Source organism: Psychrobacter sp. S4(2024) (assembly GCF_036861305.1).
In the GTDB taxonomy this organism is placed as follows: Bacteria; Pseudomonadota; Gammaproteobacteria; order Pseudomonadales; family Moraxellaceae; genus Psychrobacter; species Psychrobacter cryohalolentis.
Genome location: NZ_JAZAQR010000004.1, coordinates 173,014 through 230,684, shown reverse-complemented (window position 1 = coordinate 230,684; position 57,671 = coordinate 173,014). Strand labels below are relative to the sequence as shown.

At 42.2% G+C, this 57,671-nt stretch carries 50 protein-coding genes and 1 tRNA gene (1 of these 51 running past the window's edge); 32 read left to right on the top strand and 19 right to left on the bottom strand.

Translation table 11 applies throughout. The annotated features are described in order from the left end of the window. The first annotated feature begins 178 nt into the window (after positions 1-178). From VLA57_RS11740 to VLA57_RS11730, 3 genes are all read left to right on the top strand, one after another. On the top strand, positions 179-754 hold the full coding sequence (locus VLA57_RS11740; RefSeq protein WP_020443059.1) for a TerD family protein: 576 nt from the start codon (positions 179-181) through the stop codon (positions 752-754). Between the two features lie 225 nt (positions 755-979). Beyond that, positions 980-1,732 (top strand): TIGR00266 family protein, encoded by a 753-nt coding sequence (locus VLA57_RS11735; protein ID WP_133105161.1) that lies wholly within the window; start codon positions 980-982, stop codon positions 1,730-1,732. A gap of 34 nt (positions 1,733-1,766) precedes the next feature. Continuing rightward, positions 1,767-2,375 carry a TerD family protein gene (locus VLA57_RS11730; RefSeq protein ID WP_133105162.1) on the top strand — a complete coding sequence of 203 codons (609 nt, stop codon included), beginning with the start codon at positions 1,767-1,769 and terminating at the stop codon, positions 2,373-2,375. Between the two features lie 128 nt (positions 2,376-2,503). Here the strand turns inward: VLA57_RS11730 and VLA57_RS11725 are convergent, their stop codons facing one another. Continuing rightward, on the bottom strand, positions 2,504-3,787 hold the full coding sequence (locus tag VLA57_RS11725) for a TerD family protein (protein ID WP_133105163.1): 1,284 nt from the start codon (positions 3,785-3,787) through the stop codon (positions 2,504-2,506). Positions 3,788-4,096: 309 nt separating this feature from the next. Here VLA57_RS11725 and VLA57_RS11720 point away from each other — a divergent pair, with 309 nt between their 5' ends. The 10 genes from VLA57_RS11720 (at position 4,097) to VLA57_RS11675 (ending at position 16,742) form a co-directional block, all read left to right on the top strand. After that, positions 4,097-5,260 (top strand): ATP-grasp domain-containing protein, encoded by a 1,164-nt coding sequence (locus VLA57_RS11720; protein WP_133105164.1) that lies wholly within the window; start codon positions 4,097-4,099, stop codon positions 5,258-5,260. 44 nt (positions 5,261-5,304) lie between these two features. Next, positions 5,305-6,582, top strand: a complete 1,278-nt coding sequence (locus VLA57_RS11715) for a phosphoribosyltransferase domain-containing protein (protein ID WP_133105165.1) — start codon at positions 5,305-5,307, stop codon at positions 6,580-6,582. A gap of 476 nt (positions 6,583-7,058) precedes the next feature. Beyond that, positions 7,059-8,702 (top strand): ABC transporter substrate-binding protein, encoded by a 1,644-nt coding sequence (locus VLA57_RS11710; RefSeq protein WP_133105166.1) that lies wholly within the window; start codon positions 7,059-7,061, stop codon positions 8,700-8,702. A 212-nt stretch (positions 8,703-8,914) separates the two neighbouring features. Next, the gene (locus tag VLA57_RS11705) at positions 8,915-9,931 is read left to right on the top strand and encodes an ABC transporter permease (RefSeq protein ID WP_011513106.1); all 1,017 of its coding nucleotides are present in this window, start codon (positions 8,915-8,917) and stop codon (positions 9,929-9,931) included. A 235-nt stretch (positions 9,932-10,166) separates the two neighbouring features. After that, positions 10,167-11,081 (top strand): ABC transporter permease, encoded by a 915-nt coding sequence (locus tag VLA57_RS11700; RefSeq protein ID WP_133105167.1) that lies wholly within the window; start codon positions 10,167-10,169, stop codon positions 11,079-11,081. Continuing rightward, positions 11,081-12,142, top strand: a complete 1,062-nt coding sequence (locus VLA57_RS11695; protein ID WP_133105168.1) for an ABC transporter ATP-binding protein — start codon at positions 11,081-11,083, stop codon at positions 12,140-12,142. Before VLA57_RS11700 ends, VLA57_RS11695 begins: the two co-directional genes overlap by 1 nt. Further along, a complete protein-coding gene (locus VLA57_RS11690; RefSeq protein WP_133105169.1) occupies positions 12,139-13,110 on the top strand; it encodes a peptide ABC transporter ATP-binding protein in 972 nt (323 codons plus the stop codon). Before VLA57_RS11695 ends, VLA57_RS11690 begins: the two co-directional genes overlap by 4 nt. Positions 13,111-13,515: 405 nt before the next feature. Continuing rightward, positions 13,516-14,322, top strand: coding sequence for a hypothetical protein (locus VLA57_RS11685; RefSeq protein ID WP_133105170.1), 807 nt, complete (start codon positions 13,516-13,518; stop codon positions 14,320-14,322). A gap of 81 nt (positions 14,323-14,403) precedes the next feature. Beyond that, positions 14,404-15,585, top strand: coding sequence for a cysteine protease StiP domain-containing protein (locus VLA57_RS11680; RefSeq protein WP_133105171.1), 1,182 nt, complete (start codon positions 14,404-14,406; stop codon positions 15,583-15,585). Positions 15,586-15,662: 77 nt separating this feature from the next. Continuing rightward, a complete protein-coding gene (locus tag VLA57_RS11675; protein ID WP_020443048.1) occupies positions 15,663-16,742 on the top strand; it encodes an HpcH/HpaI aldolase/citrate lyase family protein in 1,080 nt (359 codons plus the stop codon). 123 nt (positions 16,743-16,865) lie between these two features. Here VLA57_RS11675 and VLA57_RS11670 read toward each other — a convergent pair whose 3' ends face one another. Beyond that, on the bottom strand, positions 16,866-17,678 hold the full coding sequence (locus VLA57_RS11670) for an alpha/beta fold hydrolase (RefSeq protein ID WP_133105172.1): 813 nt from the start codon (positions 17,676-17,678) through the stop codon (positions 16,866-16,868). Between the two features lie 440 nt (positions 17,679-18,118). Here VLA57_RS11670 and VLA57_RS11665 point away from each other — a divergent pair, with 440 nt between their 5' ends. Then, positions 18,119-18,916: an enoyl-CoA hydratase/isomerase family protein gene (locus tag VLA57_RS11665; protein WP_133105173.1), complete on the top strand. Its 798-nt coding sequence runs from the start codon at positions 18,119-18,121 to the stop codon at positions 18,914-18,916. 116 nt (positions 18,917-19,032) lie between these two features. On the opposite strand, the gene VLA57_RS11660 is transcribed toward VLA57_RS11665, so the two are convergent. Together VLA57_RS11660 and acnB are read right to left on the bottom strand one after the other, a co-directional pair. After that, positions 19,033-19,476 (bottom strand): PACE efflux transporter, encoded by a 444-nt coding sequence (locus VLA57_RS11660; RefSeq protein WP_333954994.1) that lies wholly within the window; start codon positions 19,474-19,476, stop codon positions 19,033-19,035. A gap of 224 nt (positions 19,477-19,700) precedes the next feature. Further along, complete coding sequence (gene acnB, locus VLA57_RS11655; RefSeq protein ID WP_011513096.1) at positions 19,701-22,304, bottom strand: bifunctional aconitate hydratase 2/2-methylisocitrate dehydratase; 2,604 nt, start codon at positions 22,302-22,304, stop codon at positions 19,701-19,703. A gap of 542 nt (positions 22,305-22,846) precedes the next feature. Here acnB and VLA57_RS11650 point away from each other — a divergent pair. Together VLA57_RS11650 and lipA are read left to right on the top strand one after the other, a co-directional pair. After that, positions 22,847-23,266, top strand: a complete 420-nt coding sequence (locus VLA57_RS11650; RefSeq protein ID WP_049751826.1) for a carboxymuconolactone decarboxylase family protein — start codon at positions 22,847-22,849, stop codon at positions 23,264-23,266. 162 nt (positions 23,267-23,428) lie between these two features. Then, positions 23,429-24,472, top strand: coding sequence for a lipoyl synthase (gene lipA, locus VLA57_RS11645; RefSeq protein WP_011513094.1), 1,044 nt, complete (start codon positions 23,429-23,431; stop codon positions 24,470-24,472). Between the two features lie 134 nt (positions 24,473-24,606). On the opposite strand, the gene VLA57_RS11640 is transcribed toward lipA, so the two are convergent. From VLA57_RS11640 to VLA57_RS11630, 3 genes are read right to left on the bottom strand one after another with little or no spacing between them, the layout of a single operon-like run. Next, positions 24,607-26,685, bottom strand: coding sequence for a TRAP transporter permease (locus VLA57_RS11640; protein ID WP_333954993.1), 2,079 nt, complete (start codon positions 26,683-26,685; stop codon positions 24,607-24,609). Then, entirely contained in the window at positions 26,657-27,211 is a 555-nt protein-coding gene (locus tag VLA57_RS11635) for a DUF1850 domain-containing protein (protein ID WP_333954991.1), read from the bottom strand. Before VLA57_RS11635 ends, VLA57_RS11640 begins: the two co-directional genes overlap by 29 nt. Continuing rightward, positions 27,192-28,223 carry a TAXI family TRAP transporter solute-binding subunit gene (locus VLA57_RS11630; RefSeq protein WP_133105176.1) on the bottom strand — a complete coding sequence of 344 codons (1,032 nt, stop codon included), beginning with the start codon at positions 28,221-28,223 and terminating at the stop codon, positions 27,192-27,194. The genes VLA57_RS11635 and VLA57_RS11630 overlap by 20 nt, the downstream gene beginning before the upstream one ends. Before the next feature lie 638 nt (positions 28,224-28,861). Here VLA57_RS11630 and VLA57_RS11625 point away from each other — a divergent pair. Then, positions 28,862-29,248, top strand: coding sequence for a hypothetical protein (locus tag VLA57_RS11625; protein WP_133105177.1), 387 nt, complete (start codon positions 28,862-28,864; stop codon positions 29,246-29,248). Between the two features lie 457 nt (positions 29,249-29,705). Here the strand turns inward: VLA57_RS11625 and VLA57_RS11620 are convergent, their stop codons facing one another. From VLA57_RS11620 to uvrB, 3 genes are all read right to left on the bottom strand, one after another. After that, complete coding sequence (locus tag VLA57_RS11620; RefSeq protein ID WP_020443040.1) at positions 29,706-30,083, bottom strand: hypothetical protein; 378 nt, start codon at positions 30,081-30,083, stop codon at positions 29,706-29,708. Between the two features lie 221 nt (positions 30,084-30,304). Further along, positions 30,305-31,357, bottom strand: coding sequence for a pyridoxal phosphate-dependent aminotransferase (locus VLA57_RS11615; RefSeq protein WP_133105178.1), 1,053 nt, complete (start codon positions 31,355-31,357; stop codon positions 30,305-30,307). Positions 31,358-31,586: 229 nt separating this feature from the next. Next, complete coding sequence (gene uvrB / locus VLA57_RS11610; protein WP_133105179.1) at positions 31,587-33,698, bottom strand: excinuclease ABC subunit UvrB; 2,112 nt, start codon at positions 33,696-33,698, stop codon at positions 31,587-31,589. A 184-nt stretch (positions 33,699-33,882) separates the two neighbouring features. On the opposite strand from uvrB, the gene VLA57_RS11605 reads away from it, so the two are divergent. Together VLA57_RS11605 and dps are read left to right on the top strand one after the other, a co-directional pair. Next, positions 33,883-34,302 carry a GFA family protein gene (locus VLA57_RS11605; RefSeq protein WP_133105180.1) on the top strand — a complete coding sequence of 140 codons (420 nt, stop codon included), beginning with the start codon at positions 33,883-33,885 and terminating at the stop codon, positions 34,300-34,302. A 328-nt stretch (positions 34,303-34,630) separates the two neighbouring features. Then, on the top strand, positions 34,631-35,128 hold the full coding sequence (dps, locus tag VLA57_RS11600) for a DNA starvation/stationary phase protection protein Dps (protein WP_133105181.1): 498 nt from the start codon (positions 34,631-34,633) through the stop codon (positions 35,126-35,128). Positions 35,129-35,366: 238 nt separating this feature from the next. Here dps and VLA57_RS11595 read toward each other — a convergent pair whose 3' ends face one another. From VLA57_RS11595 to VLA57_RS11560, 8 genes are all read right to left on the bottom strand, one after another. Further along, positions 35,367-36,068, bottom strand: coding sequence for a DUF2059 domain-containing protein (locus tag VLA57_RS11595; RefSeq protein WP_133105182.1), 702 nt, complete (start codon positions 36,066-36,068; stop codon positions 35,367-35,369). 25 nt (positions 36,069-36,093) lie between these two features. Next, positions 36,094-37,191 carry a cation diffusion facilitator family transporter gene (locus VLA57_RS11590; protein WP_133105183.1) on the bottom strand — a complete coding sequence of 366 codons (1,098 nt, stop codon included), beginning with the start codon at positions 37,189-37,191 and terminating at the stop codon, positions 36,094-36,096. A gap of 167 nt (positions 37,192-37,358) precedes the next feature. Further along, entirely contained in the window at positions 37,359-37,895 is a 537-nt protein-coding gene (locus VLA57_RS11585; protein ID WP_011513082.1) for an acyl-CoA thioesterase, read from the bottom strand. Positions 37,896-37,991: 96 nt separating this feature from the next. Beyond that, positions 37,992-38,402, bottom strand: a complete 411-nt coding sequence (locus tag VLA57_RS11580; protein WP_133105184.1) for a DUF2177 family protein — start codon at positions 38,400-38,402, stop codon at positions 37,992-37,994. 36 nt (positions 38,403-38,438) lie between these two features. Beyond that, positions 38,439-39,803 carry a class I SAM-dependent methyltransferase gene (locus VLA57_RS11575; RefSeq protein ID WP_133105185.1) on the bottom strand — a complete coding sequence of 455 codons (1,365 nt, stop codon included), beginning with the start codon at positions 39,801-39,803 and terminating at the stop codon, positions 38,439-38,441. 78 nt (positions 39,804-39,881) lie between these two features. Beyond that, the gene (locus VLA57_RS11570) at positions 39,882-40,922 is read right to left on the bottom strand and encodes a DUF1365 domain-containing protein (protein WP_133105186.1); all 1,041 of its coding nucleotides are present in this window, start codon (positions 40,920-40,922) and stop codon (positions 39,882-39,884) included. Between the two features lie 23 nt (positions 40,923-40,945). Continuing rightward, entirely contained in the window at positions 40,946-42,658 is a 1,713-nt protein-coding gene (locus tag VLA57_RS11565) for an NAD(P)/FAD-dependent oxidoreductase (protein WP_133105187.1), read from the bottom strand. A gap of 51 nt (positions 42,659-42,709) precedes the next feature. Beyond that, on the bottom strand, positions 42,710-43,447 hold the full coding sequence (locus tag VLA57_RS11560; RefSeq protein ID WP_133105188.1) for an SDR family NAD(P)-dependent oxidoreductase: 738 nt from the start codon (positions 43,445-43,447) through the stop codon (positions 42,710-42,712). Positions 43,448-43,843: 396 nt separating this feature from the next. On the opposite strand from VLA57_RS11560, the gene VLA57_RS11555 reads away from it, so the two are divergent. The 7 genes from VLA57_RS11555 (at position 43,844) to VLA57_RS11525 (ending at position 49,580) form a co-directional block, all read left to right on the top strand. Further along, a tRNA-Asn gene (locus tag VLA57_RS11555) sits at positions 43,844-43,919 on the top strand. A 275-nt stretch (positions 43,920-44,194) separates the two neighbouring features. After that, the gene (locus VLA57_RS11550; RefSeq protein ID WP_133105189.1) at positions 44,195-45,127 is read left to right on the top strand and encodes an alpha/beta fold hydrolase; all 933 of its coding nucleotides are present in this window, start codon (positions 44,195-44,197) and stop codon (positions 45,125-45,127) included. A 110-nt stretch (positions 45,128-45,237) separates the two neighbouring features. After that, positions 45,238-46,059 (top strand): 2,3,4,5-tetrahydropyridine-2,6-dicarboxylate N-succinyltransferase, encoded by an 822-nt coding sequence (gene dapD / locus VLA57_RS11545; protein ID WP_133105190.1) that lies wholly within the window; start codon positions 45,238-45,240, stop codon positions 46,057-46,059. A gap of 235 nt (positions 46,060-46,294) precedes the next feature. Beyond that, entirely contained in the window at positions 46,295-47,029 is a 735-nt protein-coding gene (queE, locus tag VLA57_RS11540; RefSeq protein ID WP_133105191.1) for a 7-carboxy-7-deazaguanine synthase QueE, read from the top strand. Positions 47,030-47,088: 59 nt separating this feature from the next. Then, positions 47,089-48,192 carry a multidrug resistance efflux transporter family protein gene (locus VLA57_RS11535; RefSeq protein WP_133105192.1) on the top strand — a complete coding sequence of 368 codons (1,104 nt, stop codon included), beginning with the start codon at positions 47,089-47,091 and terminating at the stop codon, positions 48,190-48,192. 15 nt (positions 48,193-48,207) lie between these two features. Beyond that, positions 48,208-48,843, top strand: a complete 636-nt coding sequence (locus VLA57_RS11530; RefSeq protein WP_133105193.1) for a trimeric intracellular cation channel family protein — start codon at positions 48,208-48,210, stop codon at positions 48,841-48,843. A gap of 74 nt (positions 48,844-48,917) precedes the next feature. Further along, positions 48,918-49,580, top strand: coding sequence for a trimeric intracellular cation channel family protein (locus VLA57_RS11525; RefSeq protein WP_133105194.1), 663 nt, complete (start codon positions 48,918-48,920; stop codon positions 49,578-49,580). Between the two features lie 61 nt (positions 49,581-49,641). On the opposite strand, the gene recJ is transcribed toward VLA57_RS11525, so the two are convergent. Next, positions 49,642-51,468 (bottom strand): single-stranded-DNA-specific exonuclease RecJ, encoded by a 1,827-nt coding sequence (gene recJ, locus VLA57_RS11520; RefSeq protein ID WP_133105195.1) that lies wholly within the window; start codon positions 51,466-51,468, stop codon positions 49,642-49,644. Between the two features lie 364 nt (positions 51,469-51,832). Here recJ and VLA57_RS11515 point away from each other — a divergent pair, with 364 nt between their 5' ends. From VLA57_RS11515 to mobA, 6 genes are all read left to right on the top strand, one after another. Continuing rightward, positions 51,833-52,348 carry a hypothetical protein gene (locus VLA57_RS11515; RefSeq protein WP_133105196.1) on the top strand — a complete coding sequence of 172 codons (516 nt, stop codon included), beginning with the start codon at positions 51,833-51,835 and terminating at the stop codon, positions 52,346-52,348. Between the two features lie 426 nt (positions 52,349-52,774). Further along, on the top strand, positions 52,775-53,974 hold the full coding sequence (locus VLA57_RS11510) for a globin domain-containing protein (RefSeq protein ID WP_133105197.1): 1,200 nt from the start codon (positions 52,775-52,777) through the stop codon (positions 53,972-53,974). Between the two features lie 266 nt (positions 53,975-54,240). Beyond that, on the top strand, positions 54,241-55,530 hold the full coding sequence (locus VLA57_RS11505) for a molybdopterin molybdotransferase MoeA (protein WP_133105198.1): 1,290 nt from the start codon (positions 54,241-54,243) through the stop codon (positions 55,528-55,530). A 228-nt stretch (positions 55,531-55,758) separates the two neighbouring features. Next, positions 55,759-56,877, top strand: coding sequence for a GTP 3',8-cyclase MoaA (moaA, locus tag VLA57_RS11500; protein ID WP_133105199.1), 1,119 nt, complete (start codon positions 55,759-55,761; stop codon positions 56,875-56,877). A gap of 48 nt (positions 56,878-56,925) precedes the next feature. After that, positions 56,926-57,456: a molybdenum cofactor biosynthesis protein B gene (gene moaB / locus VLA57_RS11495; RefSeq protein ID WP_133105200.1), complete on the top strand. Its 531-nt coding sequence runs from the start codon at positions 56,926-56,928 to the stop codon at positions 57,454-57,456. A 2-nt stretch (positions 57,457-57,458) separates the two neighbouring features. Next, on the top strand, positions 57,459-57,671 hold the 5' portion of the coding sequence (gene mobA, locus VLA57_RS11490; RefSeq protein ID WP_133105201.1) for a molybdenum cofactor guanylyltransferase. The gene runs 558 nt beyond the window's last position; the window shows 213 of its 771 coding nt (coding positions 1-213); the start codon lies at positions 57,459-57,461; its stop codon lies beyond the right edge, outside the window.

Below are 57,671 nucleotides of genomic sequence, written 5' to 3'. Positions count from 1 at the left end.
GCGCACAAAATACGCCTTGCTTAGTGAGCAAACGCTTAGTATAGTAAATCGTAATGATATGCAGGGCATGGCGTCCAGATAGATTTTTTCTAACGGCGTCTATATATCGACCACTGCACTATTTGAGTTCATTTTTTATCAATCAATCCACTTAATTATTAATCCAAAGGATATTTACATGGCTATTAGCTTAACAAAAGGCGGCAACGTAAACTTATCAAAAGAAGCGCCAGGTTTAACCAATATTACGGTCGGTCTAGGCTGGGATCCACGCGCTACTGACGGTCAAGAATTTGACTTAGATGCGATTGGCTTTTTGGTCAATGAAGCAGGTAAAGTACGTAACGATCAAGATTTTATCTTCTTTAACAACTTAAAGTCAGACAATGGCGCGGTTGAACATACAGGCGATAACCGTACTGGTGAAGGTGATGGCGATGATGAAAAAATCAAAATCAACCTTGCAAGCATTCCAGCTGACGTGAGCAAAGTTGCTATCTGTGCCATCATTTATGAAGGTCAAGCTCGTAACCAAAACTTCGGTCAAGTGGGCGACGCTTATATCCGTGTTTTGAACGACAATGGCGATGCTGAAATCGCTCGTTATGACCTATCAGAAGACGGTAGTACCGAAACAGCGATGATTTTTGGTGAGTTATATCGTCATAGCGGCGACTGGAAATTCCGCGCGGTTGGTCAAGGCTTTAGCGGTGGTCTTGGACCATTAGCGGCCTCTTATGGCGTCAACGTTTAATCGTCTCATTGACTTAATCGTGTCGCAAGCCAACTATCGTAAGTAACTATTTATTCACGAGCTACTTACGAGATCTATAAGCCATCAAGTGTGTTGTTTAAGACATTTGATGGCTTTAAATTTAAGTGGCTATGAATTTAATGTCTAAACGATATTGACAGAAGTTATTTGCTATATCCTCTACAGATGGACTCATAAAAATATTAGAACAAGGACTTTTGACCTATGGCTGCAACGTTTAGCTTAATTGGTACTATTGAACCTTTTTTACATTGTAATCTTAAAAAAGGTGACTCAATCTATTGCGAAGCCAACGCCATGGTGATGATGGAATCAAACCTTGAGCTAAAAGGTAAATTGCAAGGTGGACTGATGCAGTCATTGATGCGCCGTTTTGCTAACGATGAGTCACTTTTTCAACAGCAAATCGAAGCGGTAAACGGTGAAGGTGATTGTTTGCTGGCACCAACGCTCGATGGCGATATGCAAATCATTGATTGCGGCAAACATCAATATACCTTGAGCGATGGTGCTTTTGTCGCGGCGCAAATCGGTGTCGATATCAGAGCCAATATTCAACGTAATCTAGGTGGCGCAGTCTTTGGTGATACTGGCGGCTTTATGGTCATGCAGACACAAGGTCAAGGTCAGGTAGTGGTATCGGGTTTCGGTTCATTATTTGAGATTGATGTGACGCCAGATAAAGACGTCATCATCGATAATGGTCATGTGGTCTGCTGGGATTCAACGCTTGATTATAAGCTCTCTGTATCGACCAGTAAGAAAAAAGGCATTATGAGCAATATTATCAATTCAGTCACCAGTGGCGAAGGAATGGTACTCAACTTTTCAGGCTCAGGCAAAGTTATTATCTGCTCACGCAATCGTGACAGCTATCAAGGATGGCTACAAAGCATCTTGGGCACCAGTTCAGGTGGTCGTGGCGGCAATAGCGGATTACTTGGCAATATTTTATAGCAATTTCTCATACAACTATTATAAGGATTATCACATGGCAGTTAGTTTACAAAAGGGTCAAAAAATCTCCCTAAGCAAAGAAGCGGGCGGCGAGCTTACTCAAGTAAAATTGGGTTTAGGCTGGGACGTTGCCCAAGGTCCACAAGATAAAAAAGGTGGATTCTTAGGTAAATTATTCGGCGGCGGTAGTGGCGGCGATTCTATCGATTTAGATGCATCATGCATTATGTTCGATAGCAACAAACAGCCAGTTGATGCCATTTGGTTTAGCCAATTAAAATCGAAAGACGGCAGTATCGTGCATACTGGTGATAACCGCACCGGTGACGGCGATGGTGATGATGAAGTAATCAATGTTGATTTATCAAAAGTTCCAGCTAGCGTAGTATCCTTGGTATTTACCGTCAACAGCTTTACTGGTCAGACGTTTGAGACAGTAGAAAATGCGTTTTGCCGTATCATCAATGCCAATAACAATACTGAAGTAGCACGCTATAATCTGTCCTCACAAGGTACGCATACGGCGATGATTATGGCAAAAGTATATCGCCATAATAATGAGTGGAAGATGCATGCCATTGGTGAAACGGCGACTGGTCGCACTTTCCATGACTTAATGCCTGCTATCACCCCGCATGCTTAATATCCATAAGTGTCGTTTTTGAAATAATGTCCCGTTTTATCATTTGTAAAAATGATTCATAGAAAAACAGCCCATCTATTATTAGATAGGCTGTTTTTTTACGTGTGCTAACAATACCCTTAGAGCTATTACTTACTGCCACGTTTCCAGCTAAAGCCCCAATTAAAGGCTTTGTCCATCTCTTGATGTCCTTTGAAGTATTGGTTGATACGTTCAACGTTGATACTACCTTGCTGATTGACCAGACGCGCAATAGCGCACATCGGTAAGTTACCTGTACCTTCTGTCAAACGCGTTTCAATCGGTGGCTGGTCAGGTACGTGAATAGTCACTACCCCATCAGTTTGCGCCCAATTTGGTGCGCCTTCGTAAATGAAAGCAAAGATAAATACTTCTTCAATCTGTGACCACTGCTGACCATTGATATCGAGCCATTCACCGCCGCTTACCTGTCCTGTTCTATCATCGGCACGCAATAGAACGTATGGCGCTGACTGTAGGCTACCAAAACGACTTCCCAACGCTTGAATAAGCGTTTTTTCACCATTTTTCAGATGAATCATCGCACCAACATCGAGATCAATTCCATCAGCTTTATGCTGCTTAAATAAATCGCCAAGCAGCCCTTTTTTGGGTGCTTGCTTGCTGACATCTGGACGTTGGTTCCAGTCTAGGTTAACCGATATTTTGCCAAAATCATCACGTTTCTTGAGATTGATACTAGATTGATTTTTGGTTAAAGTAATTTTACTTAGGTTGATTGAAGGATTGGTAGAGCCAGCAGGAATCGGCGGTGGCGTAGTTGTCTGAGGCGCACTACTAGCTTTTTGCGTATTGATTGGTCGCTGCGTATTAATAGGCTGAGCTTGCCCTTGTGACTGATTTTGTACAGGACTTTGAGCTGGTGCTTCATCCGCAATCTCTACACCGAAATGCTCAGATAAAGGTTTTAAGCCACCTTCAAAACCTTGAGCGATAAATCGGAACTTCCAATTGCCCTGCCGACGATAACATTCCGCTAAGATGATGGCTTTTTCATTACGCCCAGCAGCAGATAATTGACAAGTCATCAACACTTGACTGCCTTGTAGTACTTGAATATCCACATCACCGACTTGAGCCAACGTCTGCGCACTAGAAAACGCTAACGCAATCTTTTCAATAGTTGCTGGCTGTGCAGGTAGATTGATATCAAAAAATCCATCACTGTCATGACCGCGAAAGCTCACGCTACCATCATCGCTACGCGTCTGCCCATAAAATATCATATCGCCATCGCCGCGTACTTTACCTTCAGTCGTCAGGCGATATGCAGCGCAATCGATGGCATTTTGGCTTAAAATACGAATGCTAATATTATCCGTTGGCAGCGGCGCGTTAGCACCTGCAATTAAAGCTTGAGGTTGACTCATCATTTATCCTTTACGTTATTTATTATTTACTTATATGAGTGAGGTTAACTATCGCCATATAGTAGCATGGATGGCATTACAACCTTAATCAGAACCAGCATCTTATAAAACATCATAAAAAAAGTAAAAATCCTTGATGCTATTTAATTGGAAACATTTATAACATCTAGCATTTGTATATAATAGAGCCCGTTATGTATAAATGCCATGTCTGAAATTGTTCGATCATATATTAAATTGCTAATCACTTTATGATGACGATATCGAGTGATCCACAACCCTATTATTTAAGAGAGTGCAAAGAGAATTATGGATAACCTTTTTAACAATAGTCATCATACAAAGTTAAGCGCTGCTTGGTTAGCTGAAGGTCAGTCAAGCCAGCGTGATATGTTAGCTAGCCTACAAACCCTAAAAGCTCAATCTAGCATGCCCTTTCATATCGTTGCCTCACATCGTCATAATAGGCCTGAGATTTTTGAATTTGCCGATAGCGTTTACCGCGAGCCTTCTATTAGCACCGCAGATAACAATGAGCAAGCAATGCTTGAAGCCGCTGAGCCATTGATGCCACGTTGGCAATTTGTGTTAGAACGAGCTCAGAAAAACAACGTGAAAGTGTTACTCACTGGACGCAATGGCATTGATTACGAAGCTCATCGCGAAAAATTTGCAGCAGCAGGTATCCGTTTATTGACAGGTGCGACCAGCGTTACAGCATTGGAATCCATCGATGATAAGTTTGCCTTTATGCAGCAGTGCCATGAGCATGATATCCCTGTCGCAGATGCATGGCGCTTTGATACTGTCGCAGAGCTTGAGACTTTACTTGCTAAACATGGTCATCAGCCATTATGTGTCAAACCAGTGACGGGTATTTTTGCCCAAGGATTTTGGCGCTTAGGTAAAATTAAAGAGACGGGTAAAGAAGAAGGTGAGCAATACGACAGTTTCGAGCATCTATACTTTACCGAAGAGAAGAAAATCAATACCGCACAATTTATCAATGCTTATACCAACAGTCTTATGGTGCATGAGCGCCCTATTCCCATGTTGCTGATGCCTTATTTATCAGGACAAGAATACTCTATCGATGTCGTCTGTGAATACGGCGAAGTGTTGGCTGCTATTACCCGTTATAAAACGGGGAAAATTCAGCATATTGGTTATGAGCAATCGGTCATGGATGTGGTCATTCCACTGATAAAAACGTTCGGCTGTGATGGCATCGTTAGTGTCCAGACTAAAGCGGATGATAATGGTCAGCATCGTGTGCTTGAGATTAATAGTCGCCCCTCTGGTGGTATTGATTACACCACTCATAGCGGTGTAGATCTAACTCAAGTTGGTTTTGCTTATTGGCTCGGTTTAAGTAAGAAGCCGAAACTGGCAGATATCGCACAGCAAATTACACCGTGCCAAGTACGTTCTATTATGGTGAGTGTAAAAATTGAAGAAGATACTGCTGAATAAGTGAAACTAACGATATAAAAAATTGAAAGACTGAAGGAATATGAATGCCAAATAAGCAACACAACACGACCATCACCTTACCTCGCGGTACGCTTGATCTGACCTATCAGACCAACGCTGCTAGTGGTAACAACGACCTTAAAAAAAGCAGCCATTATCAGCTAGAAGATTTGCTTGATTTTGCTCAACGTATCAATCCAAAACGGGCGTTTTTGTTTGTCTCAAAAGTGTTAGGTCGTCATATTCCGGTGGCACCAAGCATCATGCGTAATGCCTTTACTGATTTGGCAAACTTAGTACCTGATGATTTGCCTGAGCCAATTTTGGTCATCGGTATGGCAGAGACGGCGGTTGGCTTATCTGCCGGTGTGCACCAAGCGCTACAAACGCGCTATCCACAAGCGTTACTACTGAATTCTACTCGTCATGCCCAGCATGATGACAACAGTAGCGATTCTTTATTGACCACTTTTAGCGAAGACCACAGTCATGCCAGTCAGCATCTGATTTATCAAAGTGCCGATAAAATGACGAAAGCGCAACTACTTGCCAGTAAAACGCTAATTATGGTCGATGATGAAGCATCAACGGGTAATACTTGCGTTAATGTCGTCACAGCATTACGTGAAGCTGGGTTGACCCAACTAGAGCAAGTGCATCTCACAACCTTAGTTGATTGGTCACTAAATCAGAATCAAAGTGAGTCTGATGCTAACGCCGATGATACGATTGCCATTCGTCTGCCAAACATTGATTTTCACCGCCATCATTTACTATCTGGTGCTTGGAAATGGACTGATGCGCCCAACCCTGAGCCTATCATTATGCCATCGGTTGATACGACCGAAGCTGGTAGTCAATCTTTGGGCAATACCGGTAATTGGGGACGCTTTCCAACGCTAGATAGCACGAATGGCTTTGCTGATTATCTAGCAAGTTTCCAAACTGCATTTGCAAGTTTTGATGGCCAAAACGCATTTAATAACGCTCAATTGCCACAAAAAATATTGGTATTGGGCAGTAATGAATTTGTCTGGTTGCCATTTTTATTGGCGGAATGGCTTGAGCAACATACGAATTTAGATAACAGCAATAATACGGTGGATTTTAGTGCATTAACCCGCTCACCGATTGCACTTGGTAGCGGTATTGGCACGATGTTAAGCTTTCATGATAATTATGGCCTTGGTATGACCAATTTTGCTTATAACGTTGAGCCAAATGAGTGGGATTTGATTGTATTGTGTGTGGAAACGTCGGCTGATAGTGTGGATACCATGTGGAAAGGTTTGGATAATGTGTTGGTGGTGAGTCCTAAATAGACGTGCATTTAACATGCATATTACGAGCTACTGATAATGGATTGTCATAGCCGTAATATGAACATCTTTAGAATATTTATTATATCTTTCTAAAACAAAGTTTACTTATATATGCCTGTGATTTTACGGAGGTTAAATACCTCATTAATAACAAAAAAGATGTCCATAGCATAAAAAAATTCATATTTGCGCTGTAGATACCTTGCACAACCTCATATTTACCTATATATTCGGTCTATTCATTTGCTTATTCAGTGTCAACATATCAACTATTAGAAGACCAAACACTTGAGACATCCCAAAATGGTGTGTCTCAAATTCTGATAATTTGTCATGACCTGAAATAATTTGAATTGATAAATACTTTAAAAGGAATTAAAGGTTTATCGATTAGAGTTCGATATCAACGGCGTCTAACGTCGTTGTCGTGCTATCAATCGATAATTATCTAACGATTTATACAGGATGTAATCACAGTGCAAACTCCATTTTTCAAGCTCACCTTATTAGCAGCCTTAACGCTAGGCGTCAGCGCCTGTAGCGGCGACAATAAAACTGCGGATAAAACGGCAGATGCCGGTAGCGATGCCAAAGCCGCCAAGACCTTAATTTACTGTTCAGAAGGTAGCCCTGCTGGCTTTGACCCTGCGCAATATACGGCAGGTACTGACTTTGATGCCAGTGCTTATCCTATTTTTAATGGTATCGTACAGTTTAAACGTGGCGAAACCGAAATCGAGCCAGGCTTAGCCGAAAGCTGGGAAATCAGCGAAGATGGCAAAACCTATACACTCAATCTACGTAAAGGCGTCAAATTCGGCAAGACCGATTATTTCACCCCAACTCGTGACTTCAATGCTGATGACATTATCTTTACCATCGAACGTCTTACCGATACAGGCTTTGCTTTTAATAAAGACTATCCAGCTGAATTCCCATATTCAGTAGGTATGGGCTTACCTGATATTATCGACAAAGTAGAAAAAGTCGATGATTATACGGTCAAAATCACTCTGACTGAGACCAACGCGCCATTCCTACAAAACCTAGCAATGCCGTTCGCCTATGTGCATTCTGCAGAGTATGCTAAGCAGTTACAAGACGCTGGCAATGCAGCTGATCTAAATACCAAACCAGTCGGTACTGGACCTTTCGTCTTTACTTCGTATCAAAAAGATGCGCAGATTCGTTATACCAAAAATCCTGACTATTGGAACAAAGACAACATTCATATCGATAACCTCGTCTTTGTCATCACTAAAGACTCGGCTGTTCGCGCGCAGAAGGTACAAGCAGGCGAATGTAATGTCTCCGCTTATGCCAACCCATCTGAAGTTGATTCTGCCAAAAAATCTGGCAAAGCAAACGTACTGGATGATGCTGGATTTAACGTTGGTTACTTAGGCTATAACACTGAAAAACCAGACCTAAAAGATGTCAATGTTCGCCGCGCTCTTGATATGGCAATCAATAAAGACGCCATCATCAATGCGGTATATCAAGGTTCTGGTATCAAAGCAAGCAACCCAATGCCACCAACGCAGTGGGGCTATAACGATGAGATCAAAGATGCGCCTTACGATATCGAAAAAGCCAAAGCCCTACTGGCTGAAGCAGGTGCTAAAGATTTAGAAATCGACTTATGGTATATGCCCGTTCAGCGCCCTTATAACCCTAATGCCAAGCTAATGGCTGAAATGATTCAATCAGATTGGGCTAAAATTGGCGTTAAAGCCAAGCTTGTGACTTATGAGTGGGGCGAGTACCTAAAGCGTGCGGGTAAAGGCGAGCCTGAAGCGATCCTAGCCGGTTGGACAGGTGATAATGGAGATCCTGATAACTGGTTAGGTGTTCTATTATCTTGTGATGCGGTTAACGGTAACAACTACTCACGCTGGTGTAATAAAGACTTTGATAAGCTGGTCATGGATGCACGTGCAAATACCAACCAAGATGAGCGTATTACCAATTACAAGCAGGCTCAGGTTATCTTTAAAGACCAACTACCTTGGACGACAGTTGCTAACTCAGTCGTGACGGTATTAACGACCCCTAATGTAAAAGACTACAAAATTAGCCCACTCGGCTCCATTCGCTTTGATGGCGTTGATATTGAATAAGGATGTTAAATAGCCTTAGCTAATATCAGTGCTGCATTCGGTACTGGTATTAGATTCAATACCAGTACCTAACAAACCCTAGTGACGCCTTTTATTCTATAGTCATTGCTTTATATACGTTTGCGGCTGGTTCAGAGATTCTGTTCCAGCCGTATTTGTCTGAGCCTGAGCTATAGCTAGTAAAAGCCACTTCTATAAAAACGAGCCGAGCTATGCTACTTTATATTCTACGCCGGATTTTAATCTTAGTTCCCGTCTATATCGGCTTAACCCTATCGACTTTTATTCTTATTCGCCTCGTACCTGGCGATGCAGTTGAGATTATGATGGGAGAGCGCATGGTTGATCCTGAGCTACATGCACAGGCTTTAGCCCGCCTTGGTCTAGATAAACCGTTACCCGTACAATACTGGGATTATCTCACTGGGATACTGCAAGGTAACTTTGGTGAATCCTTTCGTACCCGCACACCGATATTGCAGGACTTCTTTGCCCATTTTGTACCGACATTAGAATTAGCGCTTTGCGCGATTACGATAGCTAGTATCGTTGGTATTAGTCTGGGTATTTTGGCTGCCTTACGCCGTGGTACTTGGCTAGACTATACCTTAATGTCTGGCGCACTTGCCGGCTACTCTATGCCGATCTACTTACTTGGTCCTATCCTAACGGGTATTTTCGCCCACTATCTAGGTCTACTACCGGTCTCTGGCGTTATCTCTGTCGCGCAGTTCCTAGACGTCAAACCTTTATACGGGTCTTGGCTACTAGGTTCTTTAAGCTCTGGTGAGCCCGGTGCCTTTTGGAACGTTGTCAAACATTTCATCTTGCCCTCGGTTGCCCTATCTACTATTCCTCTAGCTATGATTGCTCGTATGACACGCTCGGCGATGCTTGAAGTATTGGATGAAGATTATGTGCGTACTGCAAGAGCCAAAGGTCTGTCACCAAAACGTGTGATTTTAATTCACGTGATGCGTAATGCGCTCATTACCGTGGTTACTGTAGTGGGATTGCAGATGGCAACGTTACTAGCTGGCGCTATTATCACTGAGACTATCTTTAGTTGGCCGGGTGTCGGCAACTGGTTATTAGATGGTTTCTTTACGCGTGATTATCCTATTGTACAAAATGGTATTTTATTGGTCGCTACTGCTCTGATTCTGGTGAGCTTAATGATCGATATTTTATATGGATTTATTAATCCTAGAATTCGCCATTCTTCATAGTCTATTGTTAGGGTGAAGCCCATTTGATGCATTGTTATTGCATCGACAATTGCTATTTATAGTTTTTAATAATTACCCATAGTGCTCATAAAGATCTTGTATCCCTAAGTTTGTATTACTCAGCTTACAGAAGATAAGCGCATGCTAAGTCAGCTGAAACCATAAGCGACTTAGCCTAATAAAGTAAGCAAGCCAGTGGAGTAAAACAAGGTCTGATTCACTAAAGGAATATCCAATGAAGCCTTCTGTAGTTCCTTCTGACATTGCTCCGGTTGCGCCTAAGCCGCCGACTTCTTGGCAGCTGTTTTTATACACCTTTTGCCGAAATAAAGGCGCGGTACTGGGTTTTATAGTCTTGATGCTGATGGTCATCGTCGCAATCTTGGCCCCTACCATTGCCCCTTATGACCCTTATGAATTATTCACCGGTAAAGAGCAGTTGCCGCCCTCCTTCTTTAGTGGCGGTGATTCGATGTTCTTTTTGGGCACCGATGATGCCGGTCGTGATACGCTCTCGCGCGTCATGCACGGCGCACGTTATTCATTATTTATCGGTATCAGCGCCACTTCGATAGCGATGATTGTAGGCGTATCGTTAGGACTAAGCGCTGCCTTTTGGCCCAAGGTTTGGGGCAAAGCGGTCATGCTAGTAAATGATATCTTGATGTCTTATCCAAGCTTGCTGCTCGCCATTATCATTGCCGCTATTTTAGGGCCTTCGATGACCAATACTATCATTACCATTGCCTTGGTATGTACACCGCCTTTTATTAGGTTGACCCGCGCAACAGCAATGGTTGAGCTGCAACGTGAGTATTTTATTGCCTCACAAGTTATGGGTGCAGGTGTCTTAAGATTATTGTTTATCACGATATTACCCAACTGTATGGCGCCATTAATCGTCCAAGCGACAATGATTTTCTCTACTGCTATTTTGGAAGCCGGCGCGATTGGTTTCTTAGGTTTCGGTGTTCAACCCCCTGATGCTGAGTGGGGTGCGATGCTAGGTACTGCTCGCCAATATATCCAGAGCAATGTGTGGTTAGCGATTTGGCCCGGTGTAGCGATTTTCTTAGCCGCATTGTCCATCAATCTAACGGGTGACGGTCTGCGTGATGCCTTAGATCCAAAATTGAAGCAGGTATCTTAATGAACGATTCTCAAGTAAATAGACCGATAGCGAATGACCTTATCACAGATAACCCATTACTCCTCGATATTGAGCATCTATCCGTTACCTTTGGTGAGGGAGCACGAGCATTTCGTGCGGTCGATGATGTCTCTTTAAAAATAAAACAAGGAGAGGTCGTTGCGGTTGTTGGTGAATCTGGCTCAGGTAAATCAGTCACTATGATGGCGTTGATGGGATTACTACCCTCTTCTGCCACTGTCGTTGCTGATCGTCTTAACTTTGATGGCAAGAATCTCCTCACCATGCCAGCAAAACAAAAGCGCAAGATTATCGGTAAAGATATCTCGATGATATTTCAAAACGCCATGTCATGCCTGAATCCAAGCTTTACGGTCGAGATGCAAATGGGCGAGGTATTGACCACCCATCTTGGCTTGCGCGGAGCAGCAGTACGGCAGCGTCTTTTAGAATTATTAGAGCTGGTTGAGATGCCAGATGCTAAGAATCGCCTACGTGTCTATCCGCACCAACTTTCAGGTGGTATGAGTCAACGGGTCATGATTGCGATGGCACTGGCTTGCGAGCCGAAACTGCTTATCGCTGATGAGCCGACGACCGCTCTCGACGTTACCGTTCAGGCTCAAATCATGGATTTACTCAGTCGCCTGCAACGTGAAAAGCAAATGGCAATGGTGCTCATCACTCATGACTTGGGCTTAGTCGCACAAAACGCTCGTGATGTCGCTGTCATGTATGCCGGTCAAGTGGTCGAGACCAGTACAGTGCCAGAGATATTCCAAAAACCTGCGCACCCTTATACCGAAGCTCTACTACAGGCGATTCCTGAACTGGCTGTTGGACAAGATAGATTGAATAGCTTGCCAGGTGTGGTGCCTAGTCAATATGATAGACCGACAGGCTGCTTGCTTTCACCACGTTGTCCCTACAAAGAGCCGGCTTGTGACGTTCCGCCGCCTATTTTAAAAACTCCAAATGGCGAAGTCCGCTGTATTCACGCCACCCTTCCTGAACATCCTACTCGGACTACTCAAACCGCTACGATGGAGTCTGAAATATGAGTAATAAAATCGTCTTAAAGGCAGATAATTTACATAAACACTATCAGGTGTCTCTAGGCTTAGGAAAAGGTAAAGCATTCGTAAAAGCATTGAACGGCATCTCATTTGAGCTAGAAGCAGGGAAAACTCTCGCAGTCGTTGGTGAGTCAGGATGTGGCAAGTCTACTTTGGCGCGCCAGCTTACTTTGATAGAGGAACCTACCAGTGGCGAGCTATTTATTAACGATGAGGCAACTACGAGTTATAGTAGAAATGCGCTTAAAAACTTGCGTACTGAGATTCAGATGGTGTTCCAAAACCCTTATGGCAGTCTTAATCCACGTCATACTATTGGTTTTCAGCTCACAGAACCGTTAGACATTCATACCACGCTGAGCAAAGAAGAAAAACGCACCAAAGTCCATGCAATGATGAAGCACGTTGGTTTGCGTCCTGAGCATACAGGTCGCTATCCGCATATGTTTTCTGGCGGTCAGCGCCAACGTATTGCTCTTGCCCGTGCCATGATGCTCAACCCTAAAATTGTCGTCGCTGATGAGCCGACGTCAGCACTTGACGTCTCTATTCAGGCGCAAGTACTGAATCTATTTATGGATTTGCAAGACGAATATCATACTGCCTATGTCTTTATCTCGCACAACCTTTCTGTCGTACGCCACGTAGCAGATGACGTGATGGTCATGTATTTAGGCAAAGCCGTTGAGCACGGTGCTAAAGATGCTATTTATAATGATCCTAAACACCCTTATACCATCGCTTTACTCTCAGCAGCGCCCTCAGTGACGGGTCATAAAAAAGAGCTGACTCTACAAGGCGAATTACCTAGTCCGCTTAATCCGCCAAGTGGCTGCGCACTTCATAAACGCTGCCCCTATGCCAAACCAATATGTAGCGAAATTGAGCCTGAGCTGCGTGAATGGGAAGGACGATTAGTGTCTTGTCTAAGGTTAGAAGAAATATATGGATAGCACGATTAAATATATGTTTCTTATTCAAGATAATAGTATAAACATGGGACCTTGATTGTTGCTGAGTCTATAGTAGCTATCACAAGAAACCTAGTATTATCCTGCCGTCTGCATAATCACCCTTTAATAAACTTGGAAAGTTTGGTTACTCAATTTTCTGAGTTTATTATATTTATATGCTAACTCCAAATGAGTTACGTCCAATCCTCTTGCGATAATTCTGCACTTTTATTACCGATTTATTCTGACCTTTTTTATGATTATCGTTATACTGTCTGCATTTGGCTAAAGTCTGATAAATAGGTAATGCTCAGTTTTAAAAAACAGCGCTGCACCTCCCTTACATATTCGTATCCAAGCCATCTATAAACAGTCTTATCATCATTTTTATCTTTGGAAAACGTCATGACCTCCCCATTTTTCCAACCGAACTTAAATATTGTAAAACCTTATGCGCTAATGGATTTGGACGATACGCTCTTTCAAACTCAGCGTAAAATTGATTCATGGAAATTACCAACGACTGAGCCGGAAAATTTGGTTTGCGCTACCATCAATAAACAAGGTGAGCCGTTAAGCTTTATGAGTCAGCGCCAAGCGGTCTTTTTTAATTGGCTATTTGCCAGTACTGAATTGATAGCTGTCACAGCACGTGATCGTCAGGAAATTAAACGCGTCAAACTGCCCTTTAACAGCTGGCAAGTATTGACCCATGGCGCGGTCATTTTAGCGTCTGATGGTAAGCTACTAAGCACGTGGCAGCAGCATATGTATAATGTCCTTGCTCCATTACAAGATAAGCTCAGTCAGCTGACTGAGTGGGTGAATGGCTGCAATAACGTACATAACGACTTAAAGCTCACCCCACATAAAGATACTTTTATCGATAGTGAGCTAACCATTTATCTGGCGATCAAACACAGACAAAAAGACCATCAAGCATTGGCAGATTTAGCCACACAATTACCAACGCTCATACCAGATTTTGATGAGATTTTTTATGTGCATGTGAATGCTAATAATTTAGCAATATTGCCGCATGCTATTCATAAACGTCATGCGGTACAATTTTTATTGGAACAGCATTTGGATCATCAGCGCCCAAGCTTCGGTTTTGGTGACAGTCTGGCAGATCTGCCATTTCTGCAATTACTTGACTGGTACGGCATGCCCAATCATGGACAGCTACATGAGAAATTTGCAGCTAAATGATGAGCGCTACCTTTTATTAAATGATATTCTGCTATTAATCTATTATTAAACCGTCATCAAACGAGTACAACTATTTCTACTATGACTTCAATCCATTCTAATATTAAAACAGCCTATTTATCACAATATGGCTCAGGCAGCTATCTTGCTAGCGATGTCACTGTGCTGCTCAATATCGTTGATAAAGATGCCGTTGCTGATGTGCCTGTCAGTCAAAAAGAAGCACTGATTCAAAGTGGGCAGCGTCATTATTCTGATATGCTGACCTTGGAAGACGCGCCAAGTGCCATGCATGAGCAGCTATATATCGAGGCGTTAGAGCAGGGAAAAGTAAGAGCAGCGACTGATATTACCAACTTGGCCTATACGCTACAGCAAGTTTTTCAGCCAAACGTCAATAATGAGCGCCCGTTAATATTAGTCAGTCTTGTGCGTGCCGGTTTACCAATAGGTGTGCTGTTACAACGCGCATTAGCAACTGCCAATAGCAGCTACTCTCTACCAAGTGTGCATTATGGCGTCAGTATTATACGAGATCGTGGTCTTGATCCAGTTGCATTAAAAATTATATTAAATAATCATCCTCATAGCCCGATTGTATTTATCGATGGTTGGACGGGTAAAGGGGCGATTTATCAAGAACTGGCGCATAGTCTAAAAGCCTTTGCCGATCCTAACCACCCTAACTTTGCCAATATTTTCCATCAAGGTCAGGATGTTATACCGCTACTGACCCTTGCTGATCCGGCTGGTGTTGCTTGGCTGGCTGCTAGTATCGATGACTGGTTGATTCCGTCAGGTTTATTGAATAGTACTGTATCAGGGCTTATATCACGCAGTTTATATACTGAGCCAGAATTGGGGCTGCATCGCAGTGTCTTTTATGATAATTTGATCAGTGTAGATCATAGTCTGGCCTTTATTGATTGTATCGATGCGACAAGGCGTACATTAAACACGCCTTTGAAATGTTTGCCAACACATGAGCAACCTCGCTATCAAACGGCCAAATTAGTCGATAGCTTGGCTGCTGAGTATGGTATTAGCAACCGCAATCGCATTAAGCCGACCATTGCTGAGGCGACACGCGCGATACTACGCCGCGACCCTGAACGTATTTTGTTAGCGAGCGCTGAGCACCCCGACACTATATTATTAAGGCATTTATGTACACAGCGACATATCGCTATTAGCGTACTAGGTGATAAAATACTGCCTTATCAAGCGATTACCCTTATTAAGCAGCGTGCGACAGACGATTAATAACTCCTTATCTTTCTACCTAATCTTGAAACCATACTTTTAGACCCATTCATTTACCACTATTTACGATGCCCATTATGTCAGATATGCCAAAAAACGAGTCCCACCTTTATCAAAACACCCAGTCTTACGCGCATCTGATTACTGAGCGTCATGCTATGCTCAAGCCTAACATGCATCATCCGTATCAGTTGGGAGCGAGCTTATATATGCCAGCGACGCGCCAAGATATCTGGCAAGTGATCAAGCGTGATAAATTACCGACGATTAATAGTATTATCATCTGTCTAGAAGATGCGGTCAGCCACAATGATGTTGAGTTGGCACTTGAGCGCTTGCAGACGCTGCTGTATACGTGGGCGACGCACGTTGATAGTATCAATGAGCCGACACAGCAAGCTGAAACACAACAAACCAAGATACAGACTGAGCAGCCAACGCGTCCGTTGGTATTTGTACGTCCGCGCCATCCTGCCATGTTAGAGCAGTTATCGGGCTTTACCCATATTGATTTGATTGATGGTTTTGTGATGCCAAAAGTTGATATGTATAGTCTATCTAATTGGCGCATGGCATGCCAGAATCTTAGTACTGACATGCTATTAATGCCAACGCTTGAGACGGCAGCATTGTTTAATCCACATCATAATCAAGAGCTGGCGATTGGTTTCAAAGAAGCTTTTAGCCAGCCGGTATTTGCTTTGCGTATTGGTGGTAATGATTTATTTGCAGCACTGCGTTTGCGCCGTCCTAAGAATAGCCTTGTCTATGATACACCTGTTGGTACACTAGCCTACCAGCTGCTTGGCTGTTTTGTGCCACATGGCTTTTATCTGTCGGCGCCGGTGTTTGAGTATTTGGATGAGCCTACGTTATTTATGCAAGAGTTGACGCGTGATGTCAGCTTGGGCTTGGTCGGAAAAACCGTTATTCATCCAAGTCAAATTGCCTTGGTACAGCAAGCATACTGCGTACCGCTTAGCACTTTAGATGAGGCACAGGCGATATTACATAGCGAGGCAAAAGCGGTCTTTAAATATAACAATACTATGCTAGAGCCTGCTACCCATCGTGCTTGGGCAACCGAAATCGTCAATAGAGCTAACGTTTTTGGCACCATTAATGATGGCAATAACGACTATACAGCGCGCTTATAAGTTTTAAACACTCCTTTTAAAGCGTTAAAAAAGCCGTTATCAAATCCATGATAACGACTTTTTTGCTACATTTTTTGCGATAATAAACGCTGTCATATCAGGTATATAGATCCGCAATGAACACTATATAAAGTTTGCCAAAAACTTATTAATGGCTTTATTAACTTGCTCCGGCTCTTCAACCGTTGCCGTATGCCCCGCACCTTTAATCACCACCAGCTTAGAGCCTGCTATCGCAAAGTGCATGCGCTCAGCTTTTGCATACGGTGTTGCCACATCTTCATCGCCAACGATTATAAGCGTCGGCGTCTTTATGTCACTTAGCTGATCATACGTTGCAGAGCGCTCAATCACGCCAGTAGTTGCCTTGATGACCCCGCCCTTACGATTGCTTTGCAACATAGACAACCACTCTCTACGGTCAGCTTTACGCGATTTATCTGCTAAAAAACTGCTACCAAACATAATGGGCATTACTTTTTGGCTGACACGCTTCATGCCCAACCAACGAATGGCTTTAATCAGCTTGCGGTACTGTGGCACGTTTTTAGGATCTTCAGGATCAGCAGAGGTTTCAAGCAGCGTCAGTGATAGCAATAATTCAGGACGCTTTAACGCAATACGTTGGGCGACAAATCCACCCATTGATAGTCCTAAAAAATGACACTGCTGAATATCTAGCGCATCTAACAACGCCAGCGTATCTTCAGTTAAGGTTTCCATATCATAGCCAGATTTGGTAATTTCAGACTGACCTTGTCCCCGAAAATCAAACGCAATACAGCGATAACCCGCTTTAAAATACTCGACTTGCTTGTCAAACATACGCGTATTCCATAGCAAACCATGGGCGAATACCATGATGGGCTTTTGCTTATCGTTTGGTGCGCTGTCTTCATAATAAATATCGATATCATTGACATGAATCATTGGCATAACCACTTCCTTGTTAGTGTGATAAAAAATAAAACCTTTTGAAATCTGTCTTCTAGAATAATTCAACCCTCTTACAGATAGTAGCCTTATTTTTGAATGATAGGTTTTATACCTTTGGCAATAGTGATAGCAGTAAAAAATGTTATTCAAAACGTGCCTTAAGCGCGCACAAATCTCGCTTTTATAATAAGCTCAAACTGCTATAGTAATTAGTATTGCCCTATTTGTTTTACTTACTGCCGATATAGTTGATCCAATTTTAAAAGAGTACAACACTACTGAGATTAATTATTCGCAGCCTCTGTCTGCGCAGGCACAGAAAGCAAGAAAAATTAACCTCAGTAGTGCTTTATAATATGTATATTTCTTTTATTCAAACATGACTATACCAGTATTTTATTGCAATCATTATTTAGAACATCATCTTAAGGATATCCAAAATGTCACAAGCTCTCGTCGAATACCAAGCCGAAAACCATATCGCTACCATCACAATGAACGATCCTAAAACCTTGAACGCCTTTAGCACGGTACTCAAAGACGCCATGATGGCAGCATTGACCAAAGCCGATGAAGATGAGCAAGTACGAGTCATCGTTTTGCAGGGCGCTGGCAATAATTTTTCAAGTGGCGGGCATATCGGTGAGATGTTAGAAAACGGTATGGAAAGCGAGGCATTATCGGATAAGCTGAACTTTATGGTTGGTGAAGTCGCTGAGATTAGCTTAAAGCTGCGTAATATTCATAAGCCTATTATCGCCAAATTAGAAGGTGCCGTTGCTGGTGCTGGCATGAACTTGGCGCTGACTTGTGACTTTCGTATTGCCGCTGAAAATGCCAAATTTGTACAAGCTTTTGTCAATATTGGTCTGATTCCAGATGCTGGTGGTATTTACTTATTGAATCAATTGATTGGCGTTGCAAAAACGACTGAGATGGTCATGCTTGGTGATAAGCTCAAAGCGGAAGATATGGCATGCTTAAACTTGGTTAATGATGTGGTTACTAGCGACGAGCTGGATGCTAGGGTGCTGGCATTGGCAACGCGTCTGAGTAATCTACCCGGCAAAGCATTGGCATCGATGAAACACATGATTAATACTCATGCCTATATGGGTCTTAATGAAGCATTGGATATGGAAGTAGAACAACAAACGATGCTTGCTAAAACCGATGATTTTAAAGAAGGTATTACCGCATTTATGGAAAAACGTAAGCCGGTTTATCAGGGTAAATAGTACGCTGACGACATTGTTCTTTGCAATATCATTAAAAAGGCTGCCAAGGTGCAGCCTTTTTTTGAATAAATTATATAATTAATGAACAAAATCATTCCCATTGACCTCTTTATTTATCAAGAAGCGGAAGCACTTTTATATTGATGTGGTAAGGTAAATATTTTGTCAAAACCCAAGGTAAAGAAAAAAGTATAAACCAAGAAAAACAGCAGTAGCCCGGCTTCCATCATAAAGGCTTTGATAAAACCAACATCATACCAAATCATATATAGCGGTAGGCAAATCAAAACCAAGCCGCCTTCAAAACCTATCGCATGGGCACTACGTACCAATAACGTGCGCTGCGTCACCTGCTTGCGACGTTCCCAATTTTCAAACGCCGTATTATAAATAAAATTCCAAATCACCGCTGCCAATGAGACCATCACGGCAACTGGTAGAGATTCTGCGGCGCTGCTGTTACTCAACAGCATAAGAACCAAGGTAGATGAAATGATAGCAATGATTTCAAAGACAGTCACATAGACGATGCGACGTTTGAGTGGGGATAAAGTAATCAACCAAAACTCCAGAGCACTTGATTGCAAACAAAAAGTGCCTATCAAAGTATCGGTCCGTCCCGAGATAGAAAAGGATAAATAACATACAGAGCCACGGTTTCCGCCTGCTCCCATATTATACATAAGATAATAAGAGAAACCAGCCATTGCTCACAGCAAAAAACCCCGCATCATGACGATACGGGGTTTTTGAATATTTCAAAACATTTAAGATTTGACCAAAATTAGCTCAACTGAGCAACGTTAATCTTATCAGCTTCTTCAGTATAGTCTTCCATACGGTCGAAGTTCATGTATTGATACACTTCTTCGCCCATGCTATCAAGCATGCCAGCGTACTGCTGATACTCTTCATTGGTTGGTAATTTACCAAGTACCGCAGCAACAGAAGCCAATTCAGCTGATGCTAGATATACGTTAGCACCTTGACCTAAACGGTTCGGGAAGTTACGGGTAGAAGTCGAAACGGCTGTAGAATTCGGTGCAATACGTGCTTGGTTACCCATACATAATGAACAACCTGGCATCTCTGTACGAGCGCCGGCTTGTGCATAGATATTATAGTAACCTTCTTCCATCAATTGACGCGCATCCATTTTGGTTGGTGGCGCAATCCATAGACGAGTTTGCAAGCTACCTGCTGGGACATCTTTTAGCAATTTACCAGCAGCGCGGAAGTGACCAATGTTAGTCATACATGAACCAATGAATACTTCATCAATGGTGTCACCAGCGACATCAGCCAATGTTTTTGCATCATCTGGATCGTTCGGGCAGCAAAGAATCGGCTCTTTGATTTCAGACATATCGATAACCATATCGATGGTATATTCTGCATCTTCATCAGCACGCATCAGGCTTGGATTAGCCAACCACTCTTGCATACCTTCGATACGACGGCTAATCGTACGTGCATCGCCGTAACCTTCTGAGATCATCCATTTTAATAATGTGATGTTCGAAGTCAGATACTCGGCAACTGACTTTTCAGATAAAGTAATCGTACAACCAGCAGCACTACGCTCAGCTGAAGCATCAGACAATTCAAACGCTTGTTCAGCGGTTAAGTCTTCTAAACCTTCGATTTCAAGAATACGACCGTTAAACTCGTTGATTTTACCTTTCTTATCAACGGTTAACAGACCTTCTTTAATCGCTTGGTATGGGATTGCATGGACTAAGTCACGTAAGGTGATACCGGCTTGACGCTCACCGATGAAACGGACACGGACCGATTCAGGCATATCAAGTGGCATAACACCAGTCGCAGCAGCAAACGCTACTAGACCAGAACCCGCTGGAAATGAGATACCGATTGGGAAACGCGTATGCGAGTCACCACCAGTACCAACGGTATCCGGAAGTAGCATACGGTTCAACCACGAGTGAATAATACCATCACCTGGACGTAAGCTTACGCCGCCACGGTTCATGATAAAGTCAGGTAGTGTATGCTGAGTTTCGATGTCAACTGGCTTTGGATAAGCAGCCGTATGACAGAATGATTGCATCACCAAATCTGCTTGGAAACCTAGACAGGCTAAGTCTTTTAGCTCATCACGGGTCATCGGACCAGTGGTATCTTGACTACCAACCGTAGTGATTTTTGGTTCACAGTACATACCAGGACGAACGCCTGCTAGACCACAAGCTTTACCAACCATTTTTTGCGCTAGTGTAAAGCCTTTGCCGGTATCAACTGGCTCTTCTGGCTTAGCAAATACGTCTGAATGACCAAGACCCATATATTCACGAGCACGATTGGTCAGACCACGACCAACGATTAACGGAATACGACCACCAGCACGAACTTCATCAAGCAAAGTTGGCGAGTTTAGCTTGAAGGTTGACAGTACTTCATCAGAGTCATGCTTAGTGATTTTTCCATCATATGGATAGATATCAAAGACATCGCCCATGTTTAGGTTATCAACGGCTACTTTTTCGATTGGTAATGCGCCAGAATCTTCCATAGTATTAAAGAAGATAGGTGCAATATTATTACCTAGTACTAGACCGCCGCCACGTTTGTTTGGCACGTTAGGGATATCATCACCCATCAACCACAGTACTGAGTTGGTCGCAGATTTACGGCTAGAACCCGTACCTACCACGTCGCCAACATAGGCTAATGGATGACCTTTTTCTTTTAACGCTTCGATCTGTTTCATCGGACCGATAACGCCCTCTTCGTCAGCAGTAATGCCGTCGCGAGAGTTTTTATGCATGGCTAATGAATGTAATGGGATATCAGGACGGCTCCACGCATCTTGTGCAGGAGACAAATCATCGGTATTGGTTTCGCCAGTGATTTTAAATGTCGTGTAAGTCGTCTTTGCTGGTACAGCGTCACGGCTCAAGAACCACTCAGCGTCAGCCCAAGATTGAACGACTTCTTTAGCAATAGTATTGCCCGCTTCTGCTTTTTCGGTCACATCATTGAATGCGTCAAATACTAGCAAGGTTTTTTTCAACGCATCGGCAGCTTCTTGCGCGACTTCCGCATCATCAAGAGCAGCAACTAGCGGTTGAACGTTGTAACCACCTTGCATCGTACCCAAGATTTGAACCGCTTTTTTCTTACTTACTAGTGAAGAGGTCGCTTCACCCTTAAGGATCGCTGCCAAAAATGCCGCTTTAACGTAAGCAGCTTGGTCAACACCGGCAGGAATACGATTTTCGAGCAAGTCCATCAAGAACGCATCTTCGCCCGCTGGTGGATTCTTTAGTAGTTCAACCAACTCTGCTACTTGTTTTTCGTTCAGTGGTAGCGGAACCGTTCCTAGCTCAGCACGTTCTTCGACATGTTTACGATAAGCTTCTAACACAATAGTCGTCCTCGTCAGTTGGGAGTATTAGCACATTACGTGGGTAGTCAGCATGACCGCCTGCGTCTATATACTAGATGGAATAATTATCCGTGCAATCATAGCTTAAAACGCCCTAAATGTTAATGGCTCAGCCTTTAAAAGGCTCATAAAGCGGTCATAAAGGGGGCATATTGAACATTTATTATATAAATAGTGCCATAAATAATATGACTAATGGTGCCTATATCATAAATTCTAAATTTTTCATACTGAGGACCTATTGTGTTTTTTAACATTCACAATATATTGGTAGTAAATTGCGGTTGCAACTATCTATTCACTTAAAAAGATATACCGCTACTGTCTTAGTATCTCGTTATTGTTATACGTTGTTATTGTTAAATGGAATCAACTATATCTCGATTAACGGTTAAATAAAACCTACTCGACTGTTATAATGTTTGATAAGAATATACCGATTAAATGCAAAGGATTTAATCATAAAATCAAGGATGACAATGGCTAATAAAGAAAATGAAGATCGCAATACTACTCACAGTATGAGTCACAATGCCAATCAAGGCACCAGTCAAAACGCCAATTATGAAAACGGTCTAAAAGTTCGTACCGAGGTGATGGGTGCAGCACATGTCAAACGCTCACTTGAATCAGCAACGCCATTTACTCAGCCATTACAAGATTGGATTATTGAGCACGCTTGGGGCAGTACATGGCAAGATGACTCGGTACTACCGCGCAAATATCGCTCGCTTATCACGATTGGTTTTTTGATTGCACAAAAAAGTCCCGCTGAGCTAAAGGGACATATCCGAGGTGCCATCAATAATGGCGCCACTGTCGCTGAGATTCGAGAAGTCTTGATGCACAGCCTGCCTTATTGCGGCGCACCTGCCACTCAAGAAGCGTTTCGCGCTGCCATAGACGTACTAAATGACATGAACATTGATATCAATAAATGAAACTATGCTAAATCGCTTATTTATAGTAGCCTTGATAAACTGAATTTCATACGATTGCCTAAAAAACCTTGACCAAATATCTGCTATAATAGCTCTATTCATAAAGCATTCTAATAATTCCATAAACCCTTGTTCTATCAAGGGTTAAGAGAACATTCGATTATGACAAACGCCGTACAAACGCACACGCCTGCTGCCCGCGCAAAACCCAAAAAAGCCATCCAAGGCGAAAAACTCCGTGGCTACGATAAAGTTGCTCGTATCCCAATTAAAATTATCCCGACTGTCGAGGCTAAGAAAAAGCCAGATTGGATTCGGGTAAAACTGTCTTCACCTGCGGAAGTCGCACGTATCAAGTCCACCTTACGTGAACAGAAACTCTATACCGTTTGTGAAGAAGCTGCCTGCCCTAACCTTCCACAGTGCTTTGCCGATGGTACTGCTACCTTTATGATTATGGGTGATATCTGTACACGTCGATGCCCGTTCTGTGATGTCGGACATGGTCGTCCAAATGAGCTTGATAAAGATGAGCCGCGTCATACTGCCGAGACCATCCAAGGTTTAGGTCTTAAATATGCCGTCATTACCTCGGTTGACCGTGATGATTTAAAAGATGGCGGCGCGATGCATTTCGTTGAAGTATTGAATGAATCGCGTGCGCTGAGCCCAAATTGCTTGATCGAGATTTTGGTACCAGATTTCCGTGGTCGTATGGATATCGCATTGGACTTATTGACTGAAACGGCGCCTGATGTTTTTAACCACAATATCGAAACCGTGCCTCGTTTATATAAAGCTTTCCGTCCAGGTTCAGATTATCAGCATTCATTAGACTTGCTAAAGATTTATAAAGAACGTCGCCCTGATATTGCGACCAAATGCGGCTTTATGGTTGGACTTGGTGAAACTGAAGAAGAAATCTATAAGCTGCTTGATGATCTAAAGGCGCATAACGTCGATATGATTACCGTTGGTCAGTATTTACAACCTAGTAAAGACCATGCGCCAGTCGATCGCTATGTGCATCCAGATGAGTTCCAGCGTTATATGGACTATGGCAAAAAGATTGGCTTCTTTAATATTTGGGCAGGTCCTATGGTGCGCTCAAGCTATTTTGCTGATCGTCAGTACTATGGTGAAGATTGCCCAGCACCTATCCGTAGCAAAAAAGCATTAGCAGCAGAAGGGAAACTTGGCTGTTAAGTGAGAGTCGTCACTATATCAACGTAACGTGATGAGTCTTAAAATACAAAAAGGTCGAATAGCAGATATCTGCTATTCGACCTTTTCTATGCTTCTAACTTTTCTGTCTCACTTAAAGTAGCAGTGCTTCAATGTTAAACACTTAAAGCGGTTGGCGCCTTACTACCTTTTATATTGAATGCCGCAATACCTAGTACTATTACGCCACCTATTGCACCTGTGATCAGTCCAGGATAAATCAGCAGCAATGCGCCTAATGCTAATATTAAGCGCGTAACGAGATTCATATCACTTTTAAAATAACCCTCTAACGCGGCGCTGAGTCCAATCACACCAATGACCGATGTCACAACAGCAATAATAATATCGATAACCGGCGGCAATGGAAATTCTTTCGCCGTGACCGCAAGATCTGTTGGGTCAATCATCAACATCGCAGGATTATAAATAAACATAAAGGGGACGATAAAACCTGCTAACGCTAACTTTAATGACAAATACCCTGTTTTCATCGGATCACCGCCAGAGATACCAGCACCAGCAAAAGCTGCCAGACAGACGGGCGGGGTAATATTTGCAAACACACCAAAATAGAAAACAAACATGTGCGCCGATAAAATAGGAATATCAAATCCTGCTAGAGCAGGCGCTGCCATGGTTGCGGTAATGATATAAGCAGGGATAGAAGGCAATCCCATACCCAAGACCATAGACGCCAGCATGGTCAAAATCAAAGTAAGCAATAAAGACCCTGCACCCAAAGTAACAATTGAAGAGGTCATTACTGTACCAAAGCTGGTCAAACTAACGACCCCAATGATGATACCTACAACCGCACAAGCTGCCATCACTGCTAATGATTGGCGTGCGCCATCTTCTAGAGCGCCTAAAATATCTTTAAAGCCCATGCGGGTTTCTTTGCGTAGCATACTGATGACAACCGTAAAGCCAATGGTATAAGCCGCAGCGTACCCTACAGGAACATTTTGTATTAATAAATAAATCAAGAATACAATCGGCAACAACATATGACCGCGTGCTTTTAATACTTCTTTTACTTGCGGCAAACTCTCTTTTGCCATGCCTTTTAAGTCTCGGCGACCGGCACGAAAATGTACCTGTGCGATAACGCCTAGATAATAGAGAATAGCAGGTAATAACGCAGCCAAAGCAATAGTGCTATACGGTAGACCTGTCGTCTCCGCCATAATAAAAGCACTGGCACCCATAATAGGTGGCAATATTTGACCACCGACCGACGCACTCGCCTCTACGGCTCCTGCAAAGTCTTTATGATAACCAACCTTTTTCATCAATGGGATGGTAAACGCGCCCGTACTGACCACATTCGATAAGGCTGAACCATTGATACTACCCATAAAGCCGCTTGATATAACAGCAACTTTAGCAGGTCCACCTTTTTTATCGCCTGCCAGCGCCAATGCCAAATCATTAAACAGCTGACCCATTCCAGAACGTGCTAAAAATGCCCCAAATAGAATGAATAGGAAAATAAAAGTAACTGATGCACCAATTGCAACTGAATATAAGCCTTCTGTCTTTAAGAATAATTGACCAAAAATATCGCCCAAATCATAAGGGCGCGTGAGCAGCCTATCCGGCATAAAGTCCAAATGACTGATAAAGGGATATAGCAAAAATATAGAGGCTAATATAGGCAAGATCCAGCCAGTAATACGCCGACTGCCTTCAAGGACGCAGATAACCGTAATGATAGAAAAGATCACATCGACCGAATTTGCCATACCGCCGCGACTGGTGACAATATCTTGATACTCATAAATGAGATACGTCATCCCAGATAAGGAAAAGATAAACCAAATCCAGTCATACCATGCCACTTTCTTACGGCTGCTTTTTTTACTGGCAGGGAAAATCAAAAAAATCAAAGCGAAGCCAACGCCCACATGCACAGAGCGCTGTAGTAACGATGGCATTGGATTAAAGGTAATGTATAAATGAAAAATGGAGTAGAAAATACAGATCGCAGCGATAATATACTTCACTGGACCTTGGGTGATATGACGCGTAATAGATTCTCGATCGTATTTTTCTAATATTGCCTGTGTGACACTAGGATCAACGTCATCGTAATTCTCAGTATCTTCAGGCGCATTTGGCTGATTTGCCAACTTAGCATCATCACTGACATGAGGCTTATCGCTACTGTGATCCATCACTTGGGAGTTCATGACAAAAATCCTTATTGAATCTATCGATTGGACTATATGCTTTGGGCATGATAGTTACTTCTGAATAATCTGGTACCAGTTGATGAATAAGAATGCGCTGACCGGCATAATTAATCTCACCTTTTGTCAGTCTTGATACAACCCAGTTGAGATGGGGAAACCTTTGGTTGATTTGATACCCGACATAGCCCTCTTTTTGTATAGGAGCGACATTTTCAGTAGACGGCGTACCAGCACCAAACGCTTGAAAGTAGGTATTGGTTAATAGTAAGCCCTCTTCTTCACGAAGATACTGCTCCTCCCACCACTGCTTTTCTACCGAGTGAATCCAGCGCAATTGAAAATTGGGCTCAACAAAATAGCAGACTAGGCTGGCACTATTGTTATTGTTACCAGCAACGCCCGCTACTCGTAATTCAATGACTGTTTGGCGGCTAAAAATCGCCCATAGTATAAATAAAACCAGCGCAGCAATAGATGCTACGCCAGCAAACCACCATACTTGTTTATTTAGCTGCTTTCTCATCATAGTATTTTTTGGCACCAGGATGAATAGGAGCAACCATACCGACTTGAGCCGTCTCTAAACTGATATCATTCGCCGCTTGGTGAGCATTCTTTAGACCATCCAAGTTTTCAAATAATGCTTTGGTCAGCTTATAGCCATCTTCTTCAGAGATATCAGAGCGTACCAATAAAGCATTCATGACGGCTGTGGTTGGAATAGCAGCAGCATTACCATAGGTACCAGCAGGAATCTCAAAAGTCTTAAAGTAAGGCTTGGTCTCAATAATTTTTTTGAGCTTATCTTGATTGATGGTCACCAACTGCAACTTAATGCCCTGCTCTAGCTCTAAAAGCGAAGAGTTTGGTAAGCCACTACTAAAAAATGCCGCTTCAATTTTGCCAGCTTTCATCGCATCTGCAGCATCTGCAAAGCCTAAATAATCTACCTTGACATCATCATAGGTAATACCAAAACCTTCTAACAGTGTGCGAGCATTAACCTCTGTACCCGAGCCTTGATCGCCAACCGCAATACGTTTGCCTTTTAAATCTTCAATGTTTTTGATGCCAGATTTCTCTGAAGCAACCAGCTGAATGACGTTCGGATACAGAACAGCAATTTGCTGAATATTGGCGATAGGTGCCTTAAAGTCATTTTTGCCTTCGACTGCATCAGTGACAACATCACTAAGTGCCAGTACCATATCTACTTTACCTTGGGTCAATAGGTTGACGTTTTCTACTGACGCCCCTGTCGTTTGGGTCTTAGCATTAACGCCAAAAGTCTTGGCATAAATCTCTGCTAAAGACGTTCCAATAATATTGTAAGGACCGGAGGCGCCCCCTGTAGCAATGGTGACAAATTTGGTTTCAAGCTTGTCATTTGCTGTGGCAGCGGTATCTGTAGTGGTTTCAGCAGTAGCACTGTCAGTAGCTGCGCTATCAGTAGCCGCTTTGTCTGAACAGGCAACCATTGTCATACTGGCTGCAATCATTGCCGCAAGTAAAGGCAGTTTATAAATGGACTTCATTATTTTCTTCCTTGATAAAATAAAGCAAATGGACTTAAAAAAGTATGACTCAGATATGATGGTACTATCCATATCTGTCACACTAGCAACGTGCTACTTTGAATGGCTTTTTACTCACTCTGTTGTCATGAGAGCGCCATAAAAAAACAGTCTATCTAATTAAAACATGAGAGACTTTATATTGCTATATTGTTTTTCTCACTAACCCTTATCCTGACTATAAATCGAGATTTATTGAAAGTTAAGCGCTATTATTCACTAAATACCGCTTTCTTGTTTCGCTAAGCGATACTAAGTTTCATATTGTAAGTTATTTAAACAAACTTTAACCGCCTTGTAAACCTTTAAGTCCATAAAGATGAACTACTCCTAGAATATTTATCATCATTTTTTCTACGACATAATTTGGTATAAAAAACGATTGTTAATAGATATTTTGATGGCACGTTTATATTTCCTTTGTCATCAATATTGAGTTCTAGTAAGATGACTTTTTATTTGTGCTGATGTATATCATGCAAATATCACAAGGTATAGACAGTAAAAAGCAGTTTATAAGTTTTGGTACATCTGCTCAGCACGATATAAAACTTTAAGAATATCCCCTCATAATACTGATCAACCTGAAAGGAAATTTGATGAAAAAATTATTCGCATCAACAGCATTACTAGCAACATTGGCACTAGCGGGCTGTGCCTCAACAGGTGGCAATACCAATGCAGGAACAGCAATGGGTACTGCAAACGAGATCGGTATGAGCGTTTTTAAAGCAGCTATCGACAATCAATGTCGCAGTCAGATCGAACAGCAAAACGCGTGGCGTATTGCCAGTGTCGCTATGACTGAAGCGCAAGAAGAAGCGGTAAAAGGTAGAGTTTGTGGTTGCGTTAGTGAGCAAGCACCGCAACAAGTCAGCATCGTTGAATTGGGTAATGCAGCCATAGACCCACAATATCGTGTGCAATTAGTGGCTAGAGTCGTTGCAAAATCATTGCAGAGCTGTTATTCCAGTATCGTTAAATAAATAGTTTATTAATAATATCAGTCATTATAAATAATTAGGCTGGGTTGGCGATTGCTTAACCCAGCCTATTCGTATAGATTATAAACGATAGATCGCGATCCATCATTAACCGCAGAACGCCCTGTTGATATCAATGAACACGCTTTTCAGTGTGAATGGTATTTTACCCATACTTTAAAAACACGTGACGACAGTACTCTCTTTACCAAAGGCTTGGTCACACAAACCAAGACCAGTCATTTAGTTGAAGGCGCATAATCTATTCCTCTTACTAAAAAATCTGCGTTAGCTTCCAAAGATAAAGCTATTGCTACAAAAAAGTAAGCATCAATAGTAACTGTTTCAAGTTGACACTAAAAAATGAAGTAAGAAAAAGGGCGCGTCATTTAAATATAACGCACCCTTTTTCTTACCGATTGCTTTTATTTTTTCTAAACTTACAATAGTTCAAACAAGCCTATAGCTTACTTGTTGTATAAGGCTGAGACATTAGAGACGCTGTAGGATGCAATGTCTTGTTCTGGCGAAAATATTTTGACCGACGCTCAAGTATCTTACTCACCTCTTTAGTCAAATCATGAATAATATCATCATAAACCCCATGATATAGCTCGGTCTCAAACGCAGTAAATGGATGCTTACGTGATGCGGAACTTACTTCTGTCACGCCGTCCTTGGTATAAAAAACATCCACTCGACCATCACTATTGAGTACACAATTTAATAATCCGCCTTCTAGCGCCATCTCTACACGCTCAGGCATAAAAATATAATCGTCTAAGTTGATGAGCTTTTTTTCTACTTCTCGTTTAAAAAATGATTTGATATCAAACATGAATATATCTTTAACCTTATAATTATAATTTACGTTAGCACACCTAACTTTAGCTATCGCTCAGCGTTTATCCAGCGACTTAAATTTATCTAGCAACTTGAAAGCTAGTAATCTAAAAGAGTGTGCTTAACTGACCAATCTTATAAGATAAAGTGGTGTTTTTTAAGATGGGATATGTAAAACTGCGTTTGAGGTTGGTTAAGACATATGATTTATCTCACTTATACCCAGTCCTTTTCACGAAATAACTTTAGTACTTTGATAAATGATGCCATCTCATCAGGCGTGCCAAGTGTCAAGCGGTTGAAGCCTGTAACAGGTGGGAACTCGCGACCAACCTTGATGCCATGGTCTCGCATTCTGTCGATATATGTTTTTAAATCACCTTTTATTTCATGAAAAATAAAGTTGGTCTGTGAGGGTAAATAACGCAGTCCCAGATCGTCTAAGACTGTTTCAATCATCTGACGCGACTGATTGGTATTGCGTAAGCTTAGCGCTAAAAACTCTGCATCATTTAACGTCGCAATAGCAGCAACCGCACCTGACAAGTTGGTGTTATCCATAGACATAAACGCCTCGACAGTCTCAATAGCTTGCGGGTTAGAAATCGCGTAGCCCACTCGCATACCAGCTAAGGCACATAACTTTGAAAAAGTATGAATGACAATAAGCTTGTCTGATAACTCTTGTTTTACCCATTCAATCCCACTCTCAAAACTTGGGTCTGACACGTACTCCAAGTACGCTTGATCTAATAAAAAGTAATGGTTGTCTGGCGCCTTACTTATCCAAGCTTTAAGCCTTGAAGTTGATGTGATGATTCCAGTTGGGTTGTTTGGATTGCAAATGTAAAGTAGGCTAATGCCATCAAACTCATCAGCTGCTTTTTGTAGTTCGTCAAAATTATAATCATAGTTTTCAGCGGTTAACGGTATCTTGACGACGGGCACGCCAATGGCATTTGCATACATCTCTGCACAATCAAAAGTGGGAACAGGAATCACCATTTGAAACTGCCTGCCCTCTTTTAGAGCTTTATATTGCAGCATTTGTAAGGTAGCTCGAATATTTTCAGTCGAGCCATTGCCTAATGAGATTTGGTTTTCTGCCACGCCATGGATGGTGGCAATTTTGCTAATGAGTGCCGCACGTGGATTATCTGGATAACGGAAGCCTGCACCTAAAGAGTCTGTAATGGCTTGTTTGGCAGAAGCTGACATGCCTAGTGAGTTTTCATTCGCATTTAATTCTAAGCATTTATTATTTTGCATGATGGATTATGTGCCTCAACGTCCGTTGTTATAAGTTCATATTGCTCATTGATATCATATTAATTGGCATTTAGTATAAACACAAGTTTTGTCATTACCAATTATTGGTTATTAATAACCTCAGGCAAAAGCGAGATTATTTTGCTCATAAGAAGTCCATAAAAAAGGTGAGCTGCACCGTTGGCAACTCACCTTTTTATTACTATTTTGAAATTAGTAGCTTTACTCTTTACAGTAAATGCGCCTTTAATTCGAGCACCTTATCACGCGTTTTTGCTGCATCTTCAAACTTCAAATCACGTGACATCTGCTTCATAAGTTTCTCAAGACGATTGATTTCTTTAGCCAATAAATCAGGACTACGTAAGATACTAATATCAACATCAGGCAGATTGCTCTTAATTGGAATCATCTGATTATCGTTGGCATCATGGTCATCACCTGTATCGATTTTATCCGTGATACTACGGCGTGCGCCTGTTGGTGTGATGTTATGTTCAAGGTTAAATGCCACTTGTTTTTCGCGGCGACGATCGGTCTCATCAATCGCTTTTTGCATACTGTTAGTAATACGGTCGGCATAGAGAATGGCTTTACCATTAATATGACGCGCCGCCCGACCAATGGTCTGAATCAGAGCACGTTCAGAGCGCAAAAAGCCCTCTTTGTCCGCATCGAATATCGCGACCAATGACACCTCAGGCATATCAAGCCCTTCACGTAGCAAGTTAATACCGACCAGCACATCATGCACGCCCGTACGCAGTTCATGAATGATCTGCATACGCTCAAGGGTGTCGATATCCGAGTGTAAATAAGCGACTTTGACATCGTATTCTTTGAGATAGCTGGTCAAATCCTCTGACATACGCTTGGTCAAGGTTGTGATTAACACGCGCTCGTCTTTTTCTCGGCGCTTGGTAATCTCAGACAGCACATCATCGACTTGCGTCAATACCGGACGAATCTCAATCTCAGGGTCAATCAAACCGGTCGGACGGACGACTTGCTCAACCACTTGCTCGCTGTGCTCAAGCTCGTATAGTGCAGGCGTGGCGCTCACATAAATAGTCTTAGGCTTGATACGCTCCCACTCTTCAAACTTCATAGGGCGGTTGTTCATGGCACTTGGTAGTCGAAAGCCATAATTGACGAGATTCTCTTTACGTGATCTATCACCTTTATACATTGCACCAATCTGCGACACAGTCACGTGCGACTCATCAAGAAATAACAACGCATCTTCTGGAATATAATCAAACAGCGTCGGTGGTGCTTCCCCTGACGGACGACCAGAGAGATGCTGTGAGTAGTTTTCGATACCGTTACAGTAGCCGAGCTGTTGAATCATCTCAAGATCATACTGGGTACGCTCTTTAAGACGCTGTGCTTCAATCAGTTTATTGTTTTCGCGGAAATACTCTAAACGCGGCTCAAGCTCAGCGCGGATGGTATGACTAGCAGCCTCCAATTTATTGCGCGGCGTCACGTAATGTGATTTTGGATAAATAGTAATACGTGGCACGGTACGCACGGTCTTCCCTGTTAAAGGATCAAACCAAGTAATTTTCTCCACTTCATTATCAAACAAGTGCACACGCACCGCTAGCTGCTCAGACTCAGCAGGATAAATATCTAATAGCTCACCGCGCAAACGATAGGTACCACGCCCAAAGTCCAGCTCATTACGTTCATATTGCATCTCAACCAACCGCTTAATCGTTGCAGTACGGTCTATTTTGTCACCGACGACGACATGCAGCAGCATTTTAAGATAACTTTCTGGATCGCCCAAACCATAGATACAGGATACTGAGGCGACAATAATCGCATCACGGCGCTCTAAGAGTGCTCGCGTCGCTGACAGACGCATCTGGTCAATATGATCATTAATGGCGCTGTCTTTTTCGATAAAGGTATCGCTAGCTGCGACATAGGCTTCAGGCTGATAGTAGTCATAATAACTGACGAAGTACTCCACCGCGTTATTAGGAAAAAAAGACTTAAATTCACCATACAGCTGAGCGGCAAGGGTCTTGTTGTGCGCCATGATAATAGTTGGACGTTGAGTCTCAGAGATGACCTTTGCCATGGTATAGGTCTTACCAGAACCCGTCACACCCAGTAATAGCTGCTCATCCATGCCAGCATTAATCCCATTAACCAGTTTCTTTATCGCTTGCGGCTGATCACCTGCTGGCTCAAATTCGGTGACCATCTCAAAGGCGCGACTTGATATTTGCGTACCAGACGCATTGACACCACTAATTTCAGCTTCGCCTTGCAGCTGAGTGGCCAATTGATTTAACTGACGCGACGAGCGCGGTTCAGGCATTCGCATAATGGTTGTCTTCCTGGTATTTATAAAAGGTTATAAGAGGTTAGGTTTATAACAATATGGGGTTAAACCTTTATTTTTAAAGGTCATTTATTGGCCTAGACACCTACACATGGATGCACAAACACTCAATAAAAAGCATAGAAACTCAGGTATAGTTCAATGACCATTAATCAAGGAACGAGTTATGAAAGGTCACTGTCTGTGCGGTAACGTCACCATAGAATTAGAAGATATCAATACCTTTGAGGCGTGCCATTGTACGATGTGTCGTCGTTGGGGCAGCGGACCATTAATGGCGATACATAGCCACTTAAAACCTGATATTAAAGGTGAGGAGTCAATGACTATTTACCCCTCTTCAGCATGGGCGGAGCGTGCGTTTTGCCATAAATGCGGCACCAATCTCTATTATCATCAGCTTAGCTCTGAGACTTATGTCCTGTCACTAGGACTGTTTCAAGAGAATCCAAACCTTACTTTTGAGAGCCAGATTTTCATTGATAGAAAACCCGATTATTATGAATTTGCCAATGACACAGTCAACTTAACTCAGCAACAGCTGTTTGATAAATTCGCAGAGAAAGGCATTAGACCAAAGGACTAAATATTTATAAGGCTTAAAATGCGTATGACTATTCTTAACTTAACGTCAATTAAATCAAATTTTAATACGATTGAATATGCTGGCGTGTGCACGGATTGTTATCAAAGCGTCTATTTTAGCGGTTAAATTTACAAAGGTTTTCATGATTAACAAACTCATTACACGACCCTTGTATAAAGCCTAAATGTTGGGGTTCCATCTGTTATTTAAGCTGTTATTATCGATAATGAATTTATAAGCAGTCAGCAACACCTTAATAAATAAAAATTTAAAGAGCTGTTGATAATTAGAAACTTAGATTTATTAAAATAGAATAATGGAGCAGAATATGAGAGAACGTTACGCAAGTGGAATAGATGACGCAACTGCAAAAAAAATGATCGATTTGTTGAATGCTAACCTAGCAAATCTCATTGATTTGAGTATGGATAGCAAGCAATGTCATTGGAATCTTCAAGGTACTGGTTTCATTGGTGTACATCAGTTATTGGATGACACTTATGGACGCTTAACAGAAGCTTATGATACAGTCGCTGAGCGCATTGTTATCCTTGGCGGCAAAGCCAATGGTATCTCTAAACGTGTCGTTGAGGACTCTATCTTAGAGACTTACCCGACTGATATCACTGACGTTGACCAGCATGTTCGTGAGCTGACCAATCGCTATAAGACCATTGCTGCGTCTTTGCGTGAAGGGATTGATGCCGCTGGCGATGCTGGTGATGAAGATACCGCTGACTTATTGACTGAAGTGAGTCGTACTGTTGATAAAGATGCTTGGTTTATCGGTGCAAATGCCCCGAAAAAAGACACGTCTAAAAAATAAGCACGTTTCAACATAAGATTAACTTATTTGCTAAATAGAAAAAGGTCACCTCTATGGTGACCTTTTTTATGTTTGACGATTTTGACTAGAATCATTAAACATCAATACCGATGAATCGTATATTACTGGTATTAATTTTTCTTGCTTGCTGTGGCTACGCAGACAGAGGCTGCAAAACATTTATACCAGCACTAGCATAGATCTTTTAGGAACTTTAACTATATTTCTAACGGACACTTTAAAAAATACCTTTCACAATTTGCTTCATCTGCGGTAACAGCTCACTTAATTGGTTTTCAGTCTCTGAGGTATCTTGCGGTAAAGATTGCTTTAGAAAAGCGGCAGTAATTTGTGGCTGTTTTGCTAAGATATTTTGACCGACAGCAGTGTCGTAAAATTTGATTTGGGCATCCACTTCCGCTTGCGTATAGTAAGTTTTTGCTGCGCTGATATAAGCTTGCGTTAAGGTTTGAATATCTGCCGTATTGCCTATCCCATTGGTCATAATTTTGGCATATTGCCCTAACACGCTTTGGATCTGATTTTGTAGCTCACGTTGACGTTTATTCAACGGTTCATCAGTCACCTGTTGATTCTGAGTTTGCGTATTGATTGCATTGATAGCCGCTTGCTTGCCATCGACGATAGATTGGATTTGCTCATCAATATGCATGACTTGCATCAGTTTAATAATAGAGATATCGGTAGGTAACGGGCGGTTGACACTCTGTGGATCATCGATCTTACGGACGTTATAGGGTGCTGATGTGACCGTTTTTGATTGTTGAATTTGATTGGTATCACTGTGTACGATTAATTCTGCATTGGCTTGTACAGTAGTAGCTGACATCAAAGTCACTACTACTAATGCCAGCAACGGTGACACTATCTGTGTATGGCGATTAGGATGTTTTGTTAACGGTTTTAAAGGACTTTTCATATTATGTTCTCATTCTTATTATAGATTATAAATGTTCATTATCAGGTAAGCGTAAGATTTCAGCATTAGGGACAGATAAAGTTAAGATAGCTTCTTGAAACAATGACTGACTGCGAAACTGATTTTCTATACTTTCAAATTTGTGCGCAATCTCATGTTCATGTTGATTTCCAGCAATATCGACCGCCGCGACCATAAATATTTTTTTGGGACCTACCCACTCCAAATGCAAGTAAGAAACACTATCAATATCTGGATGCTTGATAAGCTCTGATAAAATATAATCGTGCATTTTTTCTGAGACTCTATAGCCAACCAAAAAATCACGATTACGACTGATTAAAAAGACTGCCACTACGGCCAGCAATATACCGACAATGATAGACCCAAGCGCATCCCAAAATGGTTCGCCAGTATAGGCGTGCATTGCCATAGCAGCTGCTGCCACAACCAAACCTACTACTGCCGCCAAATCTTCAAAGAACACACCGCGCAAGGTGGGATTAGAGGTGTCCATCACATAGCCGATGGCACTGACATTAATCGCTTCGCCATGTTTTTTACTTTGCAAATACGCTTGTGTTAAAGAAAATCCTTCAAGCACAAAGGCGACTGCCAAGATAATAAAACCGATGGTATAGTTGGTTTCAGTTTCAGCTGCATTCCACTCGGTAATGCCAGTATAAATAGACACTACTGAACCTGCCATAAAGACGCCAAACGCGGCAATCATTGACCATACATACGACTCTTTACCGTAGCCGAGTGGATGGCTCTTGTCAGCAGGTTTGACCGACTTTTTCTCTGCAACGATTAACAGTGTACCATTGCCCGCGTCTGCCCAAGAATGCGCTGATTCCGCTATCATGGAAGCGGAACCTGTCATAAACGCTGCTACTGTTTTAGCAATCGCAATAATAAGATTGGCACCAACTGCAATCAAAACCGTTATTAATGAGCTCGATTTTTTGTCATCATGGCTTGGCACAGATTTAGAGTGGTCAGAATGGGTGTTATCTGAAGCATTAAAAGGATTTCGAGCGCGAGAGCGACCAATGCCGTGCGTATTAGCGCGCGGCGTTGGCGCATCTTTTGGATTGGATTCTAGCGGCTTTAAACTCATCTAGGTCTCAATAAATGGATGGTTTAAGGTATAAAACCAGACTAGTTATATATATACACTAGCTGATCTATTAATTACTTTAGATTCCATTTACTGTAGTCAAAAAACCTGTTCTTATCAGTAATGTTTTGGTGAGAGTATGTTTATTGTCTGCATTAATGAGCAGATTATGCGCTTGCTACTTTATTAGTCAATTTACTGATGTCACAGCTGATACGTTGCGAGCCTTCCATACGCAGCTTTCTGCGCTCTAAGCCTGCGTCAAATCGGCACTGTTGCAAGGCATCTTTAATCTCAAGCTCAGGGATTAGCGTGGGCTTACGATTTTCATCAATCGCCACCATGGTAAAGTAGCAGCTGTTGGTATGGCGAACGGTACGTGCACGTACATCTTCTGCCTCTACTCGAATGCCGACTTCCATTGAAGTCTTACCAACGTAATTGACACTAGCCGCAAACGTTACCAACTCTCCAACATGAATAGGCTCACGGAACATCACCTGATCGACTGACAGTGTCACTACATAACTACCGCTATAGCGACTGGCACAGGCATAAGCGACTTGGTCCAGCATCTTGAGCAAATCCCCACCATGGACGTTACCAATAAAATTGGCCATATCTGGCGTCATAAGCACTGACATATACAGCTCATGGTTTAATGGGACTGTTTTGGCGGTAGAGCTGGTGTTATATTGCGTCATAATGTTCCTTAACGGGGGTAGAATCTATTTAAAGTGCTATTTATACAGTAGCAATTCCGACAGCGCAAATATAGTCGATTTAACTTAACTACTAGATTAGCTTAACCAATGAAAACGATAGGCAAGCCAAGCCACGATAGCACTCACTGAACCTGTTAAAATACCACCCCAAGCAAAATCAACCAAAGCGGTGTCCAGAGTAAAACCTTTATATAAGGCTAAGCTAGTAAAATCATAAGTACCGTAAGCCATCAGTCCTATCAAAGCGCCCAATAAGAAGATATGGTGAATCGGCGCATTTGATCTGATTTGTGGGTATAAAATAATAATACACAGCGCCAATAGGTAAAACAGATAAAACACCCCAGCAGCAGCCATATTTGGCTGTTCGGCAAGTAAGTGTCCGATACGCTTTTCATAAAACAGACCGGTCATGGTCTTCAGCCAAACCGCATCAATGCCCAAAAATATGACAAGAGAAGCAAGATAGATATAAATATAACCCATAGTAAGATCCTTTTATAATAGGGACTAAAATGCAGCCTATGAATGCCATGCATCAATGTTGTTTGGCTTAACGGCGGTGACTTGCACGACTCCAATCGTACGTTCCAAAAACCCCCCTTCGCAGTAGCAGAAATAAAACTCCCATAAGCGAATAAACGCTTCATCATAACCGAGTGCTTTTATCTCCTCACGTTGTGCCATAAACGCAGTACGCCAATCCCGTAACGTGTACGCATAATCAAAACCATAATCATGCAATTGCTTGATGACCATATCGGTCTGCTCAGTAAACTGCGTCGTCAATTCTTGATTGGACAATAAGCAACCACCGGGGAAAATGTGCGTCTGAATAAAATCGACCGACTTTATATAGTCTTGATAGTTTTGATCATTAAAGGTAATCGCTTGCAGCACCATCAAACCCGTTGGCTTCAGCAGGCTATTACATTTAGCAAAAAACGTCGGTAAATACTCATGTCCAACCGCTTCAATCATCTCAATACTGACCAACTTATCATACTGCCCTGTCAGCTCACGATAGTCTTGCTTTAGTAAAGTTATTTTATCTGATAATCCAGCCGCCTTGACACGGCGCTGCGCCTCTTCATATTGCGCATCCGAGATAGTGGTCGTCGTTATATGACAACCATAATGCGTTGCTGCATAAATAGCAAAACCGCCCCAACCAGTCCCAATTTCTATCACAGTATCTTCGGGTTTCAGTTGTAAACGCTCACAAATCAAAGCGAGTTTATGCTGCTGCGCCTCAGCCAATGTCGTATCTACATTTTTATAGACTGCTGATGAGTACATCATCGTATCGTCTAAAAAACGCTGATACATGTCATTACCCAAGTCGTAATGCGCTAAAATATTGGACTTTGAGCCAGACTTGTCATTGCTTCGTAACTTATGATTTGCCCGCTCAAATGTTTTACTAATACCCGCAAAACGGTTTTCTAATTGATTCAGCACTGCCAAATTACGCGCTGCTAATCGAATCAAACCCGTTAAATCATCCGTATCCCATTCGCCATTGATATAGCTGTCCGCTAGTGCAATAGAACCACCAAATAATAGCTGACGATAGACGCTGCTATCATGAATGGTCAGCGTCACATCCAATGCATGACGACCAATAGCTGAGCTACTTATGTTGCTAGAAGAGGCTTTGCCAAAATGATGCGGCTTAGACTCCTGTCCAACAAAATCCTCAATGATAGTAATACTACCAAATTGAATGTGCTTCAAAGCTCGGAATATGGCTTTTCGCGCCAGATAATTCACGCTATTACTAACTGGCTGCAAAATAGCACTGTCATTAACCGTTTGATTGATGTGAGCAGTGATTTTTCCTAATTTTGGTACGGGTGCCTTGCTTGCTAGTCTTGCTGACATCATTTATCCATCCTTGTATAATTATTCGATAGTAAAAGCTCTACGTTAAATTCTTGAATCTTTGAACCTGTGGCATAACAGTTAATGCTCACGCTTATTATTGCCATTGTGCTGCTGGCTATCGGCTAATGTTTCATCGTAATTAATATAAGGTACTTTTTTAATGGCATAGAGTTTAAAAGCCTGCCCATAAATACGTATTAAAGAAGTCACATTCATCAGTGGGTTTTTGCGCAAACTTTCAGAAATCGTCGACGCTGTCATTGGCACACCTGACATTTTTATACCCGTTTTTAATACCTCACCGCGCTTATCGCTGATATTGATAGCGATACGAATATCCAAACATTGGTCAGACTGCTCTTTTATCTCACTTTTCACTTCATTTATGACAGTATTTTTTATTGCCTTTTTAATCGTTACTTGCCATTGGTACTGCTGGTCAATGGGATTAAAAGGTGAGACATGAAAGTCTTTATCGTGACAAAACTCAGTGTTTGCGCCATCTAATAAAAACCCATAGTAATGGCGTTTATCCCATGGCGTATTTGATACTTCTGCCAATAGATGGCTAGGATTTTGTGCTTTATCAAAACCCAAATAGAAATTCACTGGGCTAAAATAAATACCTGCATTACGGCAAACGATCATGCCAATCATATCACCTGTTGGTGCACTACCCGTCCGTTCTGTAAATGCCTGAATTAAACGTTGCTCAAGTGCTTTAACGTCTGTTAAATATCTTCCTTTATCATCAGCATCCTTACTTTTACATATGCTATCTTTATCTTGGGTAATTAAACCTTGTAAATAATCCTCAGGATAAAACTGCTGCAATGCTTTTTTTGTTCCAGAGAATAGTAATAGTTTATTCCATGGCAGTTTTTTTAGGATTTTACTATCAATAAGTTGTCTAATATCTACTTCTGGCAATGTTTGCCCTGCTGCTAATGCGGTAATATTGACACCCCAATAACGATAAGGATAAGCGAATTTATGCACACTCGGTAGCAACCGGCTGTGCCAAGTTGTGCCATGAAATATTTGGTGTGGCAAACTCGCATGACCATCATTTGATGATTGATTTAACATCATGTCAGACTGAGGCTTCGATTTAGCCATAGTGCTCTCTCTAATTGATTCTGCTATATATTTTTAGCTTTACGAGCAGCAAAAAAACCCAGTTTTTTCTTTTTAAACGCTTTAGCCGCTGGCTCTAACGTTGCTATATATTGCACCAATTCCTGATTGGTCGTAGCAGTGACTACCTGACGTTTTTTGAGTTTACGTGATTGTTTGTCTGCTTTTACCGGTAAGTCTTTATAGCGGAACGGCGTATGGGCGCTTTCAGCATCAGGTAAATGGCTTGGGTCAACGCTATCCTTAATATCGATGTTGCATCCCAATGCCTGACAGACACGTAGCGCGCTTCTTACGCCATCCTCATGGAAGCCGTTGAACCAATAAGCACCGCAAAAATGGGTGTGTGAATCGCTACTACCAGAGATATTTGACCACTGTGCTTGCGCGGCAATCATTTCATTGTTAAATACTGGATGGCTATAGTCGATACGCTTGATGACTTGGCTCTCATCCACCTCATGATTGAGAGTCACTAAGTAATTATGCTTTTTAGTCAAGCGCTGCAAAATATTCATATGATAGGTCAATACGGGCTTTGTAGCAGTTTGCAGCGATGCTTTATCTTTTTTAATAGCATTTTTATCATCGATTAAATAGTTCCAGCTTGCCCACGCCAGTGGTTTTTTGGGTAAGACTGAAGTATCGGTATGTAAAACAGCAGTGTTATCGGTAAAGGTAAAATGACTCAGTACTTCTTGCTCGGTAAGATTGGCATCTTGTAATATTTTGAGCGCTGTATCTGCATGACAGGCAAAGATGACTTCATCAAACACAAGACCTTGCGTCTTATTATCTGTTGTATCTGTAACGTTCAATATCACCTTATTATCTTCTCGAATCACTGATTGAACAGGACTGTTCACGCGAACGCTACCACCTGCCTTCACAAAACGTCTGATCAGTTTATTTACATACTGCTTAGAACCGCCTTTTATCGTAAACCACTGCGGACGATTGACCACATCAAGCAAACCATGATTATCAAAAAATTGAGCGAAAAACACCAAGGGGAAATCTTGTACGTCGCGCAGACTGGTCGACCAAATCGCAGATACCATGGGCAATAGATAATTATCGGTGAATAAATCACCATACTTTTTAGTATCTAGATACTCGCCTAGCGTTTGCTTGGTAAAAACAGCAATATCCTGCCCCTGCTCACGCGCCTTATCATAATCTTGGCGCAGCTGACGCACCTGTTTATTAAACTGCAAAATATCATTAATAAATCCCCAAAACTTCGGATTCAGAAGATTCTTGCGCTGTGATAACAAGGTATTGAGCGTATGACCGTTATATTCGAAGTTGCGTGCAGTATTTTTGACTGAGAAACTCATATCTGTTGCTTGAAATGGTACTTGCAGCTCATGAAGTAAGCGAAAGAAGTTAGGATAAGTACGCTCATTAAAGACAATAAAGCCGGTATCTATGGCACTTTTTTCAACCTTATTAGGCTTGGACTTTTTACCATCTTGTAACGTCACATCAATGGTATTTACGTGTCCACCGATATAATCACTGGCTTCAAATACGGTGACGTCAAATTGCGTTGCCAAGTAATGAGCACAAGTTAAACCTGATACCCCTGAGCCAATAATAGCGATATTTTTTCTGACTTGTGCATCCTTCTTATCCTCTGAATGACGGCTTGTATCCTTAATAACGGCTTCTACTTGATTAGATAGCTGCTTAGATTTACGGCGCAAAAACGGCATAAAATATTCCTAGTTATTTTCTTTATAGGTGTTCAGAAATAGTAAAACTGGCTATTTTTTATTGATTTTTGTACTGACCTGTTGCCAAACCATATCAGGTAATGTCCCTAATACTTTTAATGGCAACGTCAGTTTTTTGGGAAACTCAATAACGTCATTGCCACTTTTTATACCATCACGAATCGCTTGACTTGCCTGCTGTGTAGTCTGTAAAAACGGCATCGGAAAATCGTTTTGTTTGGTCATTGGCGTCTCTACAAAGCCGGGAACTACTAAGCTCACTGACACGCCTTGCGGTGCAAGGCTAATCTGTAAAGTTTTCATTAAATAGTGAATAGCTGCTTTTGAGCTGCCATAAGCCTCTGCACGAGCAAAAGGCACGTAAGCCGACGCCGAGCCAATACCAACTAAGCGTCCTTTTGAAGCAATCAGCTTTGGCAGTACTGCTTCAATGGCATGCGATAACGTACCCATATTCACCGACAGCACTTTCATAAACGCCGCACTATCAAAGTTTGGCATATCTAGATACTCACACATGCCAGCGCCACAAATCGCCAAATCAATCTCATTAATTTTATCAAAAGCAGCAATTACCTTATCTCGATCCATTAGATCTAAATCGATAGTTTCTGCTCCTAATGATTTAAGCTCAGACAAGGCTTCCTCATCGCGACCGACGGCATAGACATGCTGTCCCTCTCGCAGATAGTCTTTTGCCAGCTGATAACCAATCCCAGAGGTCGCACCCGTAATCACAATATGTTGTTTCTTAGCAGTGTCTGTCATCGCAAATATCCTTTTCGTCGTTTGCTATCTTATTCTTGGTTTGGCTTTGATAAATCTTTATCTTATAAGCCTTTAGCAGCTTTATAGCTATTAACAATGTAATTTCATTAGCATTATTTTATTAACCAATACAGTCTTTTATTTATCAAATCTAAATAATTATAGTATAAGCAAGTTGCTTTATTTGTTGTTACTTCGCAAACAGAGTGATATCGAAGATATGACGCAAATTGGCTCGACAACAACCTTTGCGCTAGCGTTAATATCTTTAATGTATAAAAACATGCAAAAAAAGCTTGACGTATTTTTTATCTTTGCTAGAATACGCCCCACTTAGCAAGAACTCGTTAGAGACTTTCTAAGCTCGCAGTAAGTCATTAAACACTTACCGCTTATTCTCCAATAGCTCAGTTGGTAGAGCAACGGACTGTTAATCCGTGTGTCCCTGGTTCGAGCCCAGGTTGGAGAGCCATATTTTAGTAGTAAATTTTTTGAGTCATATTTGATTCGATTATGGCATTTGCCAAGACCCTCATCACTTTGATGGGGGTTTTTTTATGGTCGATATTTTTGTAGCCGTCGTTTAAATGAATAGACCATAACGCTCACTAAAAACTAAATAACATACTAATGTTGCCAAATTTCGCAATTAGATTGGTTGTAGCAATAACTTATCCCTATAATAAAGCCCTAAAAAATATATAATCTATCTCATCATACCCTTAACCATTCAAGGACTGGATTTTTATGAGTAATAATGAACAAATAACTTCCTCTGACAATACCCATTATCTGCATCATACTTTTTTTGAGCCGAGCCATAGTGATACTGTCATTAGTGCAACCCTGCTGATTGTACACGGCATGGCAGAGCACAGCGGGCGTTATGCAGACGTGGCGCAATTTTTAGCCGATCACGGTATTGCGGTCGCCACTTATGACCAGCTTGGTCATGGAAAAACTGTTAAATCAGCCAAAGACTTGGGGTTTTTTGGTGAAGAGCATCCTGTGCAGTCATTATTAAAAGATGTCATCGTCATGGCGGACAGCTTAAAAGCGCGTCATCCGAATGTACCACATTTCGTCATGGGTCACTCTATGGGCTCGTTTATCGTCCGTAACGTCCTTAAACATCATGCGCGTAACTTTACTGGTGCTATTTTAATGGGCACAGCGGATGCCAATCCATTGATCAAAGTATTATTGCCGGTCAATAAGTTACTGACAAAAGCGGCACCTAAAAAGCCAAATGCCCTATTTGCTAACGTGATGAATAAAGTACTCAATAGCAAGCTTAATAATCGTATTTCTTCATCAAAGTTTGCGTGGTTAAGCGAAAATCCTGCCGCTGTTGAAGCTTATGAAGCCGATCCATTGACGGGTTTTGATTTTACCAATAACGGCTTTATGACCCTCTTTACACTGATGAATGCAGGCTTGCATAAAAACTGGGCAATGACGATTGCCAAAGATTTTCCAATGTTATTAATCAGCGGAGAAAATGACCCAATCGGTGATATGGGTCGCGGTATTCGTAATATTGCCAATCGCCTAGACAGACAACATTTTGATCATGTCTCTGTGCAGCTCTACCCTCATATGCGCCATGAGCCGCTACATGAACAGAATAAAGAGCAGGTTTACCAAGACATCTTAGGTTGGATAAATAGCAACACTTAAGCCCATAAAATCCCGAAATTATAGTATCGTCTATCACGTTTGCTAAAAGTCGCCAAATTAGCGACAATACGGCAAGTTTTTATTTACCTTCATCAATTCTAGGAATGTTTATGTCATTACAACAAACCATCGAACAAGCTTTTGAGAACCGCAACGAGTATAGCCCAGCAACCATGCCACAAGATGTCCGTGATGCCATCAATCAAGTACTTGAGCAGCTAGATAACGGCACTTTGCGCGTTGCAGAAAAAAAGGATGGGGAATGGGTCGTCAATCAGTGGGCAAAAAAAGCTGTCTTGCTATCGTTCCGCTTAAATGACAACTACGTTCAAGCAGCGGGCGAGCATGTCCAGTTTTATGACAAAGTACCAACCAAATTTGCGGATTGGACAGAAGCGCAGTTTAAAGAAGCTGGCGTGCGCGTTGTACCGCCAGCCGTTGCACGTAAAGGCTCTTATATCGCGCCAGGCACCGTATTAATGCCATCTTATGTTAATATCGGTGCTTATGTCGACCAAGGCGCTATGGTAGATACCTGGGCAACCGTTGGTTCATGTGCTCAAATCGGTAAAAACGTCCATCTATCAGGCGGCGTCGGTATCGGTGGTGTTCTAGAGCCATTACAAGCCAATCCAACCATTATTGAAGACAACTGCTTTATCGGTGCACGTTCTGAAATCGTCGAAGGCGTGATTGTTGAAGAAGGCGCGGTCATCTCAATGGGTGTCTATATCGGTCAGTCAACGCGTATCTATGATCGCGAAACTGGCGAGACTCATCGTGGTCGCGTACCAGCAGGCTCAGTTGTTGTGCCAGGTAGCTTGCCTTCTGAAGATGGTACGCATAGCTTGTATGCAGCTATCATTGTGAAAAAAGTCGATGCGCAAACCCGTGCTAAAACATCCGTAAATGAGTTATTACGTTTAGCTTAAATTTGTATTACTACTCATATAATTATTGATTAAAAAGTCTGAATAAAAAAAGATGCTGAAGCTTTGTGCTCCAGCATCTTTTTTGTTGTTAGATAGCAGCTTAATAGAGGACTTTACGTTATAATCTTTGTCTTGTTTGGGCGCTGAACTTCCGAGCATTAAACAGATTCTTAAACCTTTTTTATTTGATATGTGCTCGATGGCACAATCAATCCTTAACTGTATTTGAAATATTATGAGTGAGTTACCTTTACGCACCGCTGCCATCCCTGTTACTGACCCTGAAGCGGGGTTACGTTTGACGGAGATTTTTTATTCTTTGCAAGGTGAGGCACTGACTTCAGGTTTACCAACGATATTTGTACGCTTGACCGGCTGCCCGCTACGTTGCGTTTACTGCGATACCGAATATGCCTTTAGTGGCGGCGAACGTCAGTCGCTTGAGACTATTATGGCGACTATTGCCAGCTTCCCTTGTAAGCGTATTTGCTTAACCGGTGGTGAGCCTTTAGCCCAGCCTAACGCTATTGAATTGATGAAGCGTCTGCTCAATGAGGGTTATGAGATTTCTCTTGAAACGGCAGGTGCACTGACGGTCGAAAACGTCCCGTCAGCGGTCAGCAAAGTGATGGATTTGAAAACCCCAAGCTCAGGTGAAGTTGATAAGAATCTTTGGTCAAACCTCGATTACCTCACTCAACATGACCAAATAAAATTTGTCATCATGAATCGCACCGATTATGACTGGGCAAAAGCGAAGCTTATCGACTATAAGCTCGATAAATTGGTCGGTACCGTGTGGTTTTCACCAATGTTTAATGTGGCACATGAAGATACGGCAAACGACAATAGCCCAGAAGTGCCAGTACTCGCACGTGAGCTTGCCGAATGGATGTTAGGCGACGCCCTACCTGTACGTTTTCAATTGCAACTACATAAGATTATTTGGGCGGATGCCAAGGGCAAATAGTCTCTAAAATCTGAATGGATTCTCAAATAAATAGCAAGCCAAGGAAGAAAGGGATAGCTATGATCAAACTCATTTTATTGGGCTTATTAGCGGGAGCGTTTTTTAGCTCCACCTTTATATTAAATGAGATGATGAGCAGTGCTGGTGGGCACTGGTTTTGGTCAGCTAGCCTACGCTATTTATTTATGTGGCTCATCATTACTGTCCTGATTGCGATGCAGCATGGTTTTGGACGTATTAGAGAATTGAGCGCTATCTTCTTTCAGCATTGGCGATTTTGGTGTATCACCGGCAGTATCGGCTTTGGTGTGTTTTATACGGGTATTTGCTATGCTGGCGACCACGTTGCCGGCTGGGTGGTTGCAGCAACCTTTATGTTTACGGTGGTGACAAGTTTATTGGTGTTGGTGGCATTTGGGCAAAGATTTGATAAAAAGTTTATCATTTATGCGCTACTCGTCTTTATCGGCGTAGTGATGGTCAATGTCAGTGAAGGCTTACATGGATCCACTCTCGCTGATACCGTACCTATGGCTGATATGCTGCTATATGGCGCACTGCCTGCACTGATTGCAGCATTCAGTTATCCGATTGGCAATCAGCTGGTGTGGCAAGTGTCTCATAATTCGCGCAAACACAGTGCTGAGCAGCAACAGGCTCGTGATAGTCTTCAGCCAAATGACACTGATGATAACATTGACACTCATACCCAACGCATCATTACCGAAGCCCCTATCCTACCTATCGATAGACAAGCTGCGTCACGCTTACAAAATCTCATCGCGCGCATTCCTGCGATTGAAACAACCTTATTACAAAATGCCTTTAATAAAGTCTGGTTAATGACCCTCGGTAGTTTGCCGTTTTGGTTATTATTGGGCTTAATCATACGTCCTGAGCAACCGGCGACCACACAGGTGTTTAATACGTTACTGGTAGCAGTACTCGCAGGTGTGGCGGCGACGAGTATATTTTTATATGCCCGTGAGCAAGCAGTAACATCGAGTGAGGTGGCAGGCGTAGATTCTACTCAAGCCAGTGAAGTAATATTTGCTTTAATTGGCGGCATGTTATTACTGAATAATGCCCTTCCTTCTACACTGGGCTTGGTGGGTATTGCGCTTATCATTCTGGGACTGATATTATTTGCCAAAGATGGTTAAGGCTCAAATATAGCGATGATAAATAACTTTATTTTCCCCGATATCCTGCTGTATGTTTTGGATATGGTTGGGATCATCGCCTGTGCTATCGCTGGCACATTACTCGCGCAGCACAAAGGTTTTGATATTGCAGGCTGCATATTAGTTGCACTGGTCAATGCTATCGGCGGTGGTACACTACGGGATATGGCACTTGATCGCCACCCCTTATTTTGGATGACAGATCTCAATTACGTCATTGTGATTACTGCCACCTCTCTTATCTTGCAAATGTTTTTTCATCTGTATCATAAAATTGATAACGCGCTTAAGTTCTTTGATGCTATTGGTCTAGCAGCCTTCAGTGTGATTGGCTTTAAAGTGGGATTGACGCAAGACATAGCGCCAATGATTGCTATTATGATGGGGGTTTGGACAGCCATTATTGGTGGTTTATTGCGTGATATCATTTGTAATGAGATTCCGCTCGTACTACAGCGTGAGATTTATATCACTGCCAGTATTGCAGGCTCATTGACGTATTTGGTGCTCGACTACTGGGGGCTAGACGCGACAATAAACGAATTTATAATGCTATTTATCATCTTTGCCATACGTATGCTGGCATTGAAATTCGATTGGCACTTGCCTTCCATTCGTTTGATCGATTAACAGATTAGCCAGTTTTTACGATGAGCGAAGAAACTAGTAGCACTGTAATCTCAGTGCTTTAATGAGAATAACTCATGCCCATTATTGCCTTAGATTCGGATTTGATTACTACCTTTAACCCGCGCTCACTGATTTATTTGTTCGATATGATTGGTATTGTCGCTTGTAGTATTTCAGGGACGATATTAGCTAAGCATAAAAATTTCGACGTGTTCGGCTGCTTGCTGGTATCGATTGTGACGGCTATCGGCGGAGGTACGGTGCGCGATGTGATTTTGGATCGTCACCCACTGTTTTGGATGGTAGATATGAGCTATTTGACAGTTATTACCATCTCTTCACTGGTGATGCAGATATTCTTTCACCCCAATTCTAGACGCGTTGATACATTTCTTAAACTCTCTGACACTATTGGTCTGTCAGCCTTCACCTTAATCGGTATAAAGGTGGCTGATAGTATGGGCGCAAATATGCCGGTGGCGCTATTACTCGGGGTTATTACGATTATTGTCGGCGGTATCATCCGCGATATGATCTGTAATGAAATTCCGCTGGTGCTACAGCAAGAGATTTATATCACCGCCGCTTTAACAGGTGGTATCTTTTACTTTGCGCTACACCATATTGGCGTGACCGCTTGGATTGCTGATATCTCAGCAATGGCAACGATTTTTACCTTACGCATGCTTGCTATTCGCTATGATTGGCAGTTTCCGACCATTGAATGGAAATATTAAAGCATAGAAATATTGACGCTTAGTGACTATTAGCGCAGTTACTATCTGTACCGTTAAGCATCTAGTTCTCTTCGACCGTCTCTTTTACCAGCGCCAAATCTTTTATCATTAACTGCAAGCTTTGTTTGCCATTCCATTCATTGATGTCCAGCTCAAACAATATATGTACTTTTTCGGCACGGTAATCCCAAGCACTGCTATCAAAATTAAATTGAATCGCCTCAATCGGATACTGTACATCAGGATAACGTAGCGACAGTTTAAGGTGTTTATCCTTTAACACTTTAAAGTTCAACACTTCAAACACCCCATCAAATATCGGTGGCGCAAACCCATGTCCCCAAATACTAGACTCTGCAAGATGCTCAGCAAACCATAAGCTAAAATCACTTGCTTGCAAAGCACCATCGGTGAATTTTTGCTCAGCGAATACCTCATCCTCCATCTGTGCCAGCACCGCGTTAAATGCTGTCACAAAGGCATCAAAATTGCCTCGTTTCAACGTCAGTCCTGCTGCCATGGCATGACCGCCAAAATGGCTGATTAAATCAGGATGACTCTCGGCAACTTGTTCAATGGCATCACGAATATGCACGCCAGCAATAGAACGTGCTGAGCCTTTGATGGCATCTTCAGCACCTGTACGTTCAGTATTCGCTGGCGCAAAGACAATGCTCGGCAGATAATGGCTTTCTTTCAAACGTCCTGCGACGATACCGATAACACCTTGATGCCAGTCATCTTGATATAACACAATACTACGGGTATTAGTGCTCTTCTTCTCAAGCCTATGCTGAACGATAATATCATCGCTTTCTTCAACATCCGCTTCAATACTTATATTAGTAGCAGCTAATGCTTGGACGATATTATCCGCTTGCGTACGCATCTCACCTTCTACTTGGCGACGCGTACGATTCAGCTGCTCAAGCTCTTGTGCCAATCGCTGCGCCGTTGCCCAATCATCTGCTAACAAGCATTCAATACCGATGCGCATATTATCCATACGCCCAGCCGCATTAATACGTGGACCTAAGACAAAACCGAAATCTTGCGCCTGTAGTTTTTTGGGATCTCGACCCGCTTGCTCGAGTAACGCTAGTATGCCAAGAGAACCACGTCCTTGACGAATAGCCGCTAAGCCATGATGGACCAAAATACGATTGTTTTTATCAAGTACGCCCACATCAGCAATCGTACCAAGCGCCACTAAATCCAAATATTGACTGACTTGTACGGTAGATTTGCCAGCATCGCGGCGCAGCTTTGCCAGTCGTCCGAGTACGTAAAAAGCTACCCCAACACCTACCAAAGCTTTACTGGCAAAAGTGCAATCAAGCTGATTGGGATTGACTACCGCTTCAGCAGGTGGGGTTTCTTTAGTCGTCAGATGATGGTCAGTGATAATGACAGTAATGCCATCAGCCTGCGCGCGCGCCACGCCTTCATGGCTTGAGATACCATTATCTACCGTGACAATCATTTGCGGTTGATAAGTTTTAATACCCAATTCGACAATCTCTGGCGTCAACCCATAACCGTATTTAAAACGGTCAGGGACTAGAAAATCAACCTTGGCACCCATGGCGGTTAAAGCGCGCATCATAAGCGCCGTACTGGTTGCGCCATCACAGTCAAAGTCACCAACGATCAGAATACGCTGACTGTCATCAATAGCGATATCTAATAGATCTACCGCTGCAATGATACCTTTTAGCTGCTCCGCAGGTAGCAGGCCAGCGAGCTGAGTGTCAAGCTCATCTGGCTGCACGATACCGCGACCGGCATACAGACGAGCAAGGGTAAATGAGTGGGCGGCAAGTGGTTGCAACGCGGCGGGCAACTCGTCAAGGCGAGTACTGGTATTACGGGGAGTTAAATTTAGCATAGACGTATTCTACTGGCTTTAGCAAGCGCTCACAATATCAATTTAGAGGTAATGTTTGGCATGTCGGTGCAAGGTTAGAGATTGCTTATACCTTTATCATCACGTAATTTACGTTGTACTCACCATACACCTAAACTGCGTGTATTTCTTAATCTCACTTTTTACATTCGCCATCATTTACAAAAACGGTGCAGATTACTCCTATTTTTCAGCATTTTGCTACAAAGCAGCGATTGTATGGTATTTATAAATACATAAAAATGGTAGGCATCTTATAAATCGCGCAGATGCTTTTTAACTAGGCAGTATTTGATACTTGCTTGCTTATTGATTGTTTCTTTTTTCATTATTTTAAGGATATTTTATGAAAACCACCCCTTTAGCTGAAAAATTACCGAATACCATTGATCCAAGTCTAGACCTTGAACAAGTAAAAAAAGAATGTCTGGCTATGGTCAAAAGACGCGCTAGAGTTTCTGCTGGTGTTGCTATCGTTCCGGTACCATTTTTTGATGTGGCAGTCGATGCTAGTATGCTGACAATGCTACTACCTGAAATCAGTGAGCGCTTTGGTTTACTCGAAGATCGTCAAGCAGCGGTAGACTTAGAGTCACGTGCTATTCACTGGAGCGCGCTAAAAGACCGTACCGTCGACTTTGCAGGCTTGATGGCAACCCGTGGTATCGTTAAAAAGACTGTGCAAGGCTTTGGTGGTCGTATCGCTGCCAAGCAAGTCACCAAGTTTATTCCACTGGGTGGTCAACTGGTTGCGGGCACCATGGGCTATATGATTTTCAAGAAAATCGCTACTGACCATATCAATGAGTGCTATAACTTAGCCAAAGATATTCAGCAAAAGCAGCATGGTAAAAATGTCTAAAGTGCTATTTTAAATAAAGACGTTACCTATCGCTTAATAAAAAAAGCCCTGTACCTAACAGGGCTTTTTTGTGCCACCTATTTAATGAACCGTAGCGTTTTAAAGCTAATGATTTATGTATGTGGACTTTGCATAAGTGAACCTCTTTATCTGCAAAGCAAAATTAGATTGTGATACAGAAATGTTGCCAAAAGGAATCAGTACAATAGTATTGCATCATTGATATTAGAACAGAGATAATATATTATAAGATTCATTTAAAATGAATCTTATAATTTCGGTTAACGATTTGACTTTTAAATGTTGAGTCACTGCGTTTTATTGGCTCATTCGGCGGTTCAGAATTTTGATTATCGTTATTAATTTCGTTCATTAATCTTAAATCACTAAATACTATCAATGTGAATATTCACTAAAGGATCCACAATGGCGTCACTACAAACATTAGCAATCGTCAAAGCAACGGTACCGGTACTCGAAGAGCATGGAACCGCGATTACTACTGTATTTTATAAGAATATGTTTCATGAGCATCCTGAACTACTTGATATTTTTAATGAAACCAATCAAAAGCTTGGTCGTCAACAGACTGCACTGGCAATGACGGTTTTGGCAGCGGCTAAACATCTAGAAAACTTAGCGACATTATTGCCGCAAGTGACGCAAATCAGCCATAAGCATCGCGCCTTACAAATCCTACCAGAGCACTACCCTATCGTTGGCAAGCATCTGCTTGCTGCCATCAAGGAAGTATTGGGTGATGCAGCAACTGACGATATCCTTACGGCTTGGGCAGAAGCTTATGATGAGATTTCCTCGATATTTATCCAAATCGAGCACGGTATGTATGAGCAGGCAATATGGCAAGGCTTTGCACCGTTTATAGTAACGGCAAAAGTAGAAGCAGCGACTGATATCGCCGCCTTTACCGTCGTCCCGGTAAATGACCATTTAGTAAACAATCAGACTATCGATTTAAGCAAGATTAAACTGTCTGCTGGTCAATACATTACCGTAAAAACAGACCCAGCAGACAGCGATCATATCGCTCTGCGTCATTACTCTTTATACTCAGCCAATAGCGATCAAGGTATCCAGTTTGCAGTTAGACGTGACAATCGCAATGAGCATAACGGTCTAGTGTCTAATTATTTACATGATCATCTAGCCGTCGGTGACACCGTTTTATTGTCGGCACCGGCTGGTGATTTTGAGCTAGACCAAGATTTGGTGCAGCAAGACGATATTCCCTTGGTGCTGATCAGTGCTGGCATTGGCGTGACACCTATTTTATCCATGTTAGAAGCTCAAGTTACCGCCAATCCAAAACGTCCTATCGTTTGGGTTTATGCTTGCCAAAACCAAGAGCATCATGCTTTTGATAGTGAAGTTAATAAACTATTGGCTGCTGCGATAAACGTAGAAAAGCACATTTTTTACTTTGAGTCTGGGCAGATTCTGAATGAAGCTTGGCTTAGCAATTTGCCTAAACTTGCTGATATTTATGTTTGTGGTTCCATGCCTTTTATGGAAAGCATTATTGATAGCCTGATCATCCTTGACCATGTCCTTGATAACATTCATTACGAACCCTTTGGTCCCAAAATGAGTATAGAGCTGGCTTAAGGTTATAAGCAATTGTTAATGACAAAATAGCATTACTGGGATGGTTTTTTGAAGCTTCTGCATCGTTTTCTTCGAGCAAGCGATAAAAAACTATCTCGGTAAATTGATATTAAAATCTGCTCTATTTTTATTTATTTTCTAATGCATAACCTCAATCATATCTTACAACTCCGCTTATGAAATCCCTGTCAGCCATGTCATTCTTATGGTATAAAGTATGTCTGATGCTATATATAGCTCAACATTAATAAGATGAGTACAAGGTTATGATTACGGTTGAAGGGCTTGTAGCTGAGATACAGCAGCGCGTAGAGAATTATAATAATAACGACTATCCGCTTAATAAAAGAGCCGTCGCTAACTATGATTTATTAGACAGCTGTCATCACATACTGGCTGAAGATATCGTCTCACCTTTTTCGGTACCAAGACAGAACCTATCCGCGATGGATGGTTATGCGATTGCTAAAGGGACTAAGCTTGCAACAAATACCACCATCATCATCATCGGCGAATCGCAAGCTGGTAGCCCTTATAATGGTGATATCCAGTCAGGTCAAGGAGTACGCATCTTTACTGGTGCGGTCGTACCTGATGAATGTGATACCGTTATCATGCAAGAAAACACCAATTTTGCCGCGATAAAAAGCAGCATTGATAAATCAAAGCCATACTCCATCATCCTTAGCCAAACGGCTCAGTCTGATGACCATATTCGCAAACAAGGCGAAGAAATTGTAGCGGGAGAAGCCGTTTTATTTAAAGGTAAGCGGCTGAATCCTGCTGATATCAGCTTGCTGGCTAACTTAGGCTTTGATAAAGTCAACGTCTATCAGCCTTTAATCGTTGGTGTATTCGCGACAGGCGATGAGCTAGTGGCGATTGGCAATGAGCTTAAAAGTTTGGCGCAAATCTATAACTCTAATACCCCCACTCTTAAAAGCCTGCTCTCTGATTTACCAATAGCTATTCAAGATTATGGGATTATCCCTGATGATTTAGACAAAACGACGGCTGCTGTCACTCAAGCCATGCAAGAGTGTGACGTACTGATCTCTACCGCTGGTGTATCCGTTGGTGATTATGATTTTTTGACCACCGTCATTGAGCAATTGGGCAAGATTAATCACTACAAAGTCGCGATGAAACCTGGTAAGCCGTTTGTCTTTGGTGAGCTGACACAAAACCTTGCCAAGCCTGTCTTATATTTTGGTTTGCCTGGTAATCCACTATCGACGGTCGTTGGTACGCTACAGTTTGTGACTCCTGCTTTGTGGAAAATGGCAGGCTTGTCTCATTCAGAGCGACCTATGCAATTAACAGTCATGGCAACACTTAAAAACGATATTAAAAAATCAGCGGGTCGTAAGGACTTCCAAAGAGGCGTTTTAACCCAAGATGAAGCAGGCAGTTTTTACGTTGAAAGCTTTACCAAACAACAATCACACCGTATCAAACAGCTGAGCCATGCCAACTGCTTTATCGTATTGGCACAAGATTCTGGCAATGTAGCCGCTGGCGAAAGCGTACAAGTGCAACCTTTCCCTTGGATATAGTGAATGTCGCTTAAAAATGATACAGTGAATAAACCTCTATGCTATAAGCCGTGTAAAACTTAACATTTATTATCTAACTGCTACTCTGATGTTAGTCACTAATTGAATGACGGTTGATTGTTATTTGTAGTTAATCCGCCATATTTATACCTGAATAGCCTATTTCACTCACAACCTGAGGCAACGCTTAAAAGTACACACTATATTTTATATTAATGGTAATCATCTATGAACCATCTTGCCCCCACCATAGGAAATGCTCAACTGTATTCGCCTACTGCTGCATCTAATTTTTTTGATGATCATTTACCATCGAAATTGGCGGTTTTGTCTACTGATTCTGCAGCTAACCTAGCTCAACCATTATTAGCTCAACTATTAACAGATGGCTTTGCACGACGTTTGACCTATTTACGTTTATCGATTACTGATTTCTGTAATTTTCGCTGTGAATATTGCTTGCCCCATGGCTATCAAGGCAAACCTCCACAAGATGAGCTTAGTGTCGCTGAAATTGCTACGTTAATCCGCGGATTTGCTCAAGTTGGCACCAAAAAAGTCAGGATTACGGGCGGTGAGCCTTCTATACGCCGTGATGTGGTAGACATTATTAAAACAATCAAAAACACTGAAGGCATTGAAACCGTTGCCATGACCAGTAATGGTTATAAGCTTGGTAAGCATTTGGCTAGTTGGCAGGCAGCCGGACTAAATCAGCTTAATATCAGTATGGACAGCTTTGATGCCGCTACTTTCCATAAGATGACTGGCTTTGATATGTTGCCGCAACTTTTGGCTGATATGGATACCTTGCTGGCAACCACCGATATTAAGCTTAAAATAAATAGCATTCTGATGGCAGAAACTGCCTTTGAAAACTTAATGAATGCCATTGATTATGTCAAAGATAGAGCAGTCACTTATCGCTTTATTGAATTTATGCAGACCAGTGACAACAGCGATTTGTTTTTTGCTCAGCATGCCCAAACCGACATCATTACCAATTATCTGATAGAAGACGGCTGGCAAACCCATGAACGCGGCAGTAACGACGGTCCAGCAATTGAATACAGTCATCCTGATTATAAAGGGCGTATCGGCCTGATTGCCCCATATGCAGCCCATTTTTGTGACAGCTGTAATCGCCTGCGGGTTAGCAGTCAAGGCAAGGTGCATCTTTGCCTATTTGATCAAGGCAATTACGACATTCGTGAGCATTTGCAGCAAGATGATGTTGCAGGACTGGTCAGTACTTTACATAGTTTTATGCCCATTAAACCTGAGCACCATCATCTTCATGACTCGAACAGTGGCATTATGAATAACTTGTCGATGATTGGTGGTTAATTTATCAGCAATACTTTTCATAATAAGCATATTTATCAAGGAACATTCATGAGCAAGCTGCAAGCACCTTTTACCCCACTTAATCTCGCGATATTAACCGTTTCTGACAGTCGTACGATGGCAGAAGACAGCTCAGGACAATATCTGGTCGATCAGTTAACCGCAGCAGGGCATCAGCTTGCTGATCGTCAACTGATTACCGACGATATCTATAAGATTAGAGCCGTTGTCAGCGGCTGGATTGCGGACCCAAATGTTCATGCAGTGATTACCACTGGCGGTACGGGGTTTTATATTAGAGACAGCATTCCAGAGGCAGTCAGCGTCTTGTTTGACAAGTCAGTAGATGGTTTTGGTGAGATGTTCCGCTTAATATCAAAAGACGATATCGGCATGTCTACCATCCAATCTCGCGCCGTAGCTGGCATGGCAAATGGCACAGGCATTTTTTGCTTACCCGGCTCATCAGGCGCTTGCCGCACTGCTTGGGAAGGTATCTTACAAGAGCAGCTCGATAACCGCACGCGTCCTTGTAATTTTGTCCCGCACTTTATGCGTACCAACCCCGGTCACGATTAATCATGACAGATGCTGTAAATACCTTAAAAAGTGTAAATAGCTCAAGCGATATAGATCACTTGAATCGCTTAGCAGGTATCGTCATCTTAGCAGGCGGTGCATCCAAACGTATGGGTTCGCCAAAAGCTGAGTTAATGCTACCAACCAATGAGCAATTGCTTGATTATCATGTCAGGCAAGCGCTTAAACTAAGCGCAGCCACTGCTTATAATGTG

Excerpts from the sequence above, each read along its gene's own strand:
- VLA57_RS11740 (WP_020443059.1), top strand. The coding sequence starts at position 179 with ATGGCTATTAGCTTAACAAAAGGCGGCAACGTAAACTTATCAAAAGAA.
- VLA57_RS11735 (WP_133105161.1), top strand. The coding sequence starts at position 980 with ATGGCTGCAACGTTTAGCTTAATTGGTACTATTGAACCTTTTTTACAT.
- VLA57_RS11730 (WP_133105162.1), top strand. The coding sequence starts at position 1,767 with ATGGCAGTTAGTTTACAAAAGGGTCAAAAAATCTCCCTAAGCAAAGAA.
- VLA57_RS11725 (WP_133105163.1), bottom strand. The coding sequence starts at position 3,787 with ATGAGTCAACCTCAAGCTTTAATTGCAGGTGCTAACGCGCCGCTGCCA.
- VLA57_RS11720 (WP_133105164.1), top strand. The coding sequence starts at position 4,097 with ATGGATAACCTTTTTAACAATAGTCATCATACAAAGTTAAGCGCTGCT.
- VLA57_RS11715 (WP_133105165.1), top strand. The coding sequence starts at position 5,305 with ATGCCAAATAAGCAACACAACACGACCATCACCTTACCTCGCGGTACG.
- VLA57_RS11705 (WP_011513106.1), top strand. The coding sequence starts at position 8,915 with ATGCTACTTTATATTCTACGCCGGATTTTAATCTTAGTTCCCGTCTAT.
- VLA57_RS11700 (WP_133105167.1), top strand. The coding sequence starts at position 10,167 with ATGAAGCCTTCTGTAGTTCCTTCTGACATTGCTCCGGTTGCGCCTAAG.
- VLA57_RS11695 (WP_133105168.1), top strand. The coding sequence starts at position 11,081 with ATGAACGATTCTCAAGTAAATAGACCGATAGCGAATGACCTTATCACA.
- VLA57_RS11690 (WP_133105169.1), top strand. The coding sequence starts at position 12,139 with ATGAGTAATAAAATCGTCTTAAAGGCAGATAATTTACATAAACACTAT.
- VLA57_RS11685 (WP_133105170.1), top strand. The coding sequence starts at position 13,516 with ATGACCTCCCCATTTTTCCAACCGAACTTAAATATTGTAAAACCTTAT.
- VLA57_RS11680 (WP_133105171.1), top strand. The coding sequence starts at position 14,404 with ATGACTTCAATCCATTCTAATATTAAAACAGCCTATTTATCACAATAT.
- VLA57_RS11675 (WP_020443048.1), top strand. The coding sequence starts at position 15,663 with ATGTCAGATATGCCAAAAAACGAGTCCCACCTTTATCAAAACACCCAG.
- VLA57_RS11670 (WP_133105172.1), bottom strand. The coding sequence starts at position 17,678 with ATGCCAATGATTCATGTCAATGATATCGATATTTATTATGAAGACAGC.
- VLA57_RS11665 (WP_133105173.1), top strand. The coding sequence starts at position 18,119 with ATGTCACAAGCTCTCGTCGAATACCAAGCCGAAAACCATATCGCTACC.
- VLA57_RS11650 (WP_049751826.1), top strand. The coding sequence starts at position 22,847 with ATGAGTCACAATGCCAATCAAGGCACCAGTCAAAACGCCAATTATGAA.
- lipA (WP_011513094.1), top strand. The coding sequence starts at position 23,429 with ATGACAAACGCCGTACAAACGCACACGCCTGCTGCCCGCGCAAAACCC.
- VLA57_RS11640 (WP_333954993.1), bottom strand. The coding sequence starts at position 26,685 with ATGAACTCCCAAGTGATGGATCACAGTAGCGATAAGCCTCATGTCAGT.
- VLA57_RS11635 (WP_333954991.1), bottom strand. The coding sequence starts at position 27,211 with ATGAGAAAGCAGCTAAATAAACAAGTATGGTGGTTTGCTGGCGTAGCA.
- VLA57_RS11630 (WP_133105176.1), bottom strand. The coding sequence starts at position 28,223 with ATGAAGTCCATTTATAAACTGCCTTTACTTGCGGCAATGATTGCAGCC.
- VLA57_RS11625 (WP_133105177.1), top strand. The coding sequence starts at position 28,862 with ATGAAAAAATTATTCGCATCAACAGCATTACTAGCAACATTGGCACTA.
- VLA57_RS11620 (WP_020443040.1), bottom strand. The coding sequence starts at position 30,083 with ATGTTTGATATCAAATCATTTTTTAAACGAGAAGTAGAAAAAAAGCTC.
- VLA57_RS11615 (WP_133105178.1), bottom strand. The coding sequence starts at position 31,357 with ATGCAAAATAATAAATGCTTAGAATTAAATGCGAATGAAAACTCACTA.
- uvrB (WP_133105179.1), bottom strand. The coding sequence starts at position 33,698 with ATGCGAATGCCTGAACCGCGCTCGTCGCGTCAGTTAAATCAATTGGCC.
- VLA57_RS11605 (WP_133105180.1), top strand. The coding sequence starts at position 33,883 with ATGAAAGGTCACTGTCTGTGCGGTAACGTCACCATAGAATTAGAAGAT.
- dps (WP_133105181.1), top strand. The coding sequence starts at position 34,631 with ATGAGAGAACGTTACGCAAGTGGAATAGATGACGCAACTGCAAAAAAA.
- VLA57_RS11595 (WP_133105182.1), bottom strand. The coding sequence starts at position 36,068 with ATGAAAAGTCCTTTAAAACCGTTAACAAAACATCCTAATCGCCATACA.
- VLA57_RS11590 (WP_133105183.1), bottom strand. The coding sequence starts at position 37,191 with ATGAGTTTAAAGCCGCTAGAATCCAATCCAAAAGATGCGCCAACGCCG.
- VLA57_RS11585 (WP_011513082.1), bottom strand. The coding sequence starts at position 37,895 with ATGACGCAATATAACACCAGCTCTACCGCCAAAACAGTCCCATTAAAC.
- VLA57_RS11580 (WP_133105184.1), bottom strand. The coding sequence starts at position 38,402 with ATGGGTTATATTTATATCTATCTTGCTTCTCTTGTCATATTTTTGGGC.
- VLA57_RS11575 (WP_133105185.1), bottom strand. The coding sequence starts at position 39,803 with ATGATGTCAGCAAGACTAGCAAGCAAGGCACCCGTACCAAAATTAGGA.
- VLA57_RS11570 (WP_133105186.1), bottom strand. The coding sequence starts at position 40,922 with ATGGCTAAATCGAAGCCTCAGTCTGACATGATGTTAAATCAATCATCA.
- VLA57_RS11565 (WP_133105187.1), bottom strand. The coding sequence starts at position 42,658 with ATGCCGTTTTTGCGCCGTAAATCTAAGCAGCTATCTAATCAAGTAGAA.
- VLA57_RS11560 (WP_133105188.1), bottom strand. The coding sequence starts at position 43,447 with ATGACAGACACTGCTAAGAAACAACATATTGTGATTACGGGTGCGACC.
- VLA57_RS11550 (WP_133105189.1), top strand. The coding sequence starts at position 44,195 with ATGAGTAATAATGAACAAATAACTTCCTCTGACAATACCCATTATCTG.
- dapD (WP_133105190.1), top strand. The coding sequence starts at position 45,238 with ATGTCATTACAACAAACCATCGAACAAGCTTTTGAGAACCGCAACGAG.
- queE (WP_133105191.1), top strand. The coding sequence starts at position 46,295 with ATGAGTGAGTTACCTTTACGCACCGCTGCCATCCCTGTTACTGACCCT.
- VLA57_RS11535 (WP_133105192.1), top strand. The coding sequence starts at position 47,089 with ATGATCAAACTCATTTTATTGGGCTTATTAGCGGGAGCGTTTTTTAGC.
- VLA57_RS11530 (WP_133105193.1), top strand. The coding sequence starts at position 48,208 with ATGATAAATAACTTTATTTTCCCCGATATCCTGCTGTATGTTTTGGAT.
- VLA57_RS11525 (WP_133105194.1), top strand. The coding sequence starts at position 48,918 with ATGCCCATTATTGCCTTAGATTCGGATTTGATTACTACCTTTAACCCG.
- recJ (WP_133105195.1), bottom strand. The coding sequence starts at position 51,468 with ATGCTAAATTTAACTCCCCGTAATACCAGTACTCGCCTTGACGAGTTG.
- VLA57_RS11515 (WP_133105196.1), top strand. The coding sequence starts at position 51,833 with ATGAAAACCACCCCTTTAGCTGAAAAATTACCGAATACCATTGATCCA.
- VLA57_RS11510 (WP_133105197.1), top strand. The coding sequence starts at position 52,775 with ATGGCGTCACTACAAACATTAGCAATCGTCAAAGCAACGGTACCGGTA.
- VLA57_RS11505 (WP_133105198.1), top strand. The coding sequence starts at position 54,241 with ATGATTACGGTTGAAGGGCTTGTAGCTGAGATACAGCAGCGCGTAGAG.
- moaA (WP_133105199.1), top strand. The coding sequence starts at position 55,759 with ATGAACCATCTTGCCCCCACCATAGGAAATGCTCAACTGTATTCGCCT.
- moaB (WP_133105200.1), top strand. The coding sequence starts at position 56,926 with ATGAGCAAGCTGCAAGCACCTTTTACCCCACTTAATCTCGCGATATTA.